The organism is Candidatus Binatia bacterium (assembly GCA_036504975.1).
GTDB lineage: Bacteria > Desulfobacterota > Binatia > UBA9968 > UBA9968 > JAJPJQ01.
Genome location: DASXUF010000004.1, coordinates 1 through 48,908, shown reverse-complemented (window position 1 = coordinate 48,908; position 48,908 = coordinate 1). Strand labels below are relative to the sequence as shown.

The window sequence follows — 48,908 nt, the reverse complement described above, 5'->3', positions numbered from 1 at the left end:
ATTCGTGGGATTGCGCGCGCCGTCGGAGATATCGATGAGGCGATTCGGGCCCTGCGAAAGTCCAGGATAGAGGCGCTTAGGGGCTCTATTTGAAATGGTCCTTGCAACCGATACCCATGCTCTCATCCACCACGTCACGAGGCAAAGTAAAAAGTTAGGTCGTAGGGCGAGGGTGATCTTCGACCGCGTAGAGCGGGGCGTTGATGTGCTTCTGATACCATTTGCTGTTTTAGAGGAAATAATGCTTTTGTCCGAGGCCGGAAAGGTTCGGCTTCCCATACCCTTCAGGGATCTGCTTATTTCGTTGATGCAGGCCGACAACTTCGACTTAGGAGTCAACGACGCTCAGCTTCTCCTGGAAGCCGCCGCCTTAACCGGGATCAGAGATCCTTACGACCGGCTGATCGTCGCGCAAGCGAGAGTGGCCGGGCTGCCTCTAATTACCGGTGATGAAGAAATTCACGATAGCCACCTCGTTCGAACCGTTTGGGATTGACGCCGCTCGTGCGTAGGATGCTTCCGCTGGATTGCCGTCTCGGATAGGTTTCACGCCAGAAGAGCGCCAGGTTCTCGGTCACCTGGACCGGGCGGCTGCTCGGCGCGAGCGCGTGAGTGCGAATGTAGCGGACGCTTCCCTTGTGTCCGGCCGGTCTACAATTCCCGCTTCTTTTAACCTGAGTGACATTTGCCACGTTTTCGCAATTGCGAAAGTGTGGCAAGCATCGCTTTCTAAGATTTGATTCGCACATCTTTCGAGTGTATATTTGTAGAATAAATCTTCCATGTTTGAAATTGTCTTCAAGCCTCTCGCGATTAAGCAGTTGAAGAAAATGAAACGATATCATGCCGCCATCGTTGTTGACGCGATCGACAAGCACTTGAGCGAGGAGCCTGAAAGAGTACACGGCGCAATCAAACGCCTAAGAGGTAGACAGCAAACCACGTTTCGATTGAGAGTGCAGGATTATCGCGTGTTCTACGATGTCGCGGAAGATCGAGTGGAGATCAGTCAGATATTACATAAATCAGAAACGCCGTCGTGTTACCAAAAGGAGATCAAATGAAGATTTTAACGACGTATGAAGCAAAGAACGCCTTCCCAAAGGTTCTGAAACTTTCTCAGAAAGATGTTGTGATTGTTACCAATCGAGGAAAACCGGTTGCAGCCATCCAGGGACTCAAGGATGAAGACGATCTGGAGGACTATCTCTTAGAGCGCAGCCCGAAGTTTTGGGCAATGATCCGCCGAGCCCGCAAAGGCAAGAGTGTAGCTCTGCAACAAGTTCGGAAGGAACTAGGATTGGGGAATAGGTAACTAACGCATGCGTCGGCCGTCCTTGGAGTACCATTGCTGGAGTTGCTGTTTGAGTTTCGGATAACTTTCACGCCAGAAGAGCGCCAGGTTTTCCGTCACCTGCGCCGGACGGTTGCGCGGGCAATTATTTAATCTGCCCTTCCCAAAGGTAGCAAGCGACCGCACCCATTAACTACTGGCGATTCACACCCACGAGATCCCTCACGGAACAAAAAAGGCACGCTGCCGGCGATGGTGACAAGCCGAGCGCCGGCTACTCTATCGCCTGAACCGTGATCAAATTCGTCGTGCCCGCTATATGGAGCGGCAGTCCGGCGGTGACCGCGACCAGATCTCCTTTTTTGACATATCCCGATTCCAGGGCTTTTTTCTGCGCCAGGCGGACCATCGCGTCGGTGCTCTTGTAGGAAGGGATGAGACAGGGCAGGACGCCCCAGACGAGACAAAGCAGTTTCACCGTGCCGGGCTCGGGACTGATGGCGATCAGGGGCTGTGTCGGGCGATAGCGCGCGATCATGCGCGCCGTGCTGCCCGACGTGGTCGGAACAAGAAACGCTTTGACCTGTAGATCCTGCGCGAGCGAGACGGCGGCGCGGCTGATCGCCTCGGGAACGCTGCTCGTCACTCCGTCGAACTGAACCCTCGGCTCGAGTATTTTTTCGGTCTCCGCCGCAACCTGCGTCATCGTCCTCACGGCAGAAATGGGGTAATTGCCGACGGCCGTTTCTTCCGAGAGCATCAATGCGTCCGTGCCGTCGAGAATGGCGTTGGCGATGTCGGCCACTTCGGCCCGGCTCGGGCGCGGGTTCTGCACCATCGAGCGCAGCATCTGCGTCGCGGTGATGACCGGCTTGCCCAAGCGGTTCGCCTTGCGGATCATCATTTTTTGCAGCGCCGGGATTCTTTCCAAAGCCGTTTCCAGTCCGAGATCTCCCCGAGCCACCATGACCGCGTCCACTTCTTCCAGGATCGGGTCGAGGTGCTCCAGCGCCTCGTGCTTCTCGATCTTGGCGACGATCGGAATCTTCGCCCGCCTTTTTTTGATCTCGCGCCGGGCGGCGGCGATATCTTTCGGCCGCCGGACGAAAGAAAGGGCGACGAGGTCCACGCCGTGCGCGATGCCGAACGCCAGATCGCGCTTGTCTTTAGCCGTTAGAGACGGGAGATACACGCTGCCGTGAGGGAAATGGATCCCTTTGTGGGAGCTCAGCACGCCGCCGACGACGATTCGGCAAACCGCTTCGTTCCGCCTGACGCTCAGCGCTTTCAGCTCGATCTCGCCGTCGCCGAGGAGGATCGCGTCGCCGCGCTTGATGACGCGTTGCAGGCGGGAGTAATTGACCGAGACGATCCGGCTGTTGCCGACAATTTTTCGCGTCGTGAGCGTGAAGCGGCGGCCGGTTTGCAGCCGCGCCCGGTCGCCCTCGATCGCGCCGATGCGAATCTTCGGACCCTGGAGATCCTGCAGAATGGCGACGGGCCGCCCGAGCCGGCGGGAGATGCGGCGGATTCTCCTGATGGTCGTCAGGTGAAAGGCGTGATCGCCGTGACTGAAGTTCAGCCGCGCGACGTCCATCCCCGCCTGAATCAGTCCGGTTAATATTTTCTCGGATTGGCTGGCGGGTCCGATGGTGCAGACGATTTTCGTTCGACGCATGAATGCTAATGTACCTGAGTACAACGCGGAATTCGAATGAAAGCGTGAAGCGCACCGGCGACTAACCTTTAACCGTGCGCTTGAGCCGCGGGTCGAGCAGATCTCTGATCGCGTCGCCGAGCAGGTTGATGCCGAGCACGGTCAGGAATATGCACAGGCCGGGAAACAGCGCCAGCCACCATGCGGTGCTGATGTAGCTGCGGCTGTCTGCGAGCATCGTGCCCCAGGTGGGAATCTCCGGCGGAACTCCGAGGCCGAGAAAACTGAGGCTCGCCTCCGAGATGATGGCCGAGGCCATGGAGAAGGTGCCGATGACGAGCGAGATCTGGATGAGGTTGGGAAGAATGTGGCGCCGGATGATGCGTGGGTCGCTGGCGCCGAGCGCGCGGGTTGCGACGACGAAGTCGCGGCCCCTTAGCGACAGCGCCTGGCCGCGCACGACGCGGCAATACTGAATCCATCGCTGGGCGACGAGCGCCATGATCAGATTGAAGAGGCCCTGGCCGAGAAACGCGAGGATCGTGATCGCCAGCAAAAGCGGCGGAAAGGCCCAGACGACTTCGACCGCCTTCTGGATGGTGAAATCGATCTTGCCGCCGAAATAACCCGAGATCGCGCCCAGCGCCACGCCGACGATGCCGGAGATCGTGACGACGGCGAAAGCGACGACCAAAGAAACGCGCGCGCCGTAAATGATCCGGCTCAAGATGTCGCGGCCGAGACTGTCGGTGCCGAGGAAGTACTCGCCGCCGAACCATTGCGGCGCTTTGAGCGCGGCTTCGAGCGCCTGGAGGCTCGGATCGTGGGGAGCGAGCCAGGGACTCAAAACGCCGACGACGATGAGCACGCATACGATCAAACCGCCGGCGATGAACTTGGCGTGCATCCAGGCGCGGATGCTGGTCCATGAGACCTGGCGGACGCGGGGAAAGACCGCGGCGTCAGTAGCGGATTCTTGGATCGATGAAGGCATAAAGCGCGTCGATGATGAGATTGATCGTCACGAAAGCGAGCGTGTACATGAGCACGAGTCCCGTGACCAACGGGTAGTCTCGCGCCGAAACGCCGGTGATCAGCAAGCTGCCGATCCCCGGCCAGGCAAAGACCGTCTCCACGATAATCGAACCGCTGAGCAGCGTTCCCACCTCCAGTCCCACGACCGTGACGATCGGCACGAGCGCGTTGCTGAAGACGTGGCGCCACAAAACGCTCTGCTCTCCAAGCCCCTTTGCCCGGGCGGTGACGACGTACTCTTCGCTCGTCGTTTCCAGCACCGACGAGCGCGTGACCCGCATCAGAATTCCTATCATGTTGGTCCCGAGCGCGACCGCGGGCAGCGCGACGTGGAGAAGGGCGTCCTTCAGCGCCGGCCAGTTTCTCTGCAGCAGGCTGTCGAGAAAATAAAATCCCGTCTGCGACGGGCCCGCGACGCCGTAGGTGCTGCGGCCGGCGGAGGGAAGCACGTGGAAAGTCCCCGCGAACAGAAGAATCAGCATGATCCCGAGCCAGAAGTTGGGCATGCTGATGCCGAAGAGGCCGAAGCTCGTGCCGAGATTGTCGATCCACGAGTTGGGCCGGCTGCCGGACCAAACTCCGAGCGGCACGGCCAAGGCGACCGCGATGAGGATCGAAAAAATCGCCAGCTCGATCGTGGCCGGCAGCCTCTGCGCGATCACCTCCCTGACCGGAGCCGAAAAGCGAAAAGATTTGCCGAGGTCGCCGGCGGCGGCGGAGAGGACGAACTTCACGTACTGGACGTGCACCGGCTGGTCGAGCCCCCAGCGTTTCTTCGCTTCCGCGAGGTCGGCGGCCGTCGTGTCCTGGCCGAGGAGCATCGTCACCGGGTCGCCGGGCGCCACGTGCAGCAAAACGAAGACGAGAAGCGTGATCAAAAGCAGAACGGGGAGCGTGCCGAAAAGACGTTGGAGCAGATAGAGCGTCACCGCGTCTCCTTTTTATTTTCCGCGCGGCTCGCTTCGAGCGCCGGACAAGCGCGCGCGTCGCTCTCTATCTCAGGACGCGGATATCTTCGCCGAAGATCCGGCCGCTGGGCGTCGGTTTATAATCGATCTGTTTCGCCATTCCATAGATCATCTTGTGGCGCCACATGAAGCAGGCCGGGGCGTCGTCGGTCAAGAGACTCATCGCTTCCGAGAGGACTTTTCTCCGCTTCGCCGGTTCAAACGTCTGGCGCTCGGTGGCGAGCAGCGCGTCGAACTTAGGATTCGAGTAGCCGATCCGCGGCGAGCCGCCGGTTTCGAAATATTGGGACAGGGCCACGCTCGGATCGACGATCGATCCCCGGCCCATGTAATAGAAGGGGGTCTTGCCGGCCTGGACGTTGGCCCAGAGCGTCGCCCATTCGGGTGTGAGGAGCTTGGCGCGGAAGCCCGCGGCGTTGAGCATCTGTGCGATCGCCTCGTTGATCTGCTTATCCAGAGTGTAGCGCCCCACCGGAGTCTGCAATTCCACGTCGACGCCGTTGGGATAACCGGCCTGGGCCAGGAGCTTGCGCGCTTTCTCCGGGTTGTAATCGTACTTGGGTTTTAGATTCGGATCGTAGCCGTACTGACCCGGACCGATCGGGCCGTCGAGGCGGGCGGCGAGCCCCTGGAGCAGAGTGTTGATGATTCGATCCCGGTCGATGGCGTGGCACACCGCCTGCCGCACTTCTTTCTTGTCGAACGGCGGCTTGGGCTGCATCGCGAGGAACATGATCTCGACGGCGTCCACCGTCGTCGCCTTGGCGTTCGAATCGCTCTCGACCCGCTTGCGTAGGTGGGGAGGAATGAACTGCGCGATCTGGATCTCGCCGTTGAGCAGCGCCGTCACCCTTTGCTCGTCCTCGCGCATCACCCGATAGACGATCTCATCCGGCGCCTGCTTGAGATTTTTCATTCCCGGATAGTCCAAATTCTTCGTGATCACGAAGCGCTGGCCGGGGATGAGCTCCTTGAACTTGTAAGGGCCGGCGCCGATGGGAAATTTGCGGTCGGCCTCGGCGCCGTGTTTCTCGTAAATCGCCTTGTTGGTGATGATGAGACGGTCGAAAAGATATTCGAGCAACGGGGCGGTCGGTTTCTTGGTCGTAAAACGCACGGTGTATTTATCCACCGCGGATGCCGAGGCGATGGGGGCGATATTCTGCGTCTGCTTGCTCTGGGGATCGCTTCTCACCCGGTTGAAGGAGTGAACCACGTCGTCGGCCGTGAAAGGCGAGCCGTCGTGCCAGCGGATGTCCTTGCGTAGATAGAAAATCCACGTGTTCGGATCTTTGACTTCCCAGCGGTCGGCGAGCATGCCGGCATAATCGCCCTTGTCGAAATCATACGTTCCGAGGCAGCCCATCACCTGGCACCAGATGCCATAGAGCAACGAAACGCTGTCGCCGTAGGGGTTGAACGTTTCCATCGTTTCCGTGACGCCGACGGAAACGCGGGTCTGCGCAGGAACAGGCTGGGGTTTTGCAGTCACGATCAACAGCGCGATCAGCGCCGCGAGCAAAAAGCTCTGTCTCCGCGTCATATCGACCTCCTTTTGACTGACGCACTCGAAGCTGCCGCGAACGGTTACTTCTATGCTCTCCTTCGATTTTGTGTCAAGCCCGCATAGGCGGATTTTTCAAGACTCGTGGAACGGTTGTAACGAAGCGCGATCGCACGCTATAAAAAGAGCCTCTGCATCGAGTACCGCTTCAGGAGGATCAACCCGCTGCTTCGCGTCTTTCGCCCGCTGCGCTACAAAAACTACGCGATTTTTTTGTCGGTCGATCTGGCCGCCTCGACCGGACAGTTCATCGAGGAGGTCGCTCTCTACTGGATCGCCTATGAGATCACCGGCTCGGCTCTGGCTCTCGGCATACTCGGAGTTTGCGAGGCGGCGCCGCGCCTGATCCTGAGCGCCATCGGCGGCGCGCTGGTCGATCGCTACAACCGCTTGCGGCTTTTGATTCTGATCCAATTCTTCACGGCGCTGCCCATCTTTGTTTTGATTGCCCTCTATTTCGCCGGTCTATTGGAGTTCTGGCACATCCTGGTTTTTCAGCTCGTCACCTCCGTGGTGCGAAGCGTCAACCCTTCCGCCTCGCAATCGCTCATACGAGAGCTGGTCCCGGATCAGGCGCTGCTGAGCGCGGTCGCGCTTTTCTCGATCGAGTTTAATTTCGCGCGCATCGTCGGCCCGTCGCTGGGCGGCGTGCTGATCGTCTGGGTCGGCGTGGGCGCCTGTTTCATCATTTACTCGACCATCTTGATCCTTGCCGGCCTGGCCATGTTCTTCATCGAGCTGCCGCGGGAAAAAAGCGTCCGGGGAGAAGGGAATTTGCTCCGTGAAGTGAAGGAGGGATTCCAGCACATCCTGCAGGCGCCGGTGATTCTGAGCAGCATCTCAGCGGCATATATAATGAGCGTGTTCGTCGGCACCTACCAGCGTTTTCTGCCGGTATTCGCAAAGGAGATCCTGAACGCCGGACCCGAAGGGCTGGGAATTCTGATGGCGGCTCCGGGATTGGGTGCCGTCGTCTCTTTGTTTTTTTTGGGGAGCGCAGGCGAGCGCTGGCGGAAAGAAACCTTGCTCTGGGTGACGACCGTTATCACTCCCCTTTTTTTGATCCTCTTCTGTTTCTCGCGCGCTTTATGGCTGTCGGCGATGCTTCTGGCTCTCGTCGGCGGAGGACAAATCGCTTTCCGCACCGTGAGCCGCCTCATCATTCAAGTAGAGGTGCCCCGCGCGCTCTTGGGCAGAGTGATGAGCGTGTTCGTGATGGATCAAGGGATGCGCTCGGTCGGCTCGTTGGTGATGGGCGCGGCCGCCAGCTTCTTCGGCGCCGATCTCGGATTAGCTCTTACTTCCATAGCTTCGTTGGGCCTAACCTCGTCACTTTTTTATTATTTTCTCAGGCCAAAACCGAACAGCGGTAACTCGAGTTCGTCCAGTTAGATCCAGCGCGGCCGGAATTTCCTGTCAGTTTTTCGCTATGCCGGGTAATCCGTAGCTCTCCACGATCTTCGTTTAAGGGGATTCACGCGTGGCATGTCACTTGCTGTCTCTATCGGTAAATTCTCCCAACTGATTCCGAGGTGCATTATGGAAGCTCTACTCAACCTGGGGACAGTTAATCTTCCCATTCCCGCGTGGCAGATGGCGCTTTTCATCGGATTAACGAGTCTCGCGATCATCTGGCGCAAAACGAAGTGCTGTCTTCTCACCACCTATTTATTTGTCTTTTACTGGGGGTACTATCAATTCTCCCGCGACCTCCTGAACGTGGCTTATACCGATACCACCGCCGAGAGCATCTACATCGGTTTTGGTCTTGTGCTGCTCACGTTTACCCTTGTCTCCTTCTTCTACGAAGAACGCTAGCAGGCCGGCCACAAAGGTCCATCTCCCATAGGCCGCCGACCGGCGGCCGTTGAAAATTGTTGTGCTCGGTCTGGTTAGTCTAACGCCCGCCAGTGGCGGGCTATGGCGTCAACGTACTGAAGTAAGTACGCCTCCGCTCGCGGACCTTCGCGCGCCTCGTCTCTGAGGCTTTGTAAGCAGCCTGGCCCTCAACCATGGTTGCGATTTGTTGGTGAACTTACTATTTCTTCATGAAGACGCGTGTAGTCCGAGACAGTGCATTTTGCTAGGAGGTGACATGGAAGATTTGTCGAAACAAAGAGCGCTAAAAAAATCGCCGTTTCTGGAGTGGTGCGACGGCGAGGGACTGCCGGTAGCGACAGGCTACGGCGTCGAAGATTTGCGCGCGCTGCCGCTGTCGAATTGGGAGCGTCTCGGCGGGCCGGCCTCCTACTGCCACCTCGAAGGGTCGCAAGGATTTGTCGGCGCCATGGTCGCGGAGATTCCGCCGGGGAAGAATTTGCGGCCGATGCGGCACCTTTACGAAGAGCAAGTTCTCATTCTGGAGGGACGCGGCGCGACGCAGTTCTGGAGCGACGAGACCCAGCAGGCGGTCACGCTCGAATGGCAGGCCGGGAGCCTCTTCTCGCCGCCGCTGAACGCGCGGCACCAGCACTTCAACGGGTCGTCGTCAGAGCCGGTGCGCTTTGTCGCGGTGAACAACGCGCCGCTGATCTTCAACGTTTTCAAGTCCGCGGACTTCGTCTTCGACGCGCCGTTCGATTTTACCAACCGCTTCAGCGGCCAGCGCGATTTCTTCAGCAGCGAGTTCAAGCCGAGCGACCTCGAAGACAAGGCGGTGAACTTCATCCCGGACGTTTACGCCGTGCCGCTGAACGATCATCCCGAGCGCGGCGTCGGCTTCAGCCGTCTCGGCATTCATCTCTCGGGCAACTCCATGGTCGGCCACATCATGGCGATCAAATCGGGGACTTATAAAAAGGCGCACCGCCACCACTCGGGAGCGCAGGTGATCGTCCTCGGCGGCAAGGGGTACAGCTTGATGTGGCCGCCGGGAGGGAAATTCGTTCGCATCGATTGGAAGAAGGGGAGTCTGCTCGTACCGCCCGAGGGCTGGTATCACCACCACTTCACCACGAGCCGCGAAGCGGCGCGCCACCTTGCGCTCCGCCGCGGTCTCCGCGGCGTTGGCGTTCCCTGGCTGCCGTCGGTGAGCGAGCGCGACGGCGGCAGCATGCTCGAGCACGAGAACGAACCGCCGGAGATTCGCGCGATGTACGAGGCCGAGCTGGCTAAAGAAGGGGTTCCGTTGCGGATGCCCCCCGTCAAGCGATCCAATTAAATGGTAGTGGTTCAGTTTGATAAAATTTTGTAGGGGCGACCCCCCGTGGTCGCCCGAAAAAGAAGGGCAGGCACAGGGGCCTGCCCCTACATAGAAATGTTGTTGAATCAAATTGAACCATTACCAATTAAATTGAACCTTCGCCGTCTCTTCTTGTTCTTCCGCTTTAACAGCCTTGCGTTTTCATATTTTAATCTCTTTGGGCACAATTCCCCGCACTGCCAGAGTCCGTCATTCCCGCATGCTTTTAGCGGGTCCGCCACAGGGCTTCGGATGGATCCGTCCTTCGGCGGAAATCCAGGCGAATTTCGGACTGGACCCCCGACCCATTCGACGTGGCTCAGGGTCGTGGTGAGCACAGTCGAACCACGATTAAAACATTCGGGGGTGACAACTTGGAGAAAAGTCATCCGAGGGCCTCTCGATACTCCGCAGCTTGTTGCGGGGTTATTCATTGTAGGCCGGTTTGTTCGACGGAATGAACTGCGATAAAGTCGGACTGCTCCGAACGATAAAAACAGGAGAACGAGATGAAGGTGGAAGAGATCGCGCGTTTGCTCGGTGGAAAATTAAAGGGAGACGGGACGAGAGAAATCCTCGGCGTGGCGGGACTGGAAAACGCGGCAGCAGGCGACTTGACCTTTGCCGAAGGCGACCGCGCGCTTGTCCGTGCCGGCCGCTCTGCTGCGGGTTGCATTCTCGTGGCGGAAGGAAACGCGGTATCCGGCCGCACGACGATCGCGGTGAAGCATCCCAAGCTCGCCTTGATTCACGCCGCAGCCGCGCTGCTGCCGAAGCCTCCGACGACTCCGGGCATTCACCCCACGGGCGTTGTTTCTTCCAGCGCGCGTCTGGCGCGCGGCGTGGCGGTGGGCGCGCACGCGGTGATCGAAGATGAAGTCGCGGTGGGAGCGGGAACATCGATCGGCGCGGGAGTTTTTCTCGGCCGCGGCGTCGTAATCGGCGCCGACTGCATTCTACGTCCTCGCGTCTCCGTCTTTTCCGCGCAGATCGGCGATCGAGTGGCGATTCACAGCGGCGCTGTCATCGGCTCGGACGGATTTGGCTACGTTTTTGCCGACGGCCGGCATCACAAGTTCCCACAGCTCGGACAGGTGATCATCGAGGACGACGTCGAGATCGGCAGCAACACCACGATCGACCGCGGCGCGCTGGGCAATACCGTCATCGGCCAGGGCAGCAAGATCGACAACCTGGTTCAGATCGCGCACAACGTGCGCGTCGGCCGCCATTGCGTGATCGCGGCGCAAACCGGCATCGCGGGAAGCGTCGAGATCGGCGACTATGTGGTGATGGGGGGCCAGGTCGGAGTCGGCAACGGCGTTCGCATCGAAGACCGGGCGGTGATCGGCGCGCAGGCGGGAATTCCCACGGGCAAGAAGGTGCGCCGGGGCCTCACCATGTGGGGAACGCCGGCGCGGCCCTTGTCGGAGTTCAAGAAAACTTACGCGGAGCTGACCAACCTGCCCAAGCTCGTCGAGAAGGTGAGAGAACTGTCGCGTCCCAAATCGGCGCCGCGAAAGCGCCGTTGAGCGGCGTTTATCTTTCCCTATCGCTGTGCGAAATTTCCGAGGACGGCCGTTGCTAGCCGCGTGAATGATTTTTTCGCTGGTGGTGTTCAAAAAAACCTACAGTTCGAAATTATCCGGAGCACATTCTATGCGCCTTATAAGAAAAATATCTTGACAAGCCCGGCATGGATGCGATATTGCCGGGTTTGCTCCGCGATCAATCCGCTCCGGGATTTCAAAATGGCCACCGTCTCCTTGAAGGACAAACCTCTGATCGAGGCATTAGTCGGCGAAAGTGAAATTTTCCGGCGGGCGGTTGAGAAGACCGCGCTGCTGGCCCGCTCCGATGCCACCGTGTTGATCTCCGGCGAAACCGGAACGGGCAAGGAGCTATTTGCGCGAGCCATTCACTACCAGGGTCCGCGAAAGGACAAGCCGTTCATTCCGGTCAATTGCGGCGCTCTGCCGGATCATCTGTTTGAAAACGAGCTTTTTGGACATGAAAAGGGGGCGTTTACCGACGCATCTTCGGCTGAAAAGGGGCTGATTGCCGAAGCGGAAGGAGGGACCCTTCTTCTGGATGAAATCGATACGCTGAGCTTGTCCGCTCAAGTCAAGCTGCTCCGCTTTCTGCAAAGCTGGGAATATCGGCCGCTCGGCTGCTCTAAAAGCACCGTCGCCGACGTTCGAGTCGTCGCCGCCACCAATGCGGATCTGAGGCAACGCATGGAACTCAAATTCCTACGGCAGGATCTCTATTACCGTCTGAACACGCTGTCGCTTTCCATACCGTCTCTGCGGGAACGGATCGGCGATATTCCTTGCCTCACGTCATACTTTATCGCTCGATACGCCAATCAAAATGGCCGGCCCGCTTCGGAACTCTCCGCCGAAGTTTTGCGCGCGCTGATGGCTTATTCCTGGCCGGGAAACGTCAGGGAGTTGGAATGCGCGGTTCAAAGAGCCATGACCTTGAATACTTCCGGAACGCTTCGGTGGGAGGATTTCGATCTGCCGACTTCCCTCGCCGTGGAGATACCGGAGCAGGGCTCGCTCCGCGAGGCAAAGACAAAAGCCGTGGCGGAATTCGAGCGCAGCTACCTATCGAATCTCTTGACCACCTGCCGGGGGAACATCACTCAGGCGGCCAAGGCCGCCGGTAAAGAGCGCCGATCGTTCCAGCGGCTGGTGCGTAAATACGGCCTCGAGCGACACTCCTTTCAAATTTAGTCTCTTTTTTCCTTTATCTTTTCCGATCCGGCTCCGGCGCGGCAGCCGCGCCGCACTCCTGCAGCACGATTGCCGCACTATGAATGTATATACATTTTTAGCGCCTATCGCAGAACCGGTGACGGCGGCATGCGGCGTCGAAGCCGCACTGCCAACGGCGTCGCGCCAAGCACGGTTGTAAAATCAGGATGATTTTTCAGCCGGACCTCTTGGTCTCTTCTTTGCATTGCGTCGAGCCTTAAATGAAAGAAGGTTTCGTTCTTGGACGATCAACCGTCATCTGGCGGGTATCAGAAGTTGATCGAGGAGGTTTTACGCTACCTCGTCGATCATCCTGACGCGAAAGACACGGTTGACGGGATTCTCGAGTTCTGGCTCCCAAGCGGGGTGAATAGAGGAAAAAGGGAAGTTCAGGAAGTCCTGGATGTTTTAGTATCTGCAAAGGGCTGGTTGACGGAGAGAAAGACCGGATCCTCCGAGACTTTCTACGGTTTGAACAAAAATCATTTGGCAGAGATCAGGAATTTTTTGCAGCAGTCGGATTAGAAGCATCGAAGCGAAACCAAGGCTCCTAGGAGCGGACCGATCCTGGCGCCTATCCCGGCGGCAGGCGAAAGAAGTTTTATCGCTCCGAGAGGAACACACCCTCGGAGCCGTCAGAAACGATAACTGAGCGCAGAGAGGAGACGCCGTTCTTGGCCACTCACCGCGCGATTGCCGCGACTAGTCAAGCCCTATTGGGATTGTTGAGAGACGCTTGTCCGCGGTCCGAATTCCCGAAAGCGGATTTTCAGCTTTATCAGAACGCCGATTTCGAAAAGCCGATGGAAGAAGGCATCTCGCTGTACCTTTACCGGGTGGCTGTCAATGGATCCGTGCGCAACATGCCGCCGCGGCTCGGACCGGATGGTCGCCGCTATCGTCCTTCACTCCCGGTGGACCTCCACTATCTGCTCACTGCCTGGGCAAAAGACCCTGAAGAACAGCAACGGTTGCTTGGCTGGAGCATCCGGGCATTGGAAGACATGCCGATCCTGCCGGCTGGGTTGTTGAACTATAAAATGCCAGAGACTGAGACCTTTCATCCGAACGAAACCGTTGAGTTGATTTGTGAACCACTCTCTTTGCAAGATTGGACGGCCGTCTGGGACAAACTTAAACCGAAAGTTCAAACCTCGATGGCCTATGTCGTCCGGATGATCGCGATTGAATCGACCGTCGAGTTGTCCGATGGGGCTCCAATGCAGACGCGGGTGTTCGATTCAGGCAAGGGGCCGACACCATGATCGATCACGTTCATGTGCTTGAACGCATCAGCTTGGTTGCCCCACTGGGCGTGCGCTTCTGGGATGGAGTGTCGGGTCACGCAGTCAGCGAAGGCCTGACGGTAAGAGCTCACCCGAAGGGCAATCCGGCGCGTTCAATCTTCGGGTTTCCTAATCGCTCCGGCACTTATGTGCTGACGCACGTGCCTGGGTTGTCAGACATCGAGCAGTGTGCAGGAGACAAGGATTTTTGGGAAAACCCGCCACCAAAATTACGGCCTTTTGTCGTTGAGGTGACTGATAATGAGGGCCGCTTTCAGCCGTTCGCCTTCACCGCCAATCTTCCGGTGCGCGGTCTGTTCGCCTGGGAGGAAAGACCCATGGGTTCGCCTCTCGCCCCCGTGGCGCGCGGTGTGCCACTGTTCTCGGCCCCTGCCCGTTCGGCACCGGGTGGGATGGCTGTCATCCGGGCGGACCTGTGGGACCTCCGGGCGGATCAACCCGCGCCTTGGGCTCTGCTCGAAGCGCGTATGGCGGGGCAACCGCCGGTGCGTGGCTTGGCAGACCGGCAGGGACGCGTCGCCCTGATTTTTCCCTATCCCGAACCATTGCATTCCTCGGTGACCTCACCCCCAGGTTCGCCGCCGGGAAGCGAGCGCCGGCCGCTATTCGAACAGACCTGGCCTATCCAATTGCACGCGTTCTATTCGCCAGGGAGACCGAGTCCTCGGATTCCACAATTGGATCATGTGCTTAATCAAGCGCCGGCGACGGTGGTATCTTCCCCGTCGCCGCCGATCCCGTTGACTGAAGTGTCATTGCAGTTCGGCAAAGAACTCATTGTTAAATCGCAATCAAAATCCGCGTTGTTGATTATCCCGGCGGGGTCACCGCCTTAGGAATGCTCAGGAGGAAAATATGCCAGAATATTTAGCGCCCGGAGTTTATGTCGAAGAGACCTCATTTCGCTCGAAATCGATCGAAGGGGTGAGCACCACGACGACCGGCTTCATCGGGCCCTGCCGCTATGGGCCCGTCACCGAGCCGGCGGATGTCATTACCAGCCTCAGCGAGTTCGAGCGCGTCTACGCCGGCGGCGGCAAGCTGGTATTTGCCGGCAGCGGCGATCAACCCACCAATACCGCGGAGAGCGACAACTTCCTGTGGCATGCCGTGCGCGCGTTTTTCACCGAGGGTGGAAAGCGGCTTTACGTCGCGCGTGTGTTTCGTCCGTTGAGAGGGGAATACCCGCCGGACTTTACCAAGCCGCAATCCAGTGGCGTTGGCGGCGATCTTCGGTGGGATGATGGCCATGGGCGAAAAAACTTTGGTTCCGTTGAAATACGCGCTCGCTTCCCCGGTGCGGCGAGCAATCTGATTGTGCAGATCACGGCCAGGGCGGGGCAAAATATTCTCGGCGCGGAACGCATACCGGATGCCGAATTGAGCTTGCTGAGCAGCCCGCCCTCGTCGCCATACCGGCCTAAGCTTGGGGCTTTGTTCGATCGCGACGTAGTCGTGTTGTTCCGGGCGGGCAGTCCTCCCGGAAGCACACAAGGTCAACTTTATTTGGCTCTATACGACCCGACGAAAGAGAAAACACTCGACCGCTGGCGTTTTCAGCCGGCAAACGCCTCGCCGCCTAGCAATACGGTCGACCTGGCCGGCTTGAACCTCAACGTAGATCCCAAGCCCGGGGCAAGCGACGCGATGCACGTGCTCACGCTCACCGTGAGCGTGCTTTCCAGCGACCGCGAGCACGACTTGGGCGCCTGGTCCGACCTGCCTTTCGACCCCCTGCACCAGCGCGCCGGCGTGCCGGATTCGGTGTTTGCCCGCTTCCGCGCGGATCCGGCGACATTGTCGGAAGCCCGATCGCTGCCGCTCGTATTGGGAAAACCGAAGGCGGGCGTGAATGGACTGGCCGTCGTCCAGGAGCTGTTTCGGAATCTCTTGACGCTGACTCCAGATGAGAGCGCTCGCGGGCTCACATTTTCGAACAAGCTGACGCTTGGAACCACCGAAGAGATTCAGCTCAGCGGCGGCAACGACGGCCTGCGTCCCGGCGCCAGCGAATACGAAGGCAAGGACAATCCGGACGAGACCTACAAGACGGGTCTCAAGCAATTCGAGGACGTCGAAGACATTTCGATCGTGGCTGCCCCGGGGTGCACGGCGGACTACGACAAGTTTCGCGATGACGCGAATAGCATTCTCGGGCTGCTCATCAACCACGCCGAGCGGATGCGTTACCGCATCGCGGTGCTGGACAGCCCGTCGGGCATGAGCGTCGGCGACGTGCGCCGGGTGCGCGCAAAACTCGATTCCAAACATGCCGCGTTCTACTACCCGTGGGTAACGATTCTCGATCCGATCACGCGCGAAGAACTCAATCTTCCGCCGAGCGGATTCGTTTCGGGCATCTACGCGCGCAACGACATCAATCGCGCCGTCTACAAAGCTCCGGCCAACGAAGTCGTCAGCCTGGCCATCGGCTTCGAGCAGCTTCTCAACAAAGCCCAGCAGGAAGTTCTCAATCCCGAAGGCATCAACTGCTTCCGCTTCTTCGAAGGGCGGGGTTTCCGGCTCTGGGGCGCGCGCACGATCAGCTCGGACCCCGAATGGAAATACGTCAACCTGCGCCGTTATTTTGCCTATCTCGAGCGCTCGATCGACAAGGGCACGCAATGGGCGGTGTTCGAGCCCAACGGCGAGGCGCTGTGGGCGAATGTCCGGCGAACGATCGAAGATTTCCTGTTGAACGAGTGGGTGAGCGGCGCGCTGTTGGGAGAGAAGCCCGAGAAGGCTTATTTCGTAAAGTGCGACCGATCGACGATGACGCAGAACGATCTGGACAACGGTCGGCTGGTCTGCTTGATCGGGGTCGCGCCGCTGCGGCCGGCGGAGTTTGTGATCTTCCGTATCGGCCAATGGACGGCGGACCGCAAAGTTTAGGCGCGAAAGGAGAATCGTATGGCTGAGCTACGTGACCGTCCCTACGTGCAGTTCAATTTTCTCGTAGACCTCGGGACCGGCAACACCGACGGCCCGGAAGCGGGTTTCCAGGAGTGCAGCAACATTGGCATGGAGGTGACCGTGGCCGAGTACCGTACTGGCAACTCGAAGGAGAACAGCGTCCGCAAGGTTACTGGGCTGAACAAGGCTACGGACGTCACCTTGAAGCGCGGGGTGATTGGCTCCCTCAATCTGTACCAGTGGCTTAACGACATCCGCAACGGTAATCAGAACGCCGAGCGCACCGTCACGGTCCATTTGCAGAACGAGGACCATACCAAGATCGTGCAAACCTGGAAACTGTTGCGGTCTCGCATCATCAAGCATGTTAGCGGCCCGCTGAACGCCAAGGGCACCGATGTGGCAATGGAAGAGTTGACGCTCGCCTACGAGCGCCTGGAGATGGAATAGACGGTGTTGGGGGAACACGCTGCACGTCGATTGCCCGGCTTTCGTTTCGAGACCTCGGTGCCGCTGCTGGCGGAAGCGCTGCCACGCATGGACATCGCGGTGTTTGTCGGGTTCGCGGCGTCAGGACCGCTGCATACGCCGGTCGTGATCGAAGGGCCTGATCACTTTGCGGAGGTCTTCGGCGCGGACGCGCCGCTTGCATGGGACAGCCAGCGCTGCCGGCAGGTCTACGCGCATCTGGGGCCCGCAGTCAGAAGTTTTTTTCGCAACGGCGGCCGTCGCTGCTGGGCGATTCGCGTCGCGTCGGATGCCGCGGCCTACAATTATTTTCCGATCCCCGGCCTAGCCATGGCCGTGTTCGATGGCGATGGGCAATTGGCGCTCGTCGGTCCCGCGCTCGCCCGCGCGCGCTCCGAAGGGAGCTGGTCGGATTCGCTGAGAACCAGCTCGGCGCTTCTTACTCAACCGATCGAGGTGATCTCGATGGTCCGGGCGCCGGTAGAGCTGGGCGGCGTTGTGAAAGACTCGCTGGTGATCGAGCTTCGCGCCGCGGCGGGCGACGTTGTCGAGGGAGATCTGCTACGGCTCAGCTTTAAAGACGCCACCGCTGCGGTCATCGTCGTGGAGTCGGTGTCGGAAGCGCTCGACAGTCCGCCGTCCGATCGCGGTCATCTGCGGATAGCGGGTGCTCGAGAACTTTGGTTGCAGCCGCTGCCGCGCCAGAGCGATTCCCCGGAAACGGCAGCGTCTGCGCGAGTCTACAATCGAGTTATCGTCCAACCAACGGGCGGCGATGAGACCTTGCCCGGATTCGAGAGCGAGAATATCGAGGCCCGGATCGACTGGCCCGACGATTCCCGCGACAAGCTGGAAATCTCGCTGCTCGATTCTACAGAGAACGTTCCGGCGCCAGGCTCGCTCATTCAATTAAGCGCCGGCAAGCGGACCGTGTTGATGCGAGTCGCCGACTCGGGCTCGGAGAATATCTCCGGTTTGCGCCGAGCTGCCCGCCTGCGCGGAGACGGTCTGCTTGTGTCGGGGGAAAAACGGGCGCTACCGGCCGAACTCCCGATCGCAGAAAAACTCAGCTTCGAGATGTGGGTCCGGGGCGGCAACGACGAGGCGACGCGCATGACCGAGCTCGGCTTCAACGCGCGGCATCCCCGTTTCTGGGGCGATCTGTCGTCCGACCGCCAATTTTATAGTCTTCAAACTTACGGCCAGCAAGGCGAAGCATTCGAACCCGGACGTGTCGCGCTCGCTTTCGACAAGCAGCGGCCGGATCTGGGGCGGGAGAGCAGGGTGTCAAACTTCCCGCTTGCCGGAGCAGGACCAAGAACGGCCATTTATTTCCCCGTCAACATGTCGGCGTTGCCCCTGCAATACCTCGGGCGCTTGCGAACGGAAGAACTGCCGCCGGAGCGCGACGGGCTCGGCGACTTCAACGCAGGTCTGTTCCTCGATCCCGAGCTGGTCGAGACGGGCACGACCAGTTTCAGCGAGCAAGCTGACTTCTTGCGTTACCTGAGCCCGCAACCCCGACATTTGCGCGGCGTTCACGCCGCCTTCGGCATCGAAGAGGCGACGATCATCGCGGTGCCTGACGCGATCCATCGCGGCTGGAGCCGGGCGAAGCCGTTGCCCGAGCCCGTGCCTGAGCCTTCGAAGCCGATCGAGCGGCCCGAGTGGTGGCACTTCCGCGACTGCAAATCCGAAGAGAAGGTTCCGCTGGCCACCGCTCCAGAGCGCGGCCATTTTCTCGACTGCGACGCCGACGCGCCTCCCCCGCCGTCCCTCCGGCCACCGCAGGCGCCCGACCCGGGCGGCAGTTTCACGCTCAGCTGGTCTTCGTCATCACCGCCGTCTGAATCCAGATTCATCCTCGAACAGTCCTCGCGTCCGAATTTCAGCGACGCTGCCGTGATCTACGAGGGCGGCGAAGAGAGCTTCGTCATCTTAGGCCGAGCGCCTGGCGAGTATTACTACCGGATTCGAGTCGAGCGGGTTCGCAAGACCAGCGATTGGTCGAACGGCGTCGGGGTTCGTGTGTCCGCGCTTGGCGGCTACCAACTGACGGCGGTCAAGGATTATTCGAGTCGGTCACTGCTGGCGGTGCAGCGCGCGCTCCTGCGCATGTGCGCGGCGCGCGGGGATCTCTTTGCCGTGCTGTCGCTTCCCGAACATTATCGGGAAGACGATGCCGAGTCCTACGTGAAGACGCTCAAGTCTCCCGCGGGCGCAAAGATCGATGTCGATGGGCGCTTCAGATTCGAGTTCCAAGGCAAGGGTTACTCGCGAAATGTGCCCGCACCCAGCCGGCCGCTGGGTGGGGGAGAAGCGGCCGTTTTCAGCCACGGCGCGATTTACCACCCCTGGTTGATCGGCGGCGAACAGCGGAATCGCTTCAGCGCGTGCCCGCCCGATGGAGATGCCACCGGTGTCATCGCCGCGCGCTCTCTCGGCCGCGGCGCGTGGATCGCTCCGGCCAACGAAGCGCTGCGCGGCCCGGTTGCGCTGACGCCGGCGATCGGAAGCGATCGATGGCTCGATCTGCAGGAGGCGCGCATCAACATCGTCCGGCAAGACGCGCGCGGCTTTATGGCCATGAGCGCGGACACGCTTTCCGAAGACGATGATCTGAGACCGATCAACGTGCGGCGCCTGCTCAGCCTGCTGCGGCGGTTGGCGCTGAGGCTGGGCACGCGCTACGTGTTCGAACCGAACGATGATTCGTTTCGCAGAATGGTGCAGCGCGGCTTCGAAGCGATGCTCGGCGAGATGTTCGCGCGCGGGGCCTTTGCCGGGGCGACTCCGCAGACTTCATTTCAGGTGGTGACCGGCGATCCGCCGAATACGCTTCAAAGCGTGGATCAGGGACGGTTCATCGTCGAGCTTCGGGTGGCGCCGTCGTTGCCGATGACTTTCATGGCGATCCGTTTGGTGCATACCGGCGATCGCAGTTTTGTGGTGGAAACGCGCTAAAAAATGGCTAACCCTGCGAACGAGACCGTCGTGTACCCGTTCACCGCGTTCAATTTCGCGGTCGAGATCAGCGTGCCCGGCGTTTCCGAGAAAGTTTGCAGCGCGTCGTTCTCCGATTGCGACGGGTTAGAAATGACCATGGACGTGAAAACGATTCGCGAGGGGGGCAACAACGGCAAACAGATTCGACTGACCGGTCCGATGAACTACGGCCAGCTAACGTTGAAGCGGGGGATGACCGCGACGTTCGATCTCTGGAATTGGTGTTCGACGATGCTGACCGACCGGTCGCTGCGCGCCGACGCGGAAGTCGTGTTGTTCGCGCCCGACGGAAAGACGGAGCGCGCGCGTTTCGTGCTGGCCCGTTGCGTTCCGGTCAAGCTCAAGGCGCCGGCCATGAGCGCGAAAGACGGCGCCATTGCGATCGAAGAAATGCAGCTGGCCTACGAGTCCCTCACATTGAAAGGGTCGAGCTAGCGGCCAGCGGCCACCGAGGTATGGAACTCAAACTTGAAAAGGCTCAGTTGTGGGAGCTGAAAGACGACTTCAGCACCGAGAAGAGCGGCGGCAAAAAAGTGACCGTGCAGTTCAATCCCGAGTCGTTGAAGGTGAGCTTCGCCAACCAGATCCAGCAGTCTTCGGGCGCGGGAGACCAGAGCGGCTCGCCGGCAAGGCAATTCGTAGGCGCGGGGACTACCAAGCTCTCTCTTCAACTGTGGTTCGATGTCACGGCGCCGATTCCCGACGGCGCCACGCCTAAAGGCGAGACGAGCGTGACCGACGTTCGAATGCTGACGCAGGAGGTCGCGTTCTTCATCACGCCGAAAGAGGAGGGCAAAAAGTTCAAGCCCCCGGCTGCGCGATTTTTATGGGGCTCGTTTCAGTTCGACGGCGTCATGGAGTCGCTCGAAGAGTCACTCGAGTTCTTCTCGCCCGAGGGCAAACCGTTGCGCGCGAGCATGTCAATCAACCTGACGCAGCAGAAGATCAGCAAGTTTACGTTTCGCGACACGGGCGCGCAGCCCGGCGCCGGGGTGACTCCACCGGCCGGCACGACGCCGCTGACCCAGGCGCCCGCAGGATCGACTTTGCAGGCGCTGGCCGACAGCCAGGGCAAGGGCGACAACTGGCAAGCGATCGCGGCGGCCAACGGTATCGAAAATCCGCGCATGCTGCAGCCCGGTCAGTTGATAGATATGAGCGCCAGCTTGCCCGCAGCGACCGCCGGTGTTGCGGCGGGCGCAAGCGTTTCGGCGCCGCGCGCGAGCCTGGGCATACAAGCAGGAGCGAGTCTGAACCGGTGAGGCCGAAACGGGAGGGTTGAATATGGCAGTCGTGATCAACGAGCTTGAAGTCGTTCCCGCAGCGCCGGCGGCGAGCGCGGGAGCCGCGCCTTCCACGTCCGAAGCTTCCGCGTCGCCCCCTGACCCGCGCGAGATCGAGCGCGCGGTCGCGCGACAGATGGAACGCTGCGCCCGAGTGCGCGCGCATTGATAAGTTATGCCGGGAACAGTAGACGGCGGATTTCAATCTTCGCGCCCGACGATCGTCGTCGGCGGGCAGGAGAAACCCGAACTGGGCGGAGGCCTGCTGCGGTTGTTGATCGTCGAAAATACCGGCGGGCTTTATCGCTGTGAGGCGGCCTTCGGAAACCTCGGCGCCAGGGACGGCGCTTCGAACTTTCTCTACTTCGATCGCCGGACCTTGGACTTCGGCCAGGCGTTTCAGATCAAGCTCGGCGACGACGCGATATTCGACGGCAAAATCACCGCGCTCGAAGCGACCTTTCCCGAAGGGCAAGCGCCCGAAATCACCGCGCTGGCGGAGGACCGCTTTCAGGATCTGCGGATGGCCCGGCGCACGCGCGCATTTTCAAACGTCAGCGACCGGGACCTCTTCAGCCAGATCGCCGGCGAGCATGGCTTAAGCGCGAGCATCGATATCGCCGGGCCGAGCTACAAGGTGTTGGCCCAGGTCAATCAGAGCGACCTGGCCTTTCTTCGCGAGCGCGCCCGCTCGATCGACGTCGAGTTGTGGATGGATAACAACGCTATGAACGTAAAGCCCCGCACCCGCCGTTCGCAGGGCGCGTTCGAGATGAGCTATGGCAACAAGCTGCGTGAGTTCTCGGTGATCGCCGACACCGCCGGCCAGCGCACGAGCGTGACGGTCGGCGGGTGGGACGTTGCCGCCAAACAACAGTTGAAATTCGAAGCGACCGACTCGGTGGTCAGCGGCGAACTCAACGGCGATGCCAGCGGCGCGAGCATTCTTCGGTCGGCTTTCGGCCAAAGGAAGGAATCGCTGGTTCACACGGTCCCGCTGACGAGTCAGGAGGTCCAGGCCGAGGCGGAAGCCTACTTCAAAATGAGCGCGCGGCGGTTCGTCGTCGGCCGCGGAGTCGCCGAAACCAGTAGCAAGCTGCGCGTCGGCGCGTACGTCGATTTAAAAGCACTAGGCCCGCTGTTCAGCGGAAAGTATTACTTGTCGGAGGTCAAGCACGTCTTCGACGGGGCGAAAGGAATCCGGACCGAATTTACCGCTGAGAGGCCGGGCCTCGGCAGGGCGTAAGGAAGTCGCGTGCTGGAAACGGTCCATATCGAAACCATCGTCGATTCGAGAGTGCCCGCCGGGCTCGGCGGGCGCTGGTACGGTGTTTACCCGGCGCTCGTCAGCGACGTCAACGACCCTGACGGGCAGGGGCGGGTCAAGGTGACGTTGCCGTGGTCGCCCGACACCGGCGGCGGGCGCTACGAGGCTTGGGCGCGGATGGCGACGCTGATGGGAGGAAACAATCGCGGGAGCTGGTTCATTCCCGACATCGGCGATGAGGTACTGGTCATGTTCGAGAGCGGCGACGCGCGCCGGCCATACGTCCTCGGCGGGCTTTGGAATGGGACCGATTCCCCGCCGGAATCGATGGATGGCGCGGGCAAGAATTACAAAAAAGTGATCCGCTCGCGCAATGGAGTGAAGGTAACGCTCGACGACACCGACGGCCAGGAAAAGCTGATCCTCGAGACTCCCGGGGGTCAGAAGATGACGATGAAAGACGGGCCCGGCTCTGTAGAGATCGTCGACAGCAACGGCAATTCCGTGAAACTCGAAACCAGCGGCATCACCGTCAATGCCTCGGCCAAGGTCACCATCAACGCGAGTCAGGTGGCCATATCCGCGGGGATGGTCACCGTCGATGCCGGCATGTCGAAGTTCAGCGGCGTCGTGCAGGCCGACACCGTAATCAGCAACAGCGTAATCAGCGCCTCTTACACGCCCGGCGCGGGAAACATCTGGTGACGCGATGATCGAGCACCCGGTTCAATGGGCGGCCCCGTCTCCTCTGTGGCTCGAGGCCACGGCGTTCGAGGGGTTCGCCGCGCAAGGCAAGATGCGCGAGCCGGCTATTCTGCGCTTTGCCGCGGATTCTTTTATGGAAGATTTCTTGAAGATCGTGGAGACCGATTCCGACAAGCTGCGGGATCTGGTCGCGATCAAAGAAACGTGGCGCGGTCCGTTGGAGACACGCGAGGCAACCGGATTGCTGTCTCTTACCGAGCCGCGATCGAGTTTCGCGCGCAAGCTCGATCGCGTCAGGCGGGCGGCGGAACGCGCGCGCAACCGATCGTCCTTGCTTGGCGCTGTGTCCAATGGCGAGACGCGAAGAGCCGCGCCGCTCAAGCTCTATCAACCTGCGCATCAGCGCTACTATCTCGTCAGCGCCTGTTTGGTTTGCGGCGTCGTCGGTTTCCCCGATCGAGCGTTGGACGCCGGAAAGAACGAGAAAGTGAACTTCGTGATCCGGCGATTGCTTCCATCGGAGCTGCCGGACCCGCGTACGGACCTTCCGGATGTCGATCCCAGCGCGTGGGACGAGTACGCCATGGTCGGGTCCCCTGCGGGCGCCGGCTGGCAAAAGCTCGAAAAGGTCCCGGGCGCGGCTCCAGCCGTCGTGCTGCCGGGCGAGGAGCGGCTGCCGCTTTTCCCGGTGAGCTTCACCGAGGACGACGAACGGAAGAGAAGATTGTTTGCCGGGCTGGTGCCGGTCGGCAGGCGAGAAGGCTACATGGGAGCGCCGCGGCGTCCGGCGGGCGACCCGCAGTCCGCTGGCCCATCCAGCGATGCGGCGAAAAAAAATGACCCGAGAATGTCACTGGTCTGGACGCAGGTCACCGAACCTTGGAAGCGGCTGATCGAGCGCGCCGCCGCCGCGCGGCAAATGCAGAGCCCGCCCGCCTCGGCCGAGTTTCCTTCCAAAGATGAGCCGCTGCCGCCCGACGCTAAACGGACATCGCTCAAGGCGGCGCGCGAGCAGATCCAAACCGTCTCGTGGTACATCATTCTGGATTTCGCCAAGCTCCTCAAAGAACACCTTCCAGAAATCGTTCAAGCGCTTGCGGGACGCGCCTCTCCGCGTCCTGAGCAGCTGCCGCTGATCGATGCCTTGAACCGTGCCCGGCTCGGGACGAACTTGATTTCGGATTTGAGAATAGGCACTCCTTATCAAAACCCCGCGACGATTCCGCAGTCGCTGGCAGAGGCGCTGTTGCGGATGCTCGGCGGGTCATCGCTCGATGAATCTTCCGCCGCCGCGCTCGAAGACAAGCTCGATAAGGTAACCGCCCCTTATAACCGTTCGGCGTCAAACGCGGCGAGCGTCTGGGCCCCTTTTCTATTTCCGCTCGCGGATGTGGGCGCGCCCACAGACACGTCGTTCGTCGGGCCGTTTCCGCCGCCCGCGCCCGGCCCGGAGGATCCGGACCCGCTCAAGGCCGCCTTGGGACGCATCGATCATCTTTCCGACCTGATTCAAGCTGCGTTGCCTCCTCTGCCTGATCAACCGATGCCTGCGCCGGCGATTGGGGCGGAGACTCCGCTCGACCTGCGTGAGGGATGGTTCGTCATGCGCTGCGTCTTCGAGCGGCCCAACTGCGGACCCTTGGAGCCCGGCATCGTCAGCGCGCCCACGCGGCCGTTTCAAATGGCGGGCTTTTTCGATCCGGATGCGCCCGCTCGCCCGATCCGAATCGCGCTGCCGGTTGATACTTCGCCGGCGGGTTTGAGGAAGTTCGACAAGAAAGCGGCCTTCCTGATCTCGGACATGCTCTGCGGCCAGATCGATCGCGTGAAAGGCCTGACGCTGGGGGACCTGGTGCGTTCCGTGCTTCCGTGGCCGCTGCATAAAGATCTGTCGGTTCCGGACAAAGGTCCGTGCAAGGACCCGAAAGATGCAAGCCTCCAGGTCGGGATGATCTGCTCGCTGTCGATTCCGATCATCACGATATGCGCGCTGATCCTCCTGCTGATCATCGTGAACCTGCTGGACATCATCTTTCGCTGGATCCCTTATTTCATTATGTGTTTTCCGCTGCCGGGATTTAAGGCGAAGAAGTCATGATCGATCAAGGTCGTTTGTTCGGAAGAGGGATAAGCTTTCCGCCGCGTGTAGGCGCCGACGGCCGCGTGGCTTGGTCGGAAGGCGAGCAGAACGTGCGCGAGACGATTCGAGTCATTCTGATGACCGAGCGCCGCGAGCGGCTGCGCTTGCCGGATTTCGGCGGAAGCTTATCCAGGTTCTTATTTGAGCCGAATACGGTGACGACGCGCCACCTGATCGCGGACCAGATGCAGAAGTCGCTCGAGCAGTGGGAGCCCCGCATACGCGTCGAGTCCGTGAGCGTCGAGCCCGACGCGGCCGATCCCCAGTCCGCGGTCGCTACGATCACCTACAAGCTGGTGGCGACCGGCGAGCGACAGCGCGTCGGTTTGAATGTCGCGCTCGCAGGCTAAAAGGTGCTGAATGCCGGTCACGGTTCCGACTCTGGATGATCGCAGATACCAGGAGCTTCTGGATGAAGCGCTCGCGCGGATACCGGTCCACACGCCGGAATGGACCAACTTTAACAAGAGCGATCCGGGCGTCACTCTGATCGAAGTCTTCGCGTTCCTGACGGAGAACCTGCTGTATCGCAGCAATCAGATCCCCGAGCGTAATCGCCGGAAGTTTCTTCAACTGCTCGGCATCGGGCTGCAGCCGGCGTCGAGCGCCAGAGGTCTCGTCACCTTCGTCAACGAGCGCGGCCCGCTCGAGACCGTGACCCTCAGCCGGGACCTCGAAGTGCGAGCGGGCCAGGTCCCGTTTCGGACGCTGCAAGGGCTCGATGTCCTGCCGATCGAAGCGAAGCTTTTCTACAAGCGCGAGCTGGAGCAGCCGTCCGGCGAGCTGCGCGACTATTACAAGCAGCTCTATGCGTCGTTCCTGAAGCCGCAATTGTCCGCGACCGCGCAGCTTTACGAGACGGCGACGTTCCCGCTCGCGGGAGGGGCGGCGCTCGACCTCGGGCGCCAAAGCATCGACGGCTCGCTTTGGATCGCGTTGCTCGCGCGTGAAAGCGACAAGCCCGCCGCGAACACGGAAGAGGAGCGCGAGAAGCTTCGAGAGCGGGTGCGCGCGGCGATCGGGGGAAAGACGCTGACGCTCGGCGTCGTTCCGGCGCTCGACGATGCCGCCCGCGTATTAAAGCCCGCGGGGCGCGCCAATCCCGAAGGCGACCCGCTGTTGAAGTACGAGATGCCCATCGGCGAAACGCTTTCGAGCTTAGAGAGCGAGCGCGTGCCGCGCTATCGGCCGCTCGACGCCGTCGCAAGCGGCAACCTGCTGGCCGAGCCCGGCACGGCTCAAATCACGCTGCCGCCGGCGGGCGAGCTTAAGCTGTGGGACAATCTCGATCCCCTGGAATCAGGCGTGATGAATTTCCCCCCCGCGATCGACGACTCAAACCTAAGCGACCGATTGATCACGTGGCTGCGGGTTCAAGCGTCGGCGGCCGCTCAGGTGAATCTCCTGTGGGCGGGGATCAACTCGGTCTTTGTCTCCCAGCGCGCGCATGTAGCGAATGAATTGTTGCCCGCTGGGACCGGCGCGCCTGATCAATCGGCCGTGCTTTCGAAGATACCGGTCATACCCAGATCGATCAGGGTCTTCGTCACATTGCCGGCTGCCGCGGGAAGCAAGCCCGACACGGAGGAATGGTCGGGGGTCGAGGACCTCCTGAGTGCAGGTCCGGAGGTGCCGGTGCCGGATTTGCGCAACCCGCCCGGCCGATACGCCGCGGCCAAAGAGTCGGTGAAGGTTTTCACGGTGAACGCGGAATCGGGCGAGATCAAGTTCGGCGACGGGCAGCATGGCGCAAGACCTCCGCGCGGCGCGAAGATCAGCGTGGACTACGACTACGCCGTGGGGCGCGCCGGCAACGTCAACGCAGGTTCGATCAATAGCAGTCCGGTTCTGCCCGCGGGCTTCAAGGTGGCCAATCCGGTTTCGACCTGGGGCGGCGCTGAAGCGGAAACCGTAACGGAAGGTGAAAAGCAGATCGCGCGCACCCTCAAGCATCGCGATCGTCTGGTGAGCGCCGCCGACTTTAAAACGATCACACGCCGAACGCCCGGCGTTGAGATCGGACGAGTCGACGTTTTGCCGGCGTTCAGCCCCGAGCTCGGCTCGAGCGCGGCGGGCGACGCGCCGGGCGCGGTTACGTTGATGATCGTTCCCAAATACGACCCGGCACAGCCCGACGCGCCGATGCCGAATCGGAATTTCCTGGACGCCGTTTGCGCCTATCTCGATTCCCGCAGGCTGGTGACGACGGAGGTGTTCTTGCGCGGACCGGACTACAAGCAGGTCTGGATATCCGTCGGAATCAACGTCGAGTCGGGTCGAAGCACGGCGGAGGTGCGTGAGGCGGTGAAGAGCAGACTTCTCAAATTCCTGTCGCCGCTCGAGGGCGGTCCGGAATCACCGGCGGATCAGTCGGGCGAAGTCGATCGAGGATGGCCGCTGGGCAAGCCGGTCGTGAAACTCGAGTTGATGGCAAAGGCGAGCGCAGTGCCCGGAGTGTCATTCGTCAATGAAGTATTGCTGGCTGAAGGTCTGGAAGGGGCGAAGGACTATATGGACATCAAGGGTCTCCAGCTTCCGCGAGTAGCCGGAATCTCGGTCGGTATCGGCGCACCGTCTTCGCTCGATGAGTTGCGCGGCAGGTCTGGCGGCGGAAAGACGCCGGGCGCTCCGACGCTGGTTCCCGTGCCGGTCATCCCGGAGGAGTGCAAGTAGGTAGAGATGGATGCGAATGGGACAAAATTTCACCTGCTGTTGGGCAGGGGCGACTGGAGCAGCGCGAAGCCCGGCGCGGGCGAATGGGCGCGTCAAACTTCGCGACCGCTGCGGTCACTCGCTCAGATTTGGGAGTCGCGGGCCAAAGACGCCCAAATGCGAGAGCAACCGGACGAAGACGCCGATGTCGCGGGGTTGCGTTGGGACTCCGAGCGCGACGAGCTGACGCTCGCGACGCGGTTGTTTCAGTTTGCACCTGCTCCCAAAGACAGACCTCCCGAATTAAGCGATCGACGAGGCTCAGACCGCGACCGCTACGGCAACTGGTACTGGATCGCAGAGAGCGAAGAGGAGATTCTGGTCAATTCGGCGGGAACCGGAACGACTTCGCATTTTTGGTCGGCCGTCGATTGCGCGCCGTCCGAATCGGAGTTCGAGTTCGGGGCGTTCAGTCCCGCAGAACCTGCGCCGAAGCTATCGGCCTTGCGGTTTAGAGGGCTTGCGGTCACCGAAGATCACTATCTGGTCGCCGGAGTCCTGAAACCTTCCGGGCTGTTGATCTTCGACCTGCATGCTGGCGGGGGACCGCTCCAGATGTTGTGGCCGGAAGAGGTCGGATTCACGCCGTTTGATTTTGCGGCCCGGCCGGGCGGCGGAGTTTGGTTACTCGACCGCGATCCGAACAACCCCGCGAAGACGCCCCGGTACTGGGCGCTCGACAGGCGTTTCAACGTTGAAATGGGTAACGCGTCGGCCGAAGCCCTCGCTGAAATGGAGCGCGACCTGTTTCAGCCTTTGACGGGCGGTGAGCCGCGGAAAGCGCCGCGCCAAGTTTCCGCGCAGGGCGTCACGCTCGAAGCCGCCTCCCCGCTCGCCGCCCTCGACGCGATCGCCATCGAGGCGCTGCCCGATGGGACGGTGTTGATCCTCGACCGCAATGGGAGCAACGGATTCTCTTCGATCTATCACTTCGATTTTACCACGCAACTGAGCGGTCCGGTCTCGACCGAGGCAATGTGTGATTTGATCGAAAAAGAGGATTCGTCAGAGGCAAGTTTCGTAGTAACCAAAAAAACTTTAGCGGCTTTGACGGCCAATAGCGTTCCTCATGACGTCGTGCAAGGCCTGAAAAGTATACAAGGGCGGAAGGTTGCCGGAGGGAAAAAATTCTTAGAACTTGTTAGGACAACGATCGGCGATGAAGCAACCGCTACCTTCGAATCATTGTTTTTGCAACATGCCCGGTGGAAGTTCACGCTGATCGGCCACGACTTCGCCTTCGTGTCGAAGCAACCATCGCGGGATGGCGAGCTCTTCGGCGCTCTGTACGTAGTCGAAGAGCAGGGCAATCAGACCTTCGCGTTCAACGTTTCGCGGGAAGGCGGTCAGCTCAAGCTTGATCCGCGGCCTGCTTACTTTCCTATGCGGTTGTTTGGAGGCAAAGGTTTGGTCGCAGCGGGTGACCAGGCCTATTACGATTTCGACGATCGGTGGATTCCGCTGGTCGAGCAACCGCGGCCGCGGTACCAACTCAACGCGACGCTCGAGACGAGAAAGCTCGACGGCGGGGAACCGGATTGCCGGTGGCATCGCCTGATGTTGGACGCCTGCATCCCGCCTGAGACGGGTGTCGAAGTTTGGAGCCGCGCGGCCAACGAGAAGAGGGAGGTCGCGTTCGCCGAATGGCGCCCCGAGCCGAGGCCGTACCGGCGCGGCGACGGCTCCGAGCAACCCTTTGCTCCAAAGGGCGGCCCGTCGGCCGGCGCTTCGACGGCGGATTACGCGACCTGGGAGTTGCTTTTGCAGCATGCGCGCGGCCGGTTCATCCAAGTCAAGCTGAGGCTCAGCGGCAATGGAAGGACGACGCCGCGACTGCGCGCCATGCGGATCTACTATCCGCGCTTCTCTTATCTCGCGCACTATCTGCCGGCGGTCTATCGCGAGGAGGGGCAGTCGGCTTCTTTCCTGGATCGTTTTCTCGCCAACATCGAAGGGTTCTATACCGCGATCGAAGACAAGATCGCAGCGGCGGAAACGCTGTTCGACGTTCGCAGCGTTCCGCGCGAATACCTGGAATGGCTCGCGGGTTGGTTCGGAGTCACGCTCGATCCGTCGTGGGACGACGCCAAGCGTCGTTTGTTTATCCGTCACGCGGTGGATTTTTTCCAGTACCGGGGCACGATCCACGGTTTGAAAGCCGCTTTGAGATTGGCGCTCGAACGGTGCGCCGACGAAAGCGTCTTCGACGTTCAGCGGACCTTCAATCGGCGGCACGACACGATTCGCATCGTCGAGAATTACCGCGCGCGCCGCACCCCCGGCATCGCGCTCGGCGATTCGACGATGATGGAGGCGAGCGCGGGCCTCGGTCTCGCGCAGGTCAGCCGGAGCGCCGGATGGCGGCCGCAAAACGGCAGGTCCGATTTATATCGCCGCTACGCCGAGTTCTTGCGCGCGCGTTTTTCGGCGGACGGCCTTCCGTCGGTCGTTGCGTTTTCGCTGCGCCATCCCGTTTGGCAGCAGCTCACCGGGTCGAGCTCTGCGGCGCAAACTCCGGTCGCGGAGTCGAACGATGCCGTGTTGTGGCGGGCCTTCTTGAAAAAGCGCTACCCGACGATCGCGGAGGTCAACGAAGCGCACGCGACAAAATTTACCGATTTTGCCGCGGTGACACCGGCGGAAAGCCTCCCTCCCGCGAGCGCCGCACTGGCGGACTGGAACGCGTTTGTCGCCGAGAAGAGCGCCGCTTGGCGCGACTTTGCAACGCAAGAGCTGGGCTTCGTCCCGCAGTCGCTCGGTGGGGAGCGAAGTCTCTGGCGCGATTTTCTGGCCGGCCGTTACGGCGACATCGCGCGGGTCGAGCTTGAAAATGCGCCGCTGCCGTACGATGCACCCACGCAAGGGGCGCCGCGCGAAGACTGGGACGAATTCCGGCGCGCGACCGCCGGCACGTCCGCGTCGGTGATGCGCGCACGCTGGCAGGATTTTCTTGCGCGCCGCTACCGAACGGTTGGCGCGCTGAACGACGCTTACGGCACCCATTGGACCGGGTTTGACGACATCTCGCTGTTCGACGAGTTGCCGTTGCACGAGGCTGCGGTTGCCGATTGGTACCGGTTCGAGAGCGTCGTGGTACGGATGCAAGCCGCCGCCCACCGCTTCACCGTGTTGCTGCCCGTCCCGAAGCGGCGCGATCAGGCCGAATTCAACCGGCAGCGGGAGCTTGCGACCCGAATCGTGAACTGGGAGAAGCCCGCGCACACCGTGTTCGATGTGAAGTTCTATTGGGCGATGTTTCGAGTGGGCGCGGCGAGACTCGGCTACGACACGCTGCTGGATGTCGGCAGCCGCGCGCCCGAGCTGATGATCCCGATGGTCCTGGATCAGGGCTACCTCGCGGAAAGCTATCTGGCGGACGATCGAGACCTTGCTCGGAGACAGATTCTCGGGCGCGGGCGACTTCGACAGCCGAAGCAGGTCGAGGCGGCTGCGGAGAGTTGAGCGCGAAGAGCGGGGCCGCAACCCCGCTCGGATGGCGAACCAACAGAAGTTTGGAGAATGCGATGAGCACTTTTACAACACGCGTGGCGACGCCGACGGCGGCGCCCGACCCGACCCGGCACGTCAATTACAACCTCGGCATGGTGCTGGGGGCCGACGACTTCAATCAAGAGTTCGCCTATCTTGCGGGGCACGATCAATGGATGGCGCGCGACCTTGTCGGCTATGGCACGGTGTCGGGATTGCGAGTCTCTATTGAAAGCGACGGTAAGGGACCTCGGGTGATGGTCGAGCCCGGGGTCGCGCTGAGCCCGCAAGGCCAGTTGATTCGAGTGCCCAGCGCCCAGTGCGCCTACTTAAATGACTGGTTGAAGCTCGACACGACGAAGAAAAAATTGTTGACCCGTCTCGCTTCGCCCCCGTCGACCGTGAAGGCCTACGTGGTGCTCTGGTATCGCGAGTGCCCGTCGGAAAAGGTGCCGATTCCAGGCGAGCCTTGCCGTAGCGAAGACGACATCATGCTGCCGTCGCGACTGGTGGACGACTTCCGGCTCGAGTTGATGCTCGACCCGCCGGGACAGCGCGAAGAGGACGCGGTGCGGGATTTCGTCGCGTGGCTGCGTCAGATCGAAGTGAGCGACACGTCTCCCGGCACATCGCTCCAGGTTTTCCTCGACACGCTTCGGTCGGCGGCGCATTTGCTCACCTCGCCGCCCGCTCCCGGTCCCGCTCCGCTGGCAGATTACATGTTCGGTTCGCCTCTCGCCTCGCTGGTGATCAATAGCGCCAAGCTTTATGACTATTTGAATGCGGCGTTTCGCTTGTGGGTGACTGAGCTCAGGCCGAAGTGGAGACCGGATTTCTTCGCCGGGGCTCACGGTTGTTCGAGCAATGGCGACGGTCCGACGGTCCCGATCGAACAGTGTTTGCTGCTTGCCGAAGTCGACGTGCCGGCGATCGTGCCGGGCGGCGGAGCCGATTGGCAGGTGGAACATCCCGATCTGATTCGCGTCGCTGAGGAGCGCCGCCCCATCGTGGTCCACCTTAGAATGCTGCAAGAGACGCTGCTCGGCGGCCGGCGCGAACACGTTGTAATGTCGCCGCCATCCGGCGGCGGAGTCGTCAATCTTGCCGGAGACGCAACCGGATCGGCGGCCGCGACGCGGGTGGAGAGGATTCAGCAGGTCGCCATCGACCCCACGCCGCCGCGCCAAGACGAGGTGCTGACTTTTCGCAACGGCCAATGGCGTCCGACGGCCATTCCTGCGGTTGCTGCGGCGCTCAGCCCTTCAAACACAGTGGCCGGCGAGGAAACGTTTGGTCAGCCGAGAAACGCGGGCGCGCTGGCGGCGTACAGCCGAGCCGATCACACGCATGGCACGCCTCCCGATCCGATACCGGCGCATAGGGCCGACCCGGGCGCCCACAACATTGCCGGAGATGTAACCGGCACGGTAGGCGCGACGACTGTCGTCGCGATTCGCAACCAGCGCGTCGTCGGAACGCCCGCGGACGGACAGGTGCTAACGTTCAGGGCCAATCAATGGCAGGCCGAGATTCCCGCGGCCGCAGCCCGCGCGGACGCCGTCGAGCGCCCGGCCGGACTGCCCAGGTACGCGATCGTGGCCGCCGGGATCGTGAAGTGCGATGGCACGGCGCGCCCGCCGGTGTACAACGGTCTGGTCGCGAAGGTGACGGGCAACAGCCAGGTTACGGTGGCATTCGAGGACGGCAGAGTACCCGACGGCAGTTTTCAGTACGTGGTGAAGGTACTGCCCGTACTCGTCGAAGGGCTTGAAACGTTGGCGATATCCTTCATCCGGTTTCTACAGACCGGTGGCTTTCAGTTGCGGATCACGCGGGGAGCCGAAACGATAAATCGCGAGGAGCTTGCACGGCTTGAGTTGATGATCGAAGTTAGCCGCTTCGAACGATAGCGCAGCCAACGGGGAGCACACGCTTATGAGGACGTCGGAACTGCTGAGACCGATACTGGACGGGGGCATTCGCTCGGCAAACTTCTTCAACGGCCGATTGCTTTCCGCTGAAGACTTGAGCCGGGAACAGAGCGCGAGCCGCGAGGCGCGGCGTCACCTGGGTCGGGCAATCGGTGAAGGGGTCGCTTACGGGTTCGAAGTGTCGAAGGCGCCCCAAGCAGGCTTGAGCGCGATTGTGACGGTTCAGCCCGGGTTGGCGATCAATCGCAACGGCGATGTCTTGAAGCTTCCGACGGCGGTCGACCTCTCGCTCGTGCGTCCGCAAGGCACGGCGGTTGCCGCTGCAGACGCCGCGGCATTCGATACGTGCACACCGCTTCAAGCGGGAGCGTACGTGACCGGTTCCGGCGTGTATCTGTTGACGGTTTCGCCCGCGCAGGGCCGGGAAGGTCGGGCGCCGGTGAGCGGGTTGCAGAACGCGGCGGCGGAGTGCAACACGAAGTACCTGGTCGAGGGCGTGCAGTTTCGTCTGATTCAACTCGATTTCACTCCAGACGAGCTGAACGATGCGCTGCGCCTTCGGAACCGGGTGGCGTTCTATTGCTTCGGCATCGCCGAGACTCAGGCCGCGCTCGCCGATCCATTCGGCCCGCCGCTCGAGACGTATGGTTTGCTGGACGGGCTTCGGCCCAACCGATTGACCGATTGCGAGATGCCGCTCGCGGTCCTGTTTTGGACCGCGACTGGAGGGATTCGCTTCATAGACCTGTGGAGCGTTCGCCGCAAAGTGACCGACGTGCATATCAGTCCGGACTGGCCCGGGTTGATCAGCCGCAGGCGCCTGAGCGAGGCCGAAGCTATGCTGCTGCAGTTCGAGGATCAAATCGAAGACCTGAGAGTCGATGAGTCCAACCTCGGCTCGGTCGTCGCGGCGCGGCGGTTTGGGTTCTTGCCCGCCGCAGGGCTGCTTCCGATGGCCAGCCCCAACGCGCCCCTCGGCTTCAATCCGATCGTGTTCTTCGGCGAGCGCGGGTCGAGCGAGGTGGCGATGCTTGACGCCGATTCGCTGCGGGGCTTGCTCCAGGAATCGCTCTATCACGAGCCGATCGGAGCCGCCCGCGAGCGAATTCAACTCTATGCGATCTGGGAAAACGTCCTGGCGGTGGAAACAGGCGAGAGCGTACAACCGGTACTGGTGTTCGCCAAGCATACGCTGGGTTACCGCGGCGTCTCGCGCTTTGGCCGCGCGGCTTGGGCTCTGGGCCGATTCGCAAACATGGTCCTCTAAGGAAGGAGATTAATATGGCTGACAGACGGGTCCTGGCCGGCGTACGAGAGGCTGCAACGGAAAGAATCACCATAGATCGAACCGAACGGGCGAGGATCTTCTTCGAGGATATCATTCGTGAACCTGGCAGGATCATTCTGCCTCCGAGGCCGCCGGGAGGATTTGGCCCTGCGCCGGAACCTCCGCCTCCTACTGCGCCCGCCGCGCAACCGGTGGATATTCGCCCGCTGATGGCCTCCATTCCGATAGCGAACGATGGGCAGGTCATTATACCCGACTTTCATAACAGCTTGCGCGCCGCGGTTCTGGCAATAGCCGAGCGGCTTGGGGTTGGCGCAATCTCTCCGACCAACACACTCACCTTCGCTCCGAACTTTCTCAGGCACGTCAACAATCCCGAATGGCTCCTCGATGAGGGTATTGCGAGCAAGCCTGCTGCCGCGGAGGGCGCGCGTGCAAACGCGAGGGGCTGGTTTGCCGTGCAGCTTCCTGACGGGTCTCGCATCGAGAGCATGATCGTCAGAGGGAGACGAACGGGGACGATTGAACAGTTCAACGTCTCGCTGTTACGGCAACGGATCTCGGACCCGGCTCAGACGTCCATTCAGTTCATCAACGTGCCGCTGAGAGAAGCGGCCAATCCATTTGAAGAAACCGGGGCAGTGGACGTTTCCGCGGCTGCGGCAGGAACAGGCGCCGGGGGCACTGCGGCGGAGTTGACCGCGGTGGCCCTCGAGGCGGATTTCCGCCGCGTGGACAACGACAACTACAAGTACCTAGTCCGAGCAAGCCTGGTCAATGCCGAGGCGGCGGCGGTCGCCCAGATCAGCTCCATTCAGATCGTTTGTCGGGAGATATGATGACGCTCCGCCCCGGACATGATCAACCGCGCGCGCTGCATGGGAGCGCGGCGCAACGTTTTGGCGGATATCGCGCGCGGGAGCGCCGCCGGCGAGGGCAGACGGATTGATCGCCGAGCAAAAGGATACGTACGTTGTAAAGCTTCGGGTGCGCGGCGGCCCGCGCGATGCGCTTTCGCTCCGCATGCCCTTCGATCGTGCGTTGTCCGCCATAGAGCTGCAGCCGTCTTTTTTACCTCCATCGGCGATTGCTTTTATTCGACAGCTGCGCGATCCGAAGCCGGGTTTGATGCAGACCGAAGACGGCCGCGCTTCCATAGCGCTCGAGTGGGGGCGCGCGGTTGCCGCCGCCGTCGAGCAAGTACTGAGACGGGCGGCGCGTCCCGCTGCCGAGCCGGTCCCGGCGAATGCCGAGGCGGTGTTCTTCGCCGATCGCGCCGAGCTGCTCGCGTGCTTGGCCGCCGATTGGTGCGACGGAACCGCAATCACCCGCTGGTGGTGGAAGAGCCTGTTTCGCTCGACCGACATCTCGAGCGCGGTGATTCGCGAATGGCTTGAGTCGATCGAAAGCGTTCCCGCGGCGCTTGCACATCTGGCGAAAAGGCGGCTGGCGGCGAGGTTTGTGCGAGCGATTGGTGAAGCGCGAGCGCGCGCTCTGCTGCGCGAAATCATTGAGCGCTTCGCTCTGGTCGAGCTTGCGTGGCTGAAGGATCCCTTGATGCTCGACGCGCAGGCTCCGGCCAAGGCGGCCCTCATTGAGTGCCCGCCGGCCGGCCCTGCCGCGCGCGTCGTTTCTGTCGAGGTCTCGCCGCCAGCGAGTCAGCCTCCGTTTACAGAGTGGGCTCCCGAAGCATTGGACCCCAGCCTTATTATGGTGGAGCGATGTTTGCTTGGCATAGGGTTGATGCTTGCGCGCGCGTCGGCGATGGTGCGCGCGCCATTATTCGCGCGCACCGTCCTGCGATGGCATCGAGCAGAGCGCTTGCGTGATTCAACTGGCACGCTGAATGCCGGAGCGCTAACGACCCATGCGGCTACCTCGCCGCCAACGCAGCCCGACCAAGGGACCGAGGGCTCGCGGCTCCATCTCAACGTTGCACTACACACGTCTGCAGCAAGGTCGACGAGAAAAACGCCCGAAGAAAATCCCGCCGCCATGATAGTTTCCACACCTGACGGACGGGAACAGCTCTCGCGCGCCGAGTCCGTACCGGCCGATCCAGGAGTACACTCGGGACATCAAGCGGTCCCGTCCATCCAGTTGGAGGCTACGTCACCTTTAGAAACCGCTCAAGACTCGCAGAGCGACGAGTCGCCAAAGCCGGCTTCACCCCCTGGGTCACCGTTTTCCGTTATCGATCCGGCTGGTGAGATCATGAGAACGGGTGGAACGTGTATCGAGACGGCATTTGGAGGCGTTTTCTATCTCGTCAATCTCGGGCTCTTCTTGAATTTCTACGGCGACTTTACGAGTCCCCTACAACCTGCGATCCCTCTTCCGCTGTGGGATTTTGTTGCTCTGGTCGGTCGGGAACTGGTCGGCAAGAGCATCGAAGCCGACCCGGCGTGGCCGCTTCTCGCGCGATTGGCGGGCCGCGACGAGCACGAGGCGCCAGGCGAAGCCTTCGACCCGCCAGATAGGTGGCGCTTGCCCGCTGAGTGGCTGGCGCCATTTTCTGAAGAAAGTATTTGGCAATGGACCACGGATCCCGGACGACTTCGGGTGAAACATCCTGAGCAGTTTTTGATCCTCGACCTCCCGCTAGACGCTGGAGATCCTATGCAACAACTCGTACGCGAGACGCAAGACTACCCGGGCATCGCCGCTTTCGAGTTCCAGCGCAGCGCGTTCCCCGGTGCCATCGGCGACATCCTGCCCCAGGAGCGGTGGCTCCGTTGTCTGATGCCTTATGTGCGCGCTCGATTGAACCGCGCACTTGTTCTGAGAGATCCCGGCGAGCTGCGGCGAGCGCTGTGCGAGCACCACGCGCGCGTGCTGGTGAGCGGGACTCGCCTGGATGTTTTCTTCGCCCTGGATGAGCTGCCGATCGAGATTCGGCTGGCCGGTCTGGACCGGGACCCGGGTTGGGTCCCGGCGACCGGACGATTCATCGCGTTTCACTTTGAATGAACTAAATCTATGGCTGCAATCCGAAACAATCCGTTCGGTCAACTACCACCACTGCCTGCGACGCATTTCAAATTGTTTTTCTATGGAGCAGTGTTGCGCCTCATCACCTGCCTGTGCCGTGTCCACGGCTCTTTCGAGAAAGTTGTCGAACAGTTCCCATTTCTCGCCGGATATAACAACGAGCTGGTCGGACTTGGACTCGAGGATCTGTCATTGGAGGAAGCCGAGTCTCATTGGTATACGTGGCTTCAAGAGTGGGAAGCCCGAGCTCGTGAACATCTTCCGTTGCGTGCCTTGAGCGAGGCGTCCGGCATCAGTAATGCGACGGCCACACTGCTCCTAACCATCGGGTTGATCGAAGAAGACGCTCGTTTCGGTCTGCTGTTTGATGCGATGCAAGCGGCGCCAAGCCAGCATCGTCCGACCCTGGGATTGCTCAGCGCTTGGTGGCCCGATGCGGATGGCGGCACCGAGTCGCGCGACAAGCTCCGCCAGCTGCAAGAACTCGGCCTTTTACAGGTCGTTAACCCCGATGCCCCGCGCCTTGAGTGGGCGCTGCAGGTCCCAGGGCCGCTGTGGGACGCAATGCGGGGTGAGGTGCGCGAGGAGATCACGCCGTGGGCACACTATCGCCCGCCCGAGCAGTTGGCCACGCATGACGAACTGATCCTGCCTGACGCACTGCGGCAGTCATTGACAACAGTGTCGGCGCTGCTCGCGTCGGGCGACGCGCGGGCGTTGGTGATCCGCGGTCCACAGCATAACGGCCGGCGGACTGTCGCGGGGGCGGTCGCGCGCGGGCTTGGGCTCGGGATGCTCGAGATCAACGGATTGGGAAAGGGCGACGATGGGCGGTGGCGGCTGATCCGACCGCTGGCGGCCCTGTTGCACGCGCTGCCGGTTGTCGTCCTGGATCTCGCGCCAGGGGAGACTGCCGAGCTGCCACCCGTAACCAAGGACGGCGACCCATTGGTGGTCGTGCTCGGTCAGCAAGGAGGACTATGCGGTCCGGGCGCTGAGTGTGCGCTCACTGTGACACTCGAAATTCCTGACACGGACGCGCGCCGTTTGCATTGGATAGCCGACTTTGGCGCGAATACTATCACCGACCTGGATCAAATAAGCGGACAGGTGCGCATGACCAGCGGCAACATTCGCCGCGCCGCGAGGCTCGCCCGTTCATATGCTGCACTGGCCGAACGCGAAACGATAACACTTGCGGACGTACAACAGGCCAGCCGTACGCTGAATCGGCAGGTGCTGGAAACATTGGCTGCTCCTGTTCCTGTCAGTGGCGACTGGAATCACTTGGCAGTTGGTACGGAAACGAAGAATGAGCTGCACACCCTCGAACTCCGCTGTCGGCATCGTGAGCGCTTGCAGACGTCAGCGGGCGTCCCTCTAGAAGGGCAGTTGAACGTCGGCGTGCGGGTGCTCTTCAGCGGCCCTAGCGGGACGGGCAAGACCCTCGCCGCGCGCTTGCTGGCGTCGGTCCTGCAAATGGATCTCTACCGGCTCGACCTCTCAGCGGTAGTGAACAAATACATCGGCGAGACCGAAAAGAATTTGAGCCAGATATTCGCCCGCGCCGAGGAGCTCAATGTCATCTTGCTGCTGGATGAGGGCGACGCGCTGCTCACGCAACGCACGGGCGTCCAGACGGCGAATGACCGGTATGCCAACCTGGAAACAAATTATCTGCTGCAACGAATCGAATCCTTCTCCGGCATTCTCCTGGTTACCACGAATGCCGCCGAGCACATCGACAGCGCATTTCAGCGCCGCATGGACGTGGTCATTGATTTTCGCCCACCGGATGTGGCCGAGCGCTGGTCCATCTGGCAACTGCATCTCCCGGCCGATCATGTCCTTGACCCGTCTCTGCTCAATGAGGTCGTCTGTCGCTGCGCGTTGAGCGGCAGTCAGATCCGCAACGCCGCCCTGCATGCCGCGCTGTTGGCCCTAAACGACGGAGGCATCGTCACAGCGGCCTACCTGGAAGAGGCGGTGCGCCGCGAGTACCGCAAGGCAGGCGGGGTTTGCCCTTTGAAGAGCAGATAAACATGCCGCTAGTTGCGACCCGCGCCTCTGCCCCTTCTCCCGCCACCCGGCCGGGACCGGCGCAGACGCCCACCCCGCCGACTCGGATCACAACATCGACAGCTCGGCCGATGGCGGCCGGCCCTCCTGCGGTTCGATTGAGCGCCGGACCTGCGCCGCCACAACTCGGCCAACTGCCGGAACCGGTCGGAACGGTAATTCGCGCGCCAGGCGTCGGCGAGTCACTGCCTGCCGCTACCCAGAAGGCGCTTGAACATACTTTGGATATATCCCTGGAAGGTGTGTCGGTACACACGGACGATCGCGCGGCCGCAGCGGTCGACAGCCTGGGCGCGCGCGCTTTCACTTACGGACTGCACATCTTCCTTGGCTCCCGCGAACGGCCAACTGACGTGGAGTTGATGGCGCATGAGGTGACCCACGTCGTGCAACAACGCGGCGCACCGGTGATACAGACTTACGGTGCAGGCGGAGGCGATCGCTTTGAACGCGAGGCCGAACAAACCTCGGCTGCCGCGCGGCGGGGCGGCAGGGCGCAGGTGGTAGAACGGACGGAGGGGTCGCGTGTCCAGAAGTTCAGGATCCCGATCATTAGCGATGTCGTCGACTGGCTGGAAGACCGCGTCTGGGGGCTGCTGGAGCGCTTTGCGCCGTCGCTTGTGCCTATTCTGCGCAAGGGCGTCTTCACCTGGCTGAAAGAGAAACTCAGCAACGCTCTGCAAGCACTTATCGACGTCGCTGCGCGACCGATACGGGCGATCGGCGACATTATCACAGGTGTGCGCAAACACTTCGGCAACCTGCTCACGTGGCTGCGCGACGCCGGAGCTCGGATTGCGAGGAACGATTGCGGACCGATTAGCGAGGCCGCGGACAAGATCTATCAGGTCTTCGAGGGACTGACCGCGCCTGCAATCGAGCGGGTGAAATACTACGCTATGCAGGTCAAAGAGTTCTTTCAGGGTCTTTGGGATCGTTTCGGCGCGCCAATCTGGAATCTGCTGAAGCGCATCGGGGGAGCGATCTGGGAGGAGATCGAGCGCATTGGCCGCTGGATCTGGGAGAAGACGCAACCAGTGCGCGACTGGCTGAGCCGTGCCTGGCGTTGGCTCAAGAACCTAATCGGCATCGGCGAAGGGGAGGAAGGACAGAACGGTATCCTACAGTGGTTCCAGCGCAAGGCGAGCGCCGCGTGGGACTGGGTGATGGAGAAGATTGCTCCCTTCAAGCGCCAGTTGCTGATCGTCGCCGGCGTCCTCGTCATGCTCTCTCCCGCTGGCCCCATCATCGCCATCGGCGCGGCCGCGGCGGGCATCTTGCGCGGCATTCAGTGGATTCGACAAAACATGCGATCGCGCAGCGCGGTCGTGCAACAGCAGAGTTTCCTCCGCGGCACGATCTTGCCCGCCATCCTCGGCGCCATCGACCGAGTGAGCGGCATCGTTCATGGCATCGCGAATACCATCACTGGCGCGCTCGGGCGCGTGGTCACCGGCCTCACCAATCTATCCAATGCTGTCGCCAGCGTTCCCATCCTCAGCTTTGCCAGTGGATTGATCAACTGGATTGCGGGCGGTTTTCGTGGGCTGCTGGAATGGGCGATCGAGGGCGTGCAGGGGATGGCGAACTGGCTACAGCGCGGCCTGCAGGGTGTGGGGAGGGTCGCTCGGCTGCTGATTGACGCGCTGGAGGAGATCGCACGGGTCGTCGGAAACTTTTTCCGCATTGCAGGCGGCGTCTTTCGTCGCATCTGGCACGCGATTCCGAAGTGCATCCGAGACCCATTCATCGACTATCTTATCCCGCTCATCCTGCGCAACATTCCGTTCTTCAGCGAACTCGCGTCAAGCCCTGAGGCGTGGCAACAAACAAAAGCCCAAGTCACAACACTTCTGGTCCAGGTGTTCGTTAACTTCGATCTGATTGGCGCGATGAAGACAGCCTTCGGCCTGGTCGTGCGCGTCCTCCGCATACCGCTGGACCTGATGGGCCAACTCCTGGACAAAGCTTCCCTGGCTTGGGACCTAGTGCTTGCCCGTCCGCTGCGCTTCATCGAGAACGCGCTCAAGACGGTCCTGATGGGCATCGGCCGCTTTATGCGCAACATCCTGTCCCACCTCTGGTTCGGCGTTCAGGGTTGGCTCCTCAATGCGGTCGGCGACCGCAGCATCACGTTGCCCTCCGGCATAACGGATTGGCGCGGGTGGCTTAACTTGATACTGGACGTGCTTGGTTTGTCCGTCGATCACGTGATCGACTTGATCGACCGGCGGTTTCCCGGCGCGGGCCGGCGCCTGCGACAAGCGCTGAACTTCCTCACCGGCGCGCTCGAGTGGCTGCGGATCGCCCTCACCGAAGGCCCGCGCGGCATCTGGCGGCATCTCGTGGACCGGCTTTCTGATCTCGGCAACGCCGTAATCGAATCAGCGGTGGGCTGGGTGATGCAACGCATTATAGCGATCATCAGCGCGCGGCTGACAGCACTGGCCGCATCGGCCGGACTGAGCGGAGTTTTAGAAGCGATCTTCGCCGTGTACCAGGCAATTAAAACGGCAATGGAGTACGCGCGCCGTATCATTCAAATGTTGATTAACGTGTTCGACGCCATCATCCAGATTGCCAACGGCGTCCTGAATCCCGCCGCCGAAAAACTGGAATCGGCGTTTCGGAATGCCATGCCGGTCGTGATCGGCTTCCTGGCCAACTACGCTGGACTCGGTGGTATTGGCGAACGCGTGCGCGAGATCATCGTGAACGTGCGCACGCGCGTGGACAACGCGATTCTGGCGCTGATCGACGGTGTGCGGGCGGCGATCCAAGGAGTGCTCAACGCGATCAAGTCGGGTGTGCAGGCGGTGGTGGATTGGTGGCGGGTCAGCAAGAGCTTCACTGGTGCAGACCGTCGGCTTCATAAGATTACCGTCGACCGCCGGGACAACCGGGCAGTGGTTACAGTTCGAAGCGCGGAGCAGACCCTGGAAGAAATCATTGCGGCTGAGCCGGAACCGAAGCGCGGACAGCTTCAAAGCAAGTATTCCGAACTGAGTGGGTTGGTCGGCGGATCGGAACCGGATCCTGCGCAGCACGAAGCGCGTCATCGTCGCGTGGAACAGATTACTGGTGAGATCGCAGCGCTACTTGGTTCGGAGGAAGTGCGTCCGACAGTTGTGACCTATGCGGTCAAGTCAGGTGGCAGGGCGTACCGTGTCATTGCAGAGCCGCTAACTAGCAGAGCGGGAAATACAGCAGGCAGTGCGTCCCAGGCAGGCATTCAGTTCAAAGATCTTGTTTCAGCGATCGTCGAGCCACGCAAACAGGAACAACACCGCGGCGAAACGACCAGCCGAGCTGTCTTTTCGATGTTCCGTAGCGCTCATCTTCTCGCACACCCCCTTCATGGTCCGGCTGTTTCCTGGAACCTGGCAAACGCTGGCACGGGCATCAACACCGGTATGAGCAGAGGCCCAGAGAGCACTGCGGAGAAACTGAAAAACAAAGGTGCCGAGTTAAGGTACGTGACCACCGTTGAGTACCACAACGAAGAAGCCCCTCAGACTGATCGGACAACGCTCGCAGCGGGCACGCCAGAGCAAAAACTCAGATGGCTCGGCGCCCTTGTCGCCATGACGTATCGCGTGAACCTCTCAGTATTGAAGCCGCCGACAGACGGAGTAGGCGATGCGCGGCTCGGCGATCTCGGGCCCTTCGATGACGGGCCGAACTTCCTCGCGGGATTGCAACTGCGCGGCGGACCGGCTCCCCCGACAGCTGCAGAGCGTGTGTTAGAGGTTGCAATAGCAACTGCGGAGTCCACGCCGCAGGGACGTCAGGTACGCGGCACCAACTTCCTGGCTACGGAACTTCGACTTTCCAATGTTGCTGTTCGAGACGCTCTTGAGCAGCTTGCGTCAGCGGGGCGTCTAAGGCGTGGGCAAGATGGCCGCTACTATTTCCCGGATTGACGCGTCGAGCGACGGGCGACGGAATGCTACGCCGTGGAGCACCCTTAGCCAGCTGGAGTCAAAAGTGCGAGTAAAAATTCTCGCGGCATGTTCGTGGATCTACGGTTCAATACAAGGCCTCACGGCGCAAGAGTTGGAACAACTACTCCTCGCCAATTTTGATAAGGTCAGCGCCTCCTCGGAGGCCAACGCTTACCAGGATGTCCAACCTCGCGTGTCTCTAGCATCAAACTCTTGAGGAGATATTGTGAGCATCGAGCCTCTCGTCTCCTGCATCATGCCGACCGCCAACCGGCGTCGGTTCGTGCCGCAGGCGATCCGCTATTTCTTGGCGCAGGACTATCCGAGCAAGGAATTGCTTATCCTCGACGACGGGGAGGACGGGGTGGCCGACCTAGTGCCCGACTATCCCAGCATTCGCTACCTGCGGCTCGAGCGGAGAATGTCGCTGGGCGCGAAGCGCAACGTTGCGTGCGAAGCGGCGGCCGGCGAGATCATCGCGCACTGGGACGACGATGATTGGATGGCTCCACGTCGGCTGCGCTACCAAGTCGAGGCGCTGTTGGGCGCCGCTGCGGAGGCGTGCGGAATCAACACGCTGCTTTTCTACGAACCGGAGGCGGGGCGGGCCTGGAAATATACGTATCCGGCCGGACAACGGTTTTGGCTGTCGGGTAGCACGCTATGCTACGCGAAAAACTTTTGGGCCGCTCACCCTTTTATGGAGATCAACGTCGGTGAAGACAGTCGTTTTGTATGGAGCGGTTGTCCAGAGCGTATGCTCGTGCTCTCCGACCCGACCTTTCACGTCGGCATCATTCACCGGCACAATGTAAGCCCCAAACAAACAGGCAGTGCTTACTGGCAACCCTATCGGATCGAAGAAATTCAACGCTTGCTCGGTTCCGATTGGCACTTCTATCAACCCGGTCATTCCTCGATGCACGATAACCAGCCGGCGGTAAGCCGCAGTCCCTCAACGCAAGAAAGGAGTATCCCCATGATGACCGCCGCCAAAGCGGCTGATCTCGCTCTGTCGGAGTATGCTGCATTCAATCAGGGCCAATCGCTTCCATGGATGCGCCGCTGGGAACTTCCCTTCGCGCTTTTTCAGTCACGCCTTGGCAACACCATGGCGGTGCTCGATTGTACGATCAACCCGGTGAACTTCCAGGAGCGTATGGTCCGGCTCTATCCCCACGTTCTCTATCGTCATTGGAGCCCCATTCAGAACGGATGGTTCGTTCTTCCCTTCGGGATTCCCCAGGATGCTTTTGACCGCGTGATCTGCGTGAATACGTTGGAGCATCTCCTGCAGCCGCAGAGGGAGGCGCTCATCGCCGCCATGGCCCGCGCGCTCAAGGCCGGAGGTTGGCTCATCCTAACGTCGGATTACTATTTTGACGGTTTCTGGGAGCAACCCGCATTCTTGCAAGCGGGCGTGATGCGGGCCGATCGCGCCGAAGTTTTCAACGGGTGGAACAAGGTAATAGCCAGCGAATGGCTCGAACTCTGCCGCCGCTACGATCTCCATCCTATGGCGGACACCGTCGAGGAGCCCCGCGAGGGAGACCCAGGTCTCTATCGCCAGCAGCCGCCGCATCCGCATGCATGCATGGCCGGGGTCTTCTCAAAGGGTGGTCGGGCGGCGCTGCCGGCGGGTAAGAAAATCGTCCTCGCGATGCTCGCCTGGAATACGCGGGAGATCACATTGGATTCGGTGCATGCCCATATCCGGGAGGCCCGCATGCTGCGGCGCCTGGGCCAGGAGCCGTTTCTATGCATTTGCGACAACGGCTCGACCGACGGGTTGGCGGATGCTTTGCGGGCCCTTGAGCCCCGGATCGACGTGCCGCATAAATTTATCTTGAACAGTGAAAACCTGGGCAACGCAATCGCCCGGAACCAGATTATCGACTACATGTTCGAATGCGAAGCCGATTATCTCCTGTTCATGGACGGCGACATTGAGATCGTACCCTTCTCTAGTTTTGCCATGGTGCGTTACATGGAAAACAGCGGGCACAGGTTGGGCTGCGTAGGTGCGGACTCGATGGGGCAAACGCCGGATCGAGAACGCGCCAGCGCTTATTTGTACGGCATTGACAGTTGCCGTCTGGAGACCACAAACCTGGTCGCGTGGACTCAATATGGCCTGTTCCGCCGCGAAGTTTTCGAGGACGGAGTCCGCTTTGACGAAAATGAGCCGTTCAATGGAGCGGGTTGGGGTTTTGAAGACAACGATTTGGCTTTCCAGATGGAGATGAAAGGATACTTGAACCAACGCTTTTTCGGAATGATCTACCTTCACCGACATGCTCGTTCGTCCATTCGCATCATGAGCGCGCGCGGCATTGACGCCGCGGCGCTGTACGCGCGGCGCAAGCAATATATAATCGACAAGTGGGCTCCGATCCCGTCGATCAATCACGGTCCGTTAGATTACGTGCGGCGAGTGACCATGAGCCTCTAGTAGCCATCGCGCCTACATAACGCGCGTTGGAGTGAGTCTAAGAAAGAGGAAAGCGGCGGCAAGTGGAGATAGCGATGCCGGCGCGCTTGACGGGTTTTGTTCGCAGCTTGGCATCGATGTGGATGCCTTCACTGAGAGACATCGAGTTGATCGACGGGTGCGTCGACTCTCCGGCAGAAATCACTGCGGCCGGGGGTACGAGACGTTTTGCGGCCGCGGCCCGCGGGCTCGAAGGCTCCGGCTCACCCTTATTTCGCGGCTCTAAGCGTCTACATCGCCTTCTGAGCTTTGGGCTTGCCGCCGCAAACCGGGCACTTTCCCGGAATGAGGACGGCCTTCGTCACCCAGGTATTGCCGCATTGCGGGCAATTGGTCCAAACGACCTGCCTCAAATCCTGCTCTTGTTCTTTCGATACCGGGTAGGTCTTTTCCTCTCGTCGTACGCTGACCATGGGGTTTCCTTTCTTCGCCATGATTTCTACTCATAACTTAATCGTAACGAACCATGGCTGTCCAATACAAATTTCATGATTGGGTTCTTTATATTTTTATTACCACGGAAGGGGCAACGTAAAGGAGGAATAAGAAATAAATATCGGCGCTGCGGAGATCGGGGTGGGAAACGCCGCCGGCTTCAGGCAGGGGCCGGTTCGCGGGGGTCTTCCGGTTGCGACCGGATTGCAGTTCAGGTAAGCGTTAACGAAGTTTGATCGCACGCTGCTAAATTGCGGGTGGGAGCAGGGATGAGTGAGCCGTGGAAGAACGAAAACCTTCCAATCAACAAGAGCAACGGGATTTCGACGCCTACAAGATGGTCGTGGACCTCTGGTCGCGAGAGAATCCCATCAAGACCGCGAAGCTGCAAGTCCTCCTGGCGGTCAACGCCTTGTTGGTCTCCGCCCTGAATTTTTCCGGCGGGCTCAGGCCGGAGAACTGGCACATCTATATCGCCGGGACTATCTTCAACCTCGTGTGGACGTTTTCGATCGGAAGAACCTGTCTCTTCCAGGATGTCTGGCAGATCAAGGCGGAAACGTTCCGAAAACGTTATCCGAACGATCCCAGGTTTTCGCTTCTCGAGACCGCCGCGGAACAAAAACAGGTTCGCCCGCTGATGCGCCGATTCGGCTTCGTTCCGTCGAAGTATTACCTGCTCTTTACGCCCTTCGGATTTACCCTGATCTGGCTGCTGATTCTCGTGTTCACGAGCGGGGCCCACCTGGCAGAATATCTTGCCGGATAGGAACGTGATTATTCCAAGGAGCAATCTGATCGAGGCATGAATATAGAGAGTGGCCGTTGGCAGAAAACGGTTTCAGGTCGACGTAGAAGCGCACGCTGGCTTGTCCCGAGAATTTTGGTTCTGTCATTGTGTTTTCCGCTTCCCGCTGCCAGTCCCTTTGCCGGTGAGGAGAGCAAAAGCGATTGGCAACGCGAGTGGGAGAGGACGGTGAGGGCGGCGGAAGCGGAGGGACAACTCGTTATCTATTCCCTATCGGAAGTCGGCGAGGTCTTTCTCCACAGCGGCTTTCAGAAGAGATTTCCCAAGGTCAAGCTGGTCTCAGTAACGGCGCGGGGGGTCGAGCTGGTTTCGCGCATCATGGCGGAGCGGCGCGCGGGTAAATTTCTCGCCGACCTCGCCAATCTCGGCAACACCTCTCCGTACCGGCTCTACCAGGCCAAGGTCCTCGATCCCACCACTTCCGCGTTTCTCCTGCCCGAGGTGAGCGATGCGTCCAAATGGTGGCAGGGAAAGCATCACACGATCGACCCCGAAGGCAAGTACATCTTTGTTTTCGTCGGCGCGCCGCTCTATCTCGTCGGCTATAACAGCAATCTCGTCAACCCGAAGGAGTTCAAGTCTTATTGGGATCTTTTGAATCCGAAGTGGAAAGGTAAGATCGTCGCTTTCGATCCACGCGCCGGCGGCTTCGCCGCCACTCGCGACCGCTTCTTTTATTATCATCCCGATTTAGGCCCGCAGTTTCTCAAGCGCCTCTACAGCGAGATGGACCTGACCCTCTACCGGCAATATCCCCAGGGTGAAGACTGGCTCGCGAGCGGGAAGTTCTTTCTATGCCTCTGCCGCCATCAATCGATCAGCGAGGCCAAGACGCAGGGACTGCCGGTGGACCTGGCCGATCCGATGCTCTTCAAAGAAGGCGTGGGAGTCGAGTCGCGCGCGAAGACGCTGGCCCTAATGAATAAGTCTCCTCACCCTAACGCCGCCAAGATGTTCATTAACTGGTTTCTCTCGCGCGAGGGACAGATCGACTTCCAAAAGATTTCCGCGAAGTACGTCGATGCCGGGAGCGAGGGCTCCCTCAGAATGGATATTCCAAAAGACGATATCCCGCTGCGGAACCAGCTTCAGCCGGGAATCAAATACATCCCGCAATGGACGCCGGAGATGTTCGACATGAAGCCGATCGAAAAAGCGATCGATGAAGGACTGTCTCAGGCGGGGAAGAA

The 48,908-nt window shown here is 60.7% G+C and carries 37 protein-coding genes; 32 read left to right on the top strand and 5 right to left on the bottom strand.

Going from position 1 to position 48,908, the window contains the following annotated elements; genetic code table 11:
* The first annotated feature begins 94 nt into the window (after window positions 1-94).
* The 3 genes from VGL70_00320 (at window position 95) to VGL70_00310 (ending at window position 1,315) form a co-directional block, all read left to right on the top strand.
* On the top strand, window positions 95-496 hold the full coding sequence (locus tag VGL70_00320; protein HEY3301956.1) for a PIN domain-containing protein: 402 nt from the start codon (window positions 95-97) through the stop codon (window positions 494-496).
* A gap of 286 nt (window positions 497-782) precedes the next feature.
* Window positions 783-1,064, top strand: a complete 282-nt coding sequence (locus VGL70_00315) for a type II toxin-antitoxin system RelE/ParE family toxin (protein ID HEY3301955.1) — start codon at window positions 783-785, stop codon at window positions 1,062-1,064.
* A complete protein-coding gene (locus tag VGL70_00310; GenBank protein HEY3301954.1) occupies window positions 1,061-1,315 on the top strand; it encodes a type II toxin-antitoxin system prevent-host-death family antitoxin in 255 nt (84 codons plus the stop codon). The genes VGL70_00315 and VGL70_00310 overlap by 4 nt, the downstream gene beginning before the upstream one ends.
* 253 nt (window positions 1,316-1,568) lie before the next feature.
* Here VGL70_00310 and pyk read toward each other — a convergent pair whose 3' ends face one another.
* The 4 genes from pyk to VGL70_00290 form a co-directional block, all read right to left on the bottom strand.
* On the bottom strand, window positions 1,569-2,972 hold the full coding sequence (pyk, locus tag VGL70_00305) for a pyruvate kinase (GenBank protein ID HEY3301953.1): 1,404 nt from the start codon (window positions 2,970-2,972) through the stop codon (window positions 1,569-1,571).
* A gap of 61 nt (window positions 2,973-3,033) precedes the next feature.
* A complete protein-coding gene (locus tag VGL70_00300; GenBank protein ID HEY3301952.1) occupies window positions 3,034-3,945 on the bottom strand; it encodes an ABC transporter permease in 912 nt (303 codons plus the stop codon).
* Window positions 3,914-4,915, bottom strand: a complete 1,002-nt coding sequence (locus VGL70_00295) for an ABC transporter permease (protein ID HEY3301951.1) — start codon at window positions 4,913-4,915, stop codon at window positions 3,914-3,916. Before VGL70_00295 ends, VGL70_00300 begins: the two co-directional genes overlap by 32 nt.
* 64 nt (window positions 4,916-4,979) lie before the next feature.
* Window positions 4,980-6,497: an ABC transporter substrate-binding protein gene (locus tag VGL70_00290; GenBank protein HEY3301950.1), complete on the bottom strand. Its 1,518-nt coding sequence runs from the start codon at window positions 6,495-6,497 to the stop codon at window positions 4,980-4,982.
* Window positions 6,498-6,626: 129 nt separating this feature from the next.
* Here VGL70_00290 and VGL70_00285 point away from each other — a divergent pair, with 129 nt between their 5' ends.
* The 27 genes from VGL70_00285 (at window position 6,627) to VGL70_00155 (ending at window position 46,436) form a co-directional block, all read left to right on the top strand.
* The gene (locus VGL70_00285; GenBank protein HEY3301949.1) at window positions 6,627-7,910 is read left to right on the top strand and encodes an MFS transporter; all 1,284 of its coding nucleotides are present in this window, start codon (window positions 6,627-6,629) and stop codon (window positions 7,908-7,910) included.
* Window positions 7,911-8,057: 147 nt separating this feature from the next.
* Window positions 8,058-8,336 carry a hypothetical protein gene (locus VGL70_00280; protein ID HEY3301948.1) on the top strand — a complete coding sequence of 93 codons (279 nt, stop codon included), beginning with the start codon at window positions 8,058-8,060 and terminating at the stop codon, window positions 8,334-8,336.
* Window positions 8,337-8,613: 277 nt separating this feature from the next.
* Window positions 8,614-9,678 carry an ethanolamine ammonia lyase-activating protein gene (locus VGL70_00275; protein ID HEY3301947.1) on the top strand — a complete coding sequence of 355 codons (1,065 nt, stop codon included), beginning with the start codon at window positions 8,614-8,616 and terminating at the stop codon, window positions 9,676-9,678.
* A gap of 530 nt (window positions 9,679-10,208) precedes the next feature.
* A complete protein-coding gene (gene lpxD / locus VGL70_00270) occupies window positions 10,209-11,231 on the top strand; it encodes a UDP-3-O-(3-hydroxymyristoyl)glucosamine N-acyltransferase (GenBank protein HEY3301946.1) in 1,023 nt (340 codons plus the stop codon).
* A gap of 219 nt (window positions 11,232-11,450) precedes the next feature.
* Window positions 11,451-12,440, top strand: coding sequence for a sigma 54-interacting transcriptional regulator (locus VGL70_00265; protein ID HEY3301945.1), 990 nt, complete (start codon window positions 11,451-11,453; stop codon window positions 12,438-12,440).
* A 261-nt stretch (window positions 12,441-12,701) separates the two neighbouring features.
* The gene (locus VGL70_00260; protein HEY3301944.1) at window positions 12,702-12,986 is read left to right on the top strand and encodes a hypothetical protein; all 285 of its coding nucleotides are present in this window, start codon (window positions 12,702-12,704) and stop codon (window positions 12,984-12,986) included.
* Window positions 12,987-13,135: 149 nt separating this feature from the next.
* Window positions 13,136-13,726 carry a DUF4255 domain-containing protein gene (locus tag VGL70_00255; protein ID HEY3301943.1) on the top strand — a complete coding sequence of 197 codons (591 nt, stop codon included), beginning with the start codon at window positions 13,136-13,138 and terminating at the stop codon, window positions 13,724-13,726.
* On the top strand, window positions 13,723-14,604 hold the full coding sequence (locus tag VGL70_00250) for a hypothetical protein (GenBank protein HEY3301942.1): 882 nt from the start codon (window positions 13,723-13,725) through the stop codon (window positions 14,602-14,604). The genes VGL70_00255 and VGL70_00250 overlap by 4 nt, the downstream gene beginning before the upstream one ends.
* A 19-nt stretch (window positions 14,605-14,623) precedes the next feature.
* Window positions 14,624-16,660, top strand: coding sequence for a phage tail sheath subtilisin-like domain-containing protein (locus VGL70_00245; GenBank protein ID HEY3301941.1), 2,037 nt, complete (start codon window positions 14,624-14,626; stop codon window positions 16,658-16,660).
* A gap of 18 nt (window positions 16,661-16,678) precedes the next feature.
* Window positions 16,679-17,131 carry a phage tail protein gene (locus VGL70_00240; GenBank protein HEY3301940.1) on the top strand — a complete coding sequence of 151 codons (453 nt, stop codon included), beginning with the start codon at window positions 16,679-16,681 and terminating at the stop codon, window positions 17,129-17,131.
* A gap of 30 nt (window positions 17,132-17,161) precedes the next feature.
* Window positions 17,162-20,113: a hypothetical protein gene (locus VGL70_00235; GenBank protein HEY3301939.1), complete on the top strand. Its 2,952-nt coding sequence runs from the start codon at window positions 17,162-17,164 to the stop codon at window positions 20,111-20,113.
* A gap of 3 nt (window positions 20,114-20,116) precedes the next feature.
* The gene (locus VGL70_00230; GenBank protein ID HEY3301938.1) at window positions 20,117-20,590 is read left to right on the top strand and encodes a phage tail protein; all 474 of its coding nucleotides are present in this window, start codon (window positions 20,117-20,119) and stop codon (window positions 20,588-20,590) included.
* Window positions 20,591-20,610: 20 nt separating this feature from the next.
* A complete protein-coding gene (locus VGL70_00225; GenBank protein HEY3301937.1) occupies window positions 20,611-21,417 on the top strand; it encodes a LysM peptidoglycan-binding domain-containing protein in 807 nt (268 codons plus the stop codon).
* Window positions 21,418-21,439: 22 nt separating this feature from the next.
* Window positions 21,440-21,607, top strand: a complete 168-nt coding sequence (locus VGL70_00220) for a hypothetical protein (GenBank protein HEY3301936.1) — start codon at window positions 21,440-21,442, stop codon at window positions 21,605-21,607.
* Window positions 21,608-21,613: 6 nt separating this feature from the next.
* Window positions 21,614-22,684 (top strand): hypothetical protein, encoded by a 1,071-nt coding sequence (locus tag VGL70_00215; GenBank protein ID HEY3301935.1) that lies wholly within the window; start codon window positions 21,614-21,616, stop codon window positions 22,682-22,684.
* 12 nt (window positions 22,685-22,696) lie between these two features.
* Entirely contained in the window at window positions 22,697-23,410 is a 714-nt protein-coding gene (locus VGL70_00210) for a phage baseplate assembly protein V (GenBank protein ID HEY3301934.1), read from the top strand.
* Between the two features lie 4 nt (window positions 23,411-23,414).
* A complete protein-coding gene (locus VGL70_00205) occupies window positions 23,415-25,508 on the top strand; it encodes a hypothetical protein (protein HEY3301933.1) in 2,094 nt (697 codons plus the stop codon).
* Complete coding sequence (locus tag VGL70_00200) at window positions 25,505-25,900, top strand: GPW/gp25 family protein (protein HEY3301932.1); 396 nt, start codon at window positions 25,505-25,507, stop codon at window positions 25,898-25,900. Before VGL70_00205 ends, VGL70_00200 begins: the two co-directional genes overlap by 4 nt.
* Before the next feature lie 10 nt (window positions 25,901-25,910).
* Window positions 25,911-28,223 (top strand): putative baseplate assembly protein, encoded by a 2,313-nt coding sequence (locus tag VGL70_00195; GenBank protein HEY3301931.1) that lies wholly within the window; start codon window positions 25,911-25,913, stop codon window positions 28,221-28,223.
* A gap of 6 nt (window positions 28,224-28,229) precedes the next feature.
* Window positions 28,230-31,724 carry a phage tail protein gene (locus VGL70_00190; protein ID HEY3301930.1) on the top strand — a complete coding sequence of 1,165 codons (3,495 nt, stop codon included), beginning with the start codon at window positions 28,230-28,232 and terminating at the stop codon, window positions 31,722-31,724.
* 62 nt (window positions 31,725-31,786) lie between these two features.
* Window positions 31,787-33,661 (top strand): hypothetical protein, encoded by a 1,875-nt coding sequence (locus VGL70_00185; GenBank protein ID HEY3301929.1) that lies wholly within the window; start codon window positions 31,787-31,789, stop codon window positions 33,659-33,661.
* 25 nt (window positions 33,662-33,686) lie between these two features.
* Window positions 33,687-34,949, top strand: a complete 1,263-nt coding sequence (locus VGL70_00180) for a hypothetical protein (GenBank protein HEY3301928.1) — start codon at window positions 33,687-33,689, stop codon at window positions 34,947-34,949.
* A gap of 14 nt (window positions 34,950-34,963) precedes the next feature.
* On the top strand, window positions 34,964-35,809 hold the full coding sequence (locus VGL70_00175) for a hypothetical protein (protein ID HEY3301927.1): 846 nt from the start codon (window positions 34,964-34,966) through the stop codon (window positions 35,807-35,809).
* A 106-nt stretch (window positions 35,810-35,915) separates the two neighbouring features.
* Entirely contained in the window at window positions 35,916-37,940 is a 2,025-nt protein-coding gene (locus VGL70_00170; protein ID HEY3301926.1) for a hypothetical protein, read from the top strand.
* Window positions 37,941-37,949: 9 nt separating this feature from the next.
* Complete coding sequence (locus VGL70_00165) at window positions 37,950-40,001, top strand: ATP-binding protein (protein ID HEY3301925.1); 2,052 nt, start codon at window positions 37,950-37,952, stop codon at window positions 39,999-40,001.
* Window positions 40,002-40,138: 137 nt separating this feature from the next.
* Window positions 40,139-43,963: a DUF4157 domain-containing protein gene (locus VGL70_00160; GenBank protein HEY3301924.1), complete on the top strand. Its 3,825-nt coding sequence runs from the start codon at window positions 40,139-40,141 to the stop codon at window positions 43,961-43,963.
* 277 nt (window positions 43,964-44,240) lie between these two features.
* Window positions 44,241-46,436, top strand: a complete 2,196-nt coding sequence (locus VGL70_00155; GenBank protein ID HEY3301923.1) for a glycosyltransferase — start codon at window positions 44,241-44,243, stop codon at window positions 46,434-46,436.
* Window positions 46,437-46,705: 269 nt separating this feature from the next.
* Here VGL70_00155 and VGL70_00150 read toward each other — a convergent pair whose 3' ends face one another.
* The gene (locus tag VGL70_00150; GenBank protein HEY3301922.1) at window positions 46,706-46,909 is read right to left on the bottom strand and encodes a hypothetical protein; all 204 of its coding nucleotides are present in this window, start codon (window positions 46,907-46,909) and stop codon (window positions 46,706-46,708) included.
* Between the two features lie 281 nt (window positions 46,910-47,190).
* Here VGL70_00150 and VGL70_00145 point away from each other — a divergent pair, with 281 nt between their 5' ends.
* Window positions 47,191-47,679, top strand: a complete 489-nt coding sequence (locus tag VGL70_00145; protein HEY3301921.1) for a hypothetical protein — start codon at window positions 47,191-47,193, stop codon at window positions 47,677-47,679.
* 207 nt (window positions 47,680-47,886) lie between these two features.
* Window positions 47,887-48,908 (top strand): extracellular solute-binding protein (locus tag VGL70_00140; protein HEY3301920.1); only part of this gene is annotated, 1,022 nt, incomplete at its 3' end.

Bases quoted from the DNA above. Each gene is read 5' to 3' on its own strand.
- VGL70_00320 (HEY3301956.1), top strand. From the start codon at position 95: ATGGTCCTTGCAACCGATACCCATGCTCTCATCCACCACGTCACGAGG.
- VGL70_00315 (HEY3301955.1), top strand. From the start codon at position 783: ATGTTTGAAATTGTCTTCAAGCCTCTCGCGATTAAGCAGTTGAAGAAA.
- VGL70_00310 (HEY3301954.1), top strand. From the start codon at position 1,061: ATGAAGATTTTAACGACGTATGAAGCAAAGAACGCCTTCCCAAAGGTT.
- pyk (HEY3301953.1), bottom strand. From the start codon at position 2,972: ATGCGTCGAACGAAAATCGTCTGCACCATCGGACCCGCCAGCCAATCC.
- VGL70_00300 (HEY3301952.1), bottom strand. From the start codon at position 3,945: ATGCCTTCATCGATCCAAGAATCCGCTACTGACGCCGCGGTCTTTCCC.
- VGL70_00290 (HEY3301950.1), bottom strand. From the start codon at position 6,497: ATGACGCGGAGACAGAGCTTTTTGCTCGCGGCGCTGATCGCGCTGTTG.
- VGL70_00280 (HEY3301948.1), top strand. From the start codon at position 8,058: ATGGAAGCTCTACTCAACCTGGGGACAGTTAATCTTCCCATTCCCGCG.
- VGL70_00275 (HEY3301947.1), top strand. From the start codon at position 8,614: ATGGAAGATTTGTCGAAACAAAGAGCGCTAAAAAAATCGCCGTTTCTG.
- lpxD (HEY3301946.1), top strand. From the start codon at position 10,209: ATGAAGGTGGAAGAGATCGCGCGTTTGCTCGGTGGAAAATTAAAGGGA.
- VGL70_00265 (HEY3301945.1), top strand. From the start codon at position 11,451: ATGGCCACCGTCTCCTTGAAGGACAAACCTCTGATCGAGGCATTAGTC.
- VGL70_00250 (HEY3301942.1), top strand. From the start codon at position 13,723: ATGATCGATCACGTTCATGTGCTTGAACGCATCAGCTTGGTTGCCCCA.
- VGL70_00245 (HEY3301941.1), top strand. From the start codon at position 14,624: ATGCCAGAATATTTAGCGCCCGGAGTTTATGTCGAAGAGACCTCATTT.
- VGL70_00240 (HEY3301940.1), top strand. From the start codon at position 16,679: ATGGCTGAGCTACGTGACCGTCCCTACGTGCAGTTCAATTTTCTCGTA.
- VGL70_00230 (HEY3301938.1), top strand. From the start codon at position 20,117: ATGGCTAACCCTGCGAACGAGACCGTCGTGTACCCGTTCACCGCGTTC.
- VGL70_00225 (HEY3301937.1), top strand. From the start codon at position 20,611: ATGGAACTCAAACTTGAAAAGGCTCAGTTGTGGGAGCTGAAAGACGAC.
- VGL70_00220 (HEY3301936.1), top strand. From the start codon at position 21,440: ATGGCAGTCGTGATCAACGAGCTTGAAGTCGTTCCCGCAGCGCCGGCG.
- VGL70_00215 (HEY3301935.1), top strand. From the start codon at position 21,614: ATGCCGGGAACAGTAGACGGCGGATTTCAATCTTCGCGCCCGACGATC.
- VGL70_00205 (HEY3301933.1), top strand. From the start codon at position 23,415: ATGATCGAGCACCCGGTTCAATGGGCGGCCCCGTCTCCTCTGTGGCTC.
- VGL70_00200 (HEY3301932.1), top strand. From the start codon at position 25,505: ATGATCGATCAAGGTCGTTTGTTCGGAAGAGGGATAAGCTTTCCGCCG.
- VGL70_00195 (HEY3301931.1), top strand. From the start codon at position 25,911: ATGCCGGTCACGGTTCCGACTCTGGATGATCGCAGATACCAGGAGCTT.
- VGL70_00190 (HEY3301930.1), top strand. From the start codon at position 28,230: ATGGATGCGAATGGGACAAAATTTCACCTGCTGTTGGGCAGGGGCGAC.
- VGL70_00185 (HEY3301929.1), top strand. From the start codon at position 31,787: ATGAGCACTTTTACAACACGCGTGGCGACGCCGACGGCGGCGCCCGAC.
- VGL70_00180 (HEY3301928.1), top strand. From the start codon at position 33,687: ATGAGGACGTCGGAACTGCTGAGACCGATACTGGACGGGGGCATTCGC.
- VGL70_00175 (HEY3301927.1), top strand. From the start codon at position 34,964: ATGGCTGACAGACGGGTCCTGGCCGGCGTACGAGAGGCTGCAACGGAA.
- VGL70_00165 (HEY3301925.1), top strand. From the start codon at position 37,950: ATGGCTGCAATCCGAAACAATCCGTTCGGTCAACTACCACCACTGCCT.
- VGL70_00155 (HEY3301923.1), top strand. From the start codon at position 44,241: ATGCCGACCGCCAACCGGCGTCGGTTCGTGCCGCAGGCGATCCGCTAT.
- VGL70_00150 (HEY3301922.1), bottom strand. From the start codon at position 46,909: ATGGCGAAGAAAGGAAACCCCATGGTCAGCGTACGACGAGAGGAAAAG.